We start from the raw sequence: 54,600 nt of genomic DNA, 5'->3' as shown, positions 1-54,600 counted from the left end.
GCTGCTGCACGACGCCGTGCACGACAACCTGACCGGCCTGCCGAACCGCGAATTGTTCATGAACCGGCTGGAGGCGATCATCTCGATCGCCCGCACCGAGGACAAGGTGCGCCCAACGGTCTTCATCATCGATATCGACCGCTTCAAGCAGGTCAATGACGGCCTCGGCATTTCCGCCGGCGACACCATCCTTCTGACCGTCGCCCGCCGGCTGCACCGGCTCCTGAAGCCGAAGGATTCGCTGTCGCGCTTTGCCGGCGATCAGTTCGCGCTGATGCTGCTTTCGGAGCAGGACCCGGCCCGCATCGCGGCCATGGCAGACGCCATCAAGCACGCGATCAACAATCCGATCACCTTCGCCAAGCGCGAGATCGTGCTGACCGCCTCGATCGGCCTGATCACCTGGACGACGGCGCAGACCTCCGCCGAGGACATGGTCAAGGACGCCGAGCTTGCCATGCACCAGGCCAAGCGCTTCGGCGGCGACAGGATCGAGCCGTTCCGGCCTGCCTTCCGCACCGTCGGCACCGACCGGCTGCAATTCGAATCCGACCTTCGCCGCGCCATCGAGCGGCGCGAGTTCACGCTTGCCTACCAGCCGATCGTGCGGCTGGAGGACGGCAGCGTCGCCGGCTTCGAGGCGCTGCTGCGCTGGGACCATCCGCGCCGCGGCATGATCCCACCGGGGGACTTCATCCCCGTGGCGGAGAATTGCGGGCTGATCGTCCAGCTCGGCCTGTTCGCCATGCAGCAGGCGGCCGAGGACCTGGCCGCCTGGCAAAAGCAGATCGGCGACGCGCCGCTGTCGGTCTCGGTCAACCTTTCCAGCCGCCAGCTCATCCGCCGCGACCTGGTCAGCGACGTCCGCTCCGTCATCGCGCGCGCCAATCTGAAACCGCGCTGCTTCCGGCTCGAGCTCACCGAATCACTGGTGATGGACAATCCCGAGCAGACCGCGCATGTGCTGACCAAGCTCAAGCAACTCGGCATCGGGCTCTCGCTCGACGATTTCGGCACCGGCTACTCCTCGCTCTCCTATCTGACGCGCTTCCCCTTCGACACGATCAAGATCGACAAGAGCTTCGTTGACGACGCGACGCCGAAGCGCGCCGTGCTGCTCAAATCCATGGTCAACATGGCGCATGAGCTTGGGCTTTCGGTCGTGGCGGAAGGCATTTCGGACGAAAGCGACGCGCTGGAGCTGCGCCAGATGGGTTGCGAATATGTCCAGAGCTTCATGTTCGGCGCGCCGATGCCCGGCGACCAGGTGCTGAAGACGCTGCGGGAGCAGTATCCGCTGACCCAGGCTTAGGGGCCGTTTGGAAACTCTACTCCTGCGGCCATCTGGCGGCGCTTTCTGCGCTTCCGGTGCTCACGTGCGTTAAGCACGCTCCGCTCCGGTTCTCGAAATCACCACCATATGACTCGCATGAGCGAGTTTCGAAACGGCCTCTATGTCGGCGATGGATCAAGCATGCCCGGCGGCTGCGCTCAAATGCGCCAGGTCGATGCCGATCGAGGCCAGGATGCGGTCGTATTTGCGCTCGATATCGGCGTCGAACAGAAGTTCCTGCGTCGCCGGACAGGTGAGCCAGCCGTTCTCGGCGATCTCGCTCTCGAGCTGGCCGGCACCCCAGCCGGAGTAGCCGAGCGCCATCAGCGCATGACGCGGGCCGCGCCCGGTGGAGATGGCGCGCAGGATGTCGACGGTTGCCGTCAGGCAAATGTCGTCGGAGACGTTCAGCGAGGATTCCACGCGATAGTCGCCGGAATGCAGCACGAAGCCGCGGCTGCGGTCGACCGGCCCGCCATTGCGCACGACGAAATCGCGCGTGTGCGCCGGCAGGCGGATCGCTTCCTGCTCGTTCATGATGCCGAGCTGCACCAGCAGGTCCGGAAACAGCATCTGCTGCGTCTGGTTGATGATCAAGCCCATCGCACCCTCGTCGCTATGGGCGCAGATGTAGATGACGGAGCGCGCGAAACGGTCGTCCTTCATGCCAGGCATGGCAATCAGGAACTGGTCGTCGAGGAAGCCGCGTCCGGCGGCCGCCTTCTTGTGGCGCAGCAAGTCCATGGCCCCGAGCGTAACGCGTTTCGGCAGCGCCGAAAAGATGGTGACGGTCCCCGATGTCACGCAAATATGATACCGAGAGCCTGACGACGTCATTGCGCGGCCAAGAACGGACGGTCAAATCACCGCATGCGATACATGAAAATCCTGGTTCTCGGCGTCGTTTTCGGGTGGGCTGCAAGCCCCCCGGCCGAGGCCTCTTCCTCGATCTGGTACAATTCGGAAGGCGGCAAGGTACGGCTGGTGACCACCGGCAAGCCCGACGACGCCGGCAAGATCCACGGCGTGCTCGACATCGCGTTGAAGCCAGGCTGGAAGACCTATTGGCGCGATCCGGGCGATGCCGGCGTGCCGCCGCAACTCGACATATCGGGCAGCAGCAACATCGCCGACGCGCAATTGTCCTTCCCGCCGCCGCAGCGGCATGACGACGGCTACGGCAAATGGGCCGGCTACGATCGTCCGGTGTCGCTGCCGGTGACCTTCACTGTGTCCTCGCCCGGCCAGCCGGCGACCATCGACGCCCATGTCTTCCTTGGCATCTGCGAGACGATCTGCATTCCGGTCCAGACCCGGCTCAGCGTCGACCCCGGCTCCGATCCCGACAACGCGACCGACGCAGCATTGGTGAAGACCGCGCTTGCCACGCTGCCTTCCCCGGCCCGGCCCGATTTCGGCATAAGCGTGCTGCCCGGTGACCATGAAACCCTTGTCGTCCAGGCGCAGTCGCCCGGTGACCCGGAATCCGTCGATTTCTTCATCGCGGGCGAGCGCGACTACATGTTCGGCGCGCCGGTGCGCAGCCAGAAGGACGGCAAGCTCGTCTTCACCGTGCCGATCCTCGACCGGCCGTCGGCGACGCCGACCGGTGGCGGGCTCTATTACACGCTGACCAGCGCAGAGGGTTCGGTGGACGGGTTGCTGCCTTTCCCCTGATCCAGCGGTTTTTTTAGCCGCAATTCCGGACGGAAAACCGCTGCGCACTTTTCCTGGACTTGCTGTGAGAGGTTGCTGGCAGCCGCGCTGTCCGATATCGAAGATGCCGGTTCTTCCCATCTCCCGTAAACGAGGCTCCCCATGACCATTTCGGTTGGCGAAAAACTGCCCGACGTGACCTTCAAGACGATGACCGCCGATGGCGCGAAGGACATAAAGGGCACAGAGATCTTCACCGGCAAGAAGGTGGTGCTTTTCGGCGTCCCCGGCGCCTTCACGCCGACCTGCAGCAACAACCATTTGCCGGGCTATCTGGAAAACCATGACGCCATCCTGGCGCGTGGCGTGGACACGATCGCCGTCGTCTCGGTCAACGACGTGCATGTCATGGGCGCCTGGGCGCGCTTCTCGGGCGGCGAAGGCAAGATCCTCTATCTCGCCGACGGCAGCGGTGATTTCGCCAAGTCCGTGGGGCTGGAGAACGATCTTTCCGCGGCCGGCATGGGACTGCGCTCCAAGCGCTTTTCGATGATCGTTGACGACGGCAAGGTCACTGCGCTCAATGTCGAGACAAAGCCTGGCGTCAACGAGAGCGGCGCCGCCAAGATCCTCGAGCAGCTCTAGATCAGGATGACGTTTCGTTGACCCGCCATCCTGATCTCATTTTTGTTGGAGCATGATCTTGTCCGAAAACCGGTTCCCACTTTTTGCGTGCGCTGACCTCCGGTTCGGGATCATGCTCTGATGCTCGACACCATCTGGCGCGCGGTGGCGATCGGCATCGGCGCCACGGTGTTCATGGATATCTGGGCGATCATCCTCAACAAGACGATCGGCCAGCCCTTGCCCAATTGGGGCATGGTCGGGCGCTGGGTCCGGCATCTGCCGGAGAGGGTCTTTCATGACGATATCGGCAAGGCCGCGCCCTATGCGCATGAAAAAGCGCTGGGCTGGGCCTTCCACTATCTCGTTGGCATCCTATACGGCGTGATCCTGGTGGTGCTCGCGGGCGCCGGCTGGCTGGCGGCGCCGACCTTCCTGCCGGCCTTCATCCTCGGCATCGTCACCGTCGGAGCCGGCTGGTTCCTGCTGGCGCCAGGCATGGGCGCCGGCTGGGCGGCATCCAAGACCCCCAACCCGACGAAGGTGCGCGCGCTGAATCTCGCGGCGCACACGGTGTTCGCGCTTGGCATGTTCTCGACGGCGCTGCTGATCCGATGACAGGAGAAGTCGTCAAACTCTCAATAACTTTGGGTCGACCGTCTGGGCGCAGGCTTTCTTGCCGGAGCGCCTTTCTGCGTTGAGGCCTCCGCAAGCGGCGCGGGCCTTGCCAGCTTCGGCTTGAACGGCGCCATGCCTTGCCGGGCCAGTTCGTCGGCGCGTTCGTTCTCCGGGTGGCCGGCATGGCCCTTCACCCAGTACCAGGTGACCTTGTGGCGCCGGTTGGCCTCGTCGAGCGCCTGCCAGAGCTCGCCATTTTTCACCGGCTTCTTGTCGCCGGTCTTCCAGCCGTTCTTCTTCCAGCCATGAATCCATTTGGAGATGCCGTCCATGACGTATTTGCTGTCGGTATAAAGGTCGACCGCGCAAGGCTCCTTCAGCGCGTTGAGCGCCGTGATGGCGGCGAGCAGTTCCATGCGGTTGTTGGTGGTCTCGGCCTCGCCGCCGGACAGTTCCTTGGTGACGCCGTTGTAGCGCAGCACCGCGCCCCAGCCGCCCGGCCCGGGATTGCCCGAGCAGGCGCCGTCGGTGAAAATCTCTACCTTTTTGTTCATGTCAGCCCGTATTCGGATGGCGACTTGATGGCGCGGTGGAAGCGCATGCGGCGGATATATTCGGTCGGGTCGCGCTTCATCACCAGCCCGCCATCCGGAATGGTCAGCCAGTCATAGAGCCTCGTGAGCATGAAGCGCAGCGCCGAGCCGCGCGCCAGCGTCGGCAGCGCCGCCTTCTCGTCGCCTGAGAGCGGCCGCACCGACTGGTAGCCGGAAAGGAGCGCCGCTCCCTTGGTCAGGTTGAAGGAAAAATCCTTCTCGAAGCACCAGGCGTTGAGGCAGGTGGCGACATCGTAGGCGTAGAGATCGTCGCAGGCGAAGTAGAAGTCGATCAGCCCCGACAGCTTCTCGCCGAGGAAGAAGACATTGTCCGGGAACAGGTCGGCGTGGATGATGCCCTGCGGCAGGCCGGCAGGCCAGCTGCGCTCGAAATCCCTGAAATCGGCATCGACCTCGGCCGCCAAGCCCGGCTCGACCTCGTCGGCGCGGTCGCGCGAAGCGGCCCAGAGCTTGCGCCAGCCGTCGATCGCCAGCGCGTTCGGCCTTCGCATCTGAAAATCCTGGCCGGCAAGATGGAGGCCGGCGAGCGCCTTGCCGACCTCTGCGCAGTGCGCGGCGGTCGGCCGCCTGAGCGACAGGCCCTCGAGGAAGGTGATGATGACGGCCGGACGGCCGGCCAGCGTGCCGATGACGGTGCCGTCATGCGCGGTCACCGGCAGCGGGCAGGAAATGCCCTTCCTGGCGAGATGGCCCATCAGGCCGAGAAAGAACGGCAGGTCGGCCTTGTCGACGCGCTTCTCGTAGAGGGTCAGGATGTAGGAGCCGGTCGAGGCGTGGACCAGGAAGTTGGAATTCTCGGTGCCTTCGGCGATGCCCTTGTAAGAGAGCAGTTCTCCCACCGGATAGGCTTTGAGGAACGCGGTCAGCTCGCCTTCGTTGACGTCGGTGTAGACGGCCATGCGGTTTCACGCCGCTCCGTTGACGAAGGCCATGTCGGCCGCCGTCAGTTCGACATCGCGCAGCACCCGCATCACCGGGAAATCCTCCGTTTCAGTGGCCGTGACGGCCAGATCGATGGTGACGTCGAAGCGCTGCCGGAAGGCGTCGATGATCTCGTCGACGATGATCTCCGGCGCCGAGGCGCCGGCCGACAGACCAAGCGTCCTGATCCCGGCGATCTCATCCCACGGAATTTCGGCGGCGCGCTGCACGAGAAGCGACATCGTCGCACCCGCACGCTCCGCCACTTCGACAAGGCGGCGCGAGTTGGACGAATTGGGAGCGCCGACGACGAGGAAGAGATCGGCCCCGACCGCAGTCTCCTTCACCGCTTCCTGGCGATTGGTGGTGGCGTAGCAGATCGATTCGGCGGCCGGCGCATGCAGTTGCGGAAACCGCTCCTGGAGCGCCCGGATGATGCCGGCGGTGTCCTCGACCGACAAGGTCGTCTGGGTGACGAAGCCCAGCGCGGAAGCGTCGACTGGCTCGAAGCGCGCGGCGTCGGCCTCGGTCTCGATCAGCGTCACGGCGCCTTCTGGCAACTGCCCCATCGTGCCGATCACTTCCGGGTGACCGGCATGGCCGATCAAAAGCACATGGCGGCCGAGCCGCTGGTGGCGCATCGCCTGCTTGTGCACCTTGGAGACGAGCGGGCAGGTGGCGTCGAGATAGAAGAGATTGCGCGCCTCAGCGTCCGCCGGAACCGATTTCGGCACGCCATGCGCGGAAAAGACCACCGGCGACTGCCGATGCTCCGGCGGAATTTCGGAAAGTTCCTCGATGAACACGGCGCCGAGGCTCTGCAGCCCTTCCACGACATAGCGGTTGTGCACGATCTCGTGGCGGACATAGACCGGCGCCCCGTATTTCTTCAGCGCCAGCACGACGATCTGGATGGCGCGGTCGACGCCGGCGCAGAAGCCGCGCGGCTGGCAGAGCCTGATCGTCAGCGGTGGCTTTTTCTCAATCATGAATTCTGGCCGGTTAAGTCGTAGGGCTGGACGCGAAATGAGGTGCGCACCCCTGCCCTGTCAAGAGCGGCGGCGCTCACGGCTCTTTCGCGGGGCGGCGCAACCTCAGGATCAGCACGGCCGCAAGGGCGGCAGCCAGCCCATACCAGGTTACGGCATATTGCAAGTGGTTGTTCGGCAGGTCGATGATGGTGACGCCACCGACCGGCAGGCCGCCGGGATTCGGCGTCTTGTCGGCATCGATGAAGAACGGCACCAGGACGAAACCGGGCGGCAGGCCGGCGGTCGCCGCCATGACGTCGCGGTCCTTCCAATAGAAGATGTTCTTGGCGACGTCGTTGTCGGGAAGCATCATCGACGGCTTTGCGGGCAGCGGATTGCGGGCGAGGCCGGTCACCGTCACCTTGCCGGCAATTTCGCCTTGTTGTCGCTTGGCCGGATCCTTGAGGTCGTAGGGAACGAAGCCGCGGTTGACGAGCACGAAGCGGCCGTCCTCGAGCTGCAGGGGCGTGTAGACGTTGAAGCCGCTGTCGCCTTGCCAGGTGGAAAAGAAGTGCCGTTCGCCCTGGTGCAGGAAAGTGCCGGTCACCGTCACCGGGGTGTAGTCGACGTCATGGGAAGCGGCGAACTCCCTCTCGACATCGGCCAGCGGCAACGGTGCGGAATGGACGCGCTTGTCGATGGTCGCGAGCAGGTCTTCCTTCCAATGCAGGCGCTGGACCTGCCAGGTGCCGAGCCCGATCAGGACGGTGAACAAGACGAGGCCGAGACCGAGGAGCAACGCCGAGCGCTGCCGCGAACGGCCGGCAGCCAGACTGTTCGTCTCGTTCATTTGTTGGATTCCAGCCTGCCTTCAGCGGCCTTCTTGGAATATTGCAAGGTGATCAGCACGCCCTTGATGAGGCGCAGCGCCGTCAGGCAAAGCACCAGCGCCAGCGGTATCCACAAAAGGAAGTGCAGCCAGAGCGGCGGGCTGAGCGTCACCTCCATCCACAGCGCCAGGCCGACGACGATGAAGCCGATGATCAGGATGACGAAGACCGCCGGTCCGTCTCCGGCATCGGCGAAGGAATAGTCGAGCCCGCAATTGTAGCAGCGCTTGCCGACGGTAAGGAAACCGGAGAACAGCTTGCCTTCGCCGCAGCGCGGGCAGCGGCCATGCAGGCCGGCCGAGATCGGATCGATGGGCGGCCAGATCGCCTTGTCTTCGTTCATGTCCGCACCCTAGACCCTTTCGCTCCAAAAAATAAGGCGGCCACGTCGCCGCAGCCGCCCGTTGGATTTCGAAGGCCTTCAGTTCAATGGCCTTCGATCAGCGCGCCGCTCGAGGCCCAGACATAGATGGCGCTGAACAGGAACAGCCAGACCACGTCGACGAAGTGCCAGTACCAGGCCGCCGCCTCGAAGCCGAAATGCTGCTTCGGCGTGAAGTCGCCGCGCATCGCGCGCACCAGGCAGACCAGCAGGAAGATGGTGCCGATGATGACATGGAAACCGTGGAAGCCGGTCGCCATGAAGAAGGTGGCGCCGTAGATCGAATCCCGGAAGCCGAACGGAGCGTGCATGTACTCGTAGGCCTGCACCATGGTGAACAGCATGCCGAGGCCGACGGTCAGCACCAGGCCGTTGATCAAGCCCTTGCGGTCGCCATGCAGCAGCGCATGGTGCGCCCAGGTGACCGTCGTGCCCGACAGAAGCAGGATGATGGTGTTGTAGAGCGGCAGATGGAACGGATCGAGGACCTCCAGGCCCTTCGGCGGCCAGACGCCGCCGGTGAAGGCGGTGCGGGCATACTGGTTCGCCTCACCGGGGAAGAGACTGGCGTCGAAGAAGGCCCAGAACCAGGCGACGAAGAACATCACCTCGGAGGCGATGAACATGATCATGCCGTAGCGCAGATGCAGCGACACGACGCGCGTGTGATAGCCTTCATGCGCTTCCTTGATGGTGTCCGACCACCAGGCGAACATCGTGTACAGCACGATGATCATGCCGATGAAGAACAGCCACGGATTGGCGATGTTGTGTCCGAAGACCGGGAAGTTACCGCCCTTCAGATACTGCATCAGGCAGACGCCGCCGATCGCGGTGACCAGCGCGCCCACCGAACCCAGGAAGGGCCAGGGGCTCGGGTTGACGAGATGGTAGTCGTGTTGTGGTTTTGCGTGCGCGTCTGCCATATCAACCCCCGAGGCTTGCTTCGGAATCTGGAACTTTGCTGCTGTTGCCAGCGGCCGGCGCCGAGGAGGCGACCGGCTGTTTCTTTTCGACCGGAAACATCGTGTAGGACAGGGTGATCGTCTTCAAGTCCTTGAGTTCCGGCACATTGACGATGTCTGGATCGACATAGAACACGACCGGCATGTCCAGCGTCTCGCCGGGCTTCAGCGTCGTATCGGTGAAGCAGAAGCACTCCACCTTGTTGAAATAGCCGCCGGCCATTTCGGGCTGCACGTTGAACGAAGCGCGGCCGGTGATGGGACGGTCGAAACTGTTGGTGGCGCTGTAATGCGCCTGGGCCGTCTCGCCGATCTTGATCGTCACGGAACGGGCGACGGGCTCGAATTGCCATGGAATGCCGTTGGTGTTGGCGTCGAAGCGGACAGTGATGTCGCGGTCGAGCACACGGCCGGCATATTGCTTTTCGGCGCGTTGCGTGGTGCCACCGTAGCCGGTGACCTGGCAGAACATCTTGTAGAGCGGCACCGCCGCATAGGCCATGCCGACCATGCCGGTGAAGAAGGCGAGGCAGACGGCAGCAACGACGCCGTTGTTGACCTTGTTGCGGTGCTTGGCACTCTCGCCGCTCATCAGCCGCCTCCCAGCAGGCCGGAGCCGGTGAGGCTCGCGCCATGATGGCCGAAGCGCACGATGGTGACGACGTAGAAGATGATGACCAAGGCGGCCAAGGCGAGACCTATGGCCGCGGAACGGCTGCGGCGCGCCTTCTGCTGGCGCTCGGTCAACGTGACCAGTTCGAGGTTCTTATCGGCCACGATCATACTCCCCCCATCATGAGCGCGCGCCCGACGACGCAATCGACGAGATAGGCGGCGAAAATGGCGAAGAGATAGAGCAGCGAATAGGCAAACAGCGCCTTGGCAGGTTTCATCGCGCGGTCGTCATCGGCCATGGCGAGCACCTTCCAGGCATACCAGACGAAACCGAGGCCCAGCACCGCGGAAACGACGCCATAACCGGCCGTGGTATAGCCGAGCGCCCAGGGCAGCACGCCGACCGGCGCCAGGATCAGCGCATAGGTGAATATCTGCCGACGGGTCGAGGCATGGCCAGCCACATTCGGCATCATCGGGATGCCGGCGCGGGCGTAGTCGTCGGACTTGAAGAGAGCCAGCGCCCAGAAATGCGGTGGCGTCCACAGGAAGATGATCAGGAACAGGATCACGCTTTCGAGGCTGACCGAACCAGTCACCGCGGCCCAGCCGATCACCGGCGGAATGGCTCCGGCGGCGCCGCCGATGACGATGTTCTGCGGCGTCCAGCGCTTCAGCCACATGGTGTAGACGACGGCGTAGAAGAAGATGGTGAAGGCAAGCAGCGAGGCCGACAGCCAGTTGACCAAGACACCCAGCGTCATCACCGACAGCACGGAGAGCACGAGGCCGAAGCTCAGCGCCTCGCCCGGCGCGACGCGGCCGGCGGGAACCGGGCGGCCGGCGGTCCTGGTCATCACGGCGTCGATATCGGCGTCATACCACATGTTGAGCGCGCCCGAGGCGCCGGCCCCGATGGCGATCGCCAGGATGGCGACCAGCGCTATCAGCGGATTGATGGCGGTTGGCGCCGCGACCAGACCGACAAAGGCCGTGAAGACCACCAGCGACATGACTCGCGGCTTCAGGAGGGCGAAGAAGTCGCCCGCGGTCGCTTCCGACATGCGAAAGCCCGCTTCCTCCGTCAATCTGTCTTCGGCAAGGGCCATGCGTACTTAAGTCCATCATTCCGTTGGCCAAGACCGCCGGGCATGCCGGCGGCCTCGTATGCGTCGGGACGCTGCTTACTTGATCTTCGGCAGCTGTTCCCACTGGTGGAACGGCGGCGGCGAAGGCAGCTGCCATTCGAGCGTGGTGGCACCCTCGCCCCACGGATTGGCGCCCGCGACGCGCTTCTTCTGGAAAGCCTCGAACACGCCGTAAAGGAAGATCGCAACGCCGACGGCCGCGATGTAGGAGCCGTAGGACGAGATCATGTTCCAGCCGGCGAACGCGTCCGGATAGTCGACCGTGCGGCGCGGCATGCCGGCGAGGCCGAGGAAGTGCTGCGGGAAGAAGATCAGGTTGACGCCGACGAAGGTGACCCAGAAATGGGTGTTGGCGATCACCGGCGAGTACATGTAGCCGGTCATCTTCGGGAACCAGTAGTACCAGCCGGCGAAGATGGCGAACACGGCGCCGAGCGACAGCACGTAGTGGAAGTGGGCGATCACGAAATAGGTGTCGTGCAGCGAACGGTCGAGGCCGGCATTGGCCAGCTGGACGCCGGTGACGCCACCGATGGTGAACAGGAAGATGAAGCCCAGCGCCCACAGCATCGGCGGCTTGAAGGAGATCGAGCCGCCCCACATGGTGGCGATCCAGGAGAAGATCTTCACGCCCGTCGGCACCGCGATGACCATGGTGGCGAACACGAAGTAACGCTGCGTGTCGAGCGACAGGCCGGTCGTGTACATGTGGTGCGCCCAGACGATGAAGCCGACGGCGCCGATCGCGACCATGGCGTAGGCCATGCCGAGATAGCCGAACACCGGCTTCTTCGAGAAGGTCGAGACTATATGGCTGATGATGCCGAAGCCCGGCAGGATCAGGATGTACACTTCGGGGTGGCCGAAGAACCAGAACAGATGCTGGAAGAGGATCGGATCACCGCCCTGGTCCGGCACGAAGAAGGCGGTGCCGAAATTGCGGTCGGTGAGCAGCATGGTGATGGCGCCCGCCAGGACCGGCAGCGAGAGCAGGAGCAGGAAAGCGGTGATCAGCACGGCCCAGGCAAACAGCGGCATCTTGTGCAGCGTCATGCCGGGAGCGCGCATGTTGAAGATGGTGGTGATGAAGTTGATGGCGCCGAGGATCGACGATGCGCCGGCGATGTGGATCGACAGGATCGCGAGATCCATCGCCGGGCCCGGCTGACCGGAGGTCGAAAGCGGCGGATAGATCGTCCAGCCGCCGCCGACGCCGAAGGCACCGGGCGCGCTCGGAACGAACATCGAGGACAGCAGCAGAATAAAAGCTGGCGGCAGCAGCCAGAAGGAGATGTTGTTCATGCGCGGGAAGGCCATGTCCGGCGCGCCGATCATGATCGGCACCATCCAGTTGGCGAAACCGCCGATGAGCGCAGGCATGACCATGAAGAAGATCATGATCAGGCCATGCGCGGCGCCGAAGGCGTTGTACATGCTCTTGCCGCCGTCGATGGCGGCGTCGCCCTGCATGCCGTAGACCATCTGTGCCAGGCCGCTGAAGATCTGGATGCCAGGCTCCTGCAGCTCCATGCGGATGGCAACCGAGAGCGCGCCCCCCACGATGCCGGCCATGATCGCGAAGATCAGGTAAAGCGTGCCGATGTCCTTGTGGTTGGTCGAGTAGACCCAGCGGACCCAGCCATGCGGCCTGTGGTCGCCGTGATCGTGAGCTGCAGCCTCTGCCATGTTCCGCTCCGTTCCCTAAATCTTGCTAACCCGCGACATCAGTTGCCGGCGGCCGCTACCTTGTTGGTACCATCGATCTCGGCCATCAGCGCCTTGTTGGCGGCAGGCACGTCGGTCTTGGCCGTCTCCAGCCAGGTCTTGAACTGCGCGTCGGACACGACACGGACTGCGATCGGCATGAAGGCATGGTCCTTGCCGCAGAGCTGCGAGCACTGGCCGTAATAGAGGCCTTCCTTCTCCGCCTTGAACCAGGTCTCGTTGGTGCGGCCGGGCACGGCGTCCATCTTGATGCCGAAGGACGGCACGGCGAAAGAGTGGATGACGTCGGTCGCCGTGATCAGCACGCGGGTCATGGTGTTGACCGGCACGACCAGCTCGTTGTCGACCGCCAGCAGGCGCGGATAGAGGGCGCGATCTTCCTTGCCGGCCTTGGCGCGGTCGGCATCCTGGAGAACCGCCGAGTTGAAGGAGAAGGTCTTGTCGACCTGGTATTCGTAATCCCAGTTCCACTGGTTACCGGTCGCCTTGACGGTGAGCTTGGCTTCTTCCGGCGGGGTGTATTGCGCGGTGAGCAGCTGGAAGGAGGGAATGGCGATGAGCAGAAGCACGATCACCGGGCCGACGGTCCAGATCACCTCGATCAGCGTGTTGTGGCTGGTCTTGGACGGCACCGGGTTGGCGCTGGCGCGGAACCTGACGATGCAGACCAGCAGAAGCAGCAGCACGAGGATGGTGATCGGGACGATGAACCACATGGTGTAGTTCCCGAACCGCTCGATCTGCCGCATCATGTCGGTCGCCGGCGCCTGGAAGCTCACCTCCCATTCCCGCGGCTGGTCGGCACGGGCCGCCGCACTGGAGAAGAGCACGGCCGAAGCTGCCGCACCTGCCAAGAATTCAGCGCTTGCCAGGAATTTCCTCATCGCCCTCTCGTCTCCCGCTTCCCGCGATCTGGTCGCACCAATAACGGACGCTGCCGGGATTGGGAATCCCGGTCTGTCCCTAGGGTGGTTCAAACCATACTCTATTTCCCTCCGCAAGAAAGGAGCGGAGGAAACCGTGCGGCATTTTTGCGCGCAGGCCGAAGGCGGTCTTCAGCCCCTGGCGCGCTCCATGCGCAATGGTCGCAATTAGGGCGAATTTGCTTTGGAAAAGCACGTAATTGCCGGTATCGGGGCGGGCCAGCGACGGTCTCGTCCTTTACTTGGCCCCGGCGCAGCTTAAAGTGCCGTGATTCGCAATGGAGCCGTCATGACTTCCTGGCTTTCGAGAACCTTGGCGAAGGTCGTTCTTGCCCTTGCCTTGCTCGGCGTCGGCATAGCCGTTGGCGCCGCCGCCCAGCCGAACAATGCCACGCCGCCGAGCGGCACGGTGAAGTCGACGCATGGCGCGTGGTCGATCATCTGCGACACGCCGGCGGGCGCGACCTCCGAACAATGCGTGATGATGCAGAACGTCGTCGCCGAGGACCGTCCCGAGATGGGCCTTTCGGTCGTGGTGCTGCGCACGGCCGACAACAAGGCCGAGATCCTGCGCGTGCTGGCGCCGCTCGGCGTGCTGCTTCCCAACGGACTCGGCCTCAATGTCGACGGCAAGGATATCGGCCGCGCCTATTTCGTGCGCTGCTTCCAGGACGGCTGCTACGCGGAGGTGATCCTCGAAAAGCCGCTGCTCGACACGTTGAAGAGCGGCACCTCGGCCACGTTCATCGTCTTCCAGACACCCGAGGAAGGCATCGGCATCCCCGTCGACCTCAAGGGCTTTGCGGAAGGTTTCGCCGCCCTACCTTGATCTTCTTGCCCATGCGCCGCCCCTGACGCCGAGGCCTGGTGGCGAATGCGCGTTTGGCGGCCAGGAGGTTCAATGCGCGCGAATTTCCCCGCTTCCCTCACCGGTCTGGTGCTGGTCGCCGCGGTTTCGGCCGCGCGGGCCGAGGATGATGAAATCCTCCAGAAGCCCGAGCCGGCGGCCATCCTCGATATCGCCAAAGGTTTCGGCTCGGCCAGGATGGGCAGGGACGACAATGGCGATCCGATGATTTCCGGGCGGATCGAGGGCGTCAGATACGTGATCTACTTCTATGGCTGCGAAGACCACGAGAACTGCAAGTCGCTGCAATTCTCGACCGGCTACACCGACCCGCTGACCGCCGAGCAGGCCAATGCCTGGAACGCAAAATACCGCTGGGTGAAGGCCTATTCGGGCGACGGCTCGAATTTCAAGATGGACGTCTCTTTCGCCGGCGGCATCACCAAAGCCAATCTCCAGGAACAGTTTTCCAATTGGGATGCGATGACCGGCAACATCAAGAACTTCCTGAGCGGCGGGTGACGGCGACGCAATAACCGGCTTCATCCAGGTTGGCGATTGTGCGACGGCGGCTTCGCGCCTACATCCCCTAGAACCAGGGAGATAGAGCATGATGTCGTCCGAAAACCGCTACACACTTTTCGGCATCATGCTCTAGAACGATTTTGTTTCCACGAATGGATCTGCCATGAACAGCCTGATCGGCCAATTCGACATTTCCGACGATCGCGTCAAAGAGATCGTCGCCGACACCATCAAGGGCGCCGACGACGGCGAGCTGTTCCTTGAGTACAGCGAAAGCGAAGCGCTGATGTTCGACAACGGCCGGCTGAAGACGGCCAATTTCAACACCGACCAGGGGTTCGGCCTGCGCGCCGTGGCCGGGGAAGCCAGCGGCTACGCGCATTCGAGCGATCTTTCCGAAGCCTCGCTGCTGCGCGCGGCCGATGCCGTCTCGGCGGTCAAGGGCGGCTATTCCGGCACATTGGCCGGGGCACCCGCGCGCACCAACCGCCATCTCTATGGTGACGAGAACCCCATCCCCTCCCCGTCCTTCGAGGCCAAGGCCAAGCTGTTGCAGGAGATCGACGGCTGGCTGCGGGCCAAGGATCCGCGTGTTCGCCAGGTGACGGCCTCGCTCGCAGCCTCCTGGCAGCATGTCGAGATCGTGCGCGGCGACGGCCAGATCGTGCGCGACATCCGCCCGCTGGTCCGCATCAACGTCTCGGTCGTGGTCGGCAGCGGCGACCGGCAGGAGAGTGGCTCCTACGGCATGGGCGGCCGCAAGAGCTTCGGCGAGTTCGTCAGCGAGGAAAGCTGGAAGCACGCGGCAGGCGAGGCGCTGCGGCAGGCGCTGGTCAACCTGGAAGCGGTTCCGGCGCCGGCGGGCACGTTCGACATCGTGCTGTCCAGCGGCTGGCCGGGGGTGATGCTGCACGAGGCGGTCGGCCATGGGCTCGAAGGAGACTTCAACCGCAAGAAGACGTCGGCCTTCGCCGGCCTGATGGGTAGCCAAGTGGCGGCCAAGGGCGTCACCGTCGTCGATGACGGCACCATCCCCGAGCGGCGCGGCTCGCTCACCGTCGACGACGAAGGGACGCCTTCGGCGCGCAATGTGCTGATCGAGGACGGCAAACTGGTCGGCTATATGCAGGATCGCCAGAACGCCCGGCTGATGGGCATGAAGGCGACCGGCAACGGCCGCCGCGAAGGCTATGCGCACCAGCCGATGCCGCGCATGACCAATACCTACATGACCGCGGGCGATATGCAGCCGGAAGAGATCATCGCCTCGGTCAAGAACGGCATCTACGCGGTCTCCTTCGGCGGCGGCCAGGTCGACATCACCTCGGGCAAATTCGTGTTCGGCTGCACCGAGGCCTACATGATCGAGAACGGCAAGGTGACGCAGCCGATCAAGGGCGCGATGCTGATCGGCAACGGGCCGGATGCCATGCACCGCGTCAGCATGGTCGGCAACGACATGCAGCTCGACAATGGCATCGGCATGTGCGGCAAGGCCGGGCAGGGCGTGCCGGTCGGCGTCGGCCAGCCGCATCTCAGGATGAACCAGATGACGGTGGGCGGCACCAGGGTTTGAACCCTGGCCCGATACCTTCGTTCTTACACAGGTAAGGTGCTGCTGCCGATTTATACAAACGCTATCGGTCGCTGCCTGACCAGCAATCATCCCGCGCGCGCCAAGCGGTTGATTCCGGTTTGAGTGCACCCCCCACCTTGAAGTGAACACAATCGTGTTAGGACATTATTAATTGTTTAATTGGCGGGGCGGACGTTTGCGCATTAGCCTGCCGCCAGTCTTCTCGTTGCGGTGGTGTCGGCAAAATGCAGCGTTCCCCTGGCGTCCTGACCTCTTCTTTCCTTCTTGGTTTCGTTTCGTTGATTGGTGCGACGTCGTTGCAGGCAGGCCCTGCCGCGGCGGCCCAGTCGACATGGTTCAAGCGAATGGCGGCGCAATCTGCCAGTTCCGCCACCGTCGGCGCCAGCACCAGCGTGCCGTATGGCTGGCTCGATTTCTGTCATCGCCGGCCGAAGGAGTGCAAGGTGCCCCCCCTGCCCGCCGCGAGCGTCAAGCTGACCGCGCAGAACATGAGCATCCTCAAGCGGATAAACCAGAAGGCGAACCGCTCCATCACGCCCGTCAGCAACTACGATCACTGGGGCACGATGATGGACCATTGGGACTATCCGACGGACGGCAAGGGCGATTGCAAGATCTACGCTCTCTACAAGCGCAAGCTTCTCCAGGAAGCGGGATTTCCCCGGCAGGCGCTGCTGATGACGGTGGTGCGCGACCTGCACAACGAGGGCCACACGATCCTGACCGTGAAGACCGACAAGGGCGATCTCGTGCTGGACAATCTCGTCGACGAAATCCGGCCGTGGAACGCCACCGGCTATTATTTCCTGAAACGACAGTCGCAGCAGAACCCGAATGTCTGGGTTTCGCTCAACCAGCGCGGCGGCACGGCGAAACGGCTGTCTCCAAGCTCGTAAACTGACATTGCCTGCTCGCCCGCTCGGCCCGCCTCAGGCGGATCGGCGCGCCACGGGCCGTAGTCGCTTGATCCCCGGACTGATGGGCCAGGAAGGCCGGCCCATCAACGAAGAGCTGCCGTCCCGGCCTGCTACGAGCCTACTGCTGGCAGGGCGGCTCGCCAGGACGCCCGCAGGTCGGCTTCTTGTTTCCCTGCGGCGGTTGCTCCTTGGGCTGCTGCGGCAGGCGCCGTTCCTGTATCTGAGGCTGAAGCCGCGGCTGCTGCAAGCGTCTTTCTTGCATCTGAGGCTCAGGCCTCAACTGCTGCAGGCGTCTCTCTTGCATCCGAGGCTTTGGCTGCGCCTGGAACTCTGGCCTTTGCGGCCTGAGCACCTGCACGTTCGGCCTTTCCTGCTTGAATTTGCGCTGGAGGTCGGTGCCCGCGCCGGCAGAACCTTCTTCGCCGTTCGGCAGCCTGCGGAGCTTCCTGTTTTCATTGGCGGACTCTTGATTCTGATCGGAGAAAACACTCGGATTGTTTCTCCTGAGCCGCTCCTGCACGCTCGGCCGATTCTCGGCCGGCGCCCCGTTGACCGTCGGAAGCTTGCGGAGCTTCTTACCTCTATCGCTTCCATTGACCGAGCCTTGATCGCTCGGGCCGACAGCCGTCTGGCCTGCCGACAGATCCTTGCGGGTCAGCTTCCTCGGCCTGCCTTCGTTCTGGCCGGACAACGCATTTGGGTTGTTCTTCCCGAACCTCTGCTGGGCGTTCTGCCCTTTCTCGCCCGGCGCGCTGTTGACGGTCGGCAGCTTCCGGAACTTGCCCTTCTTGCCCTGATTGTCGACAACTCCGTTCTGTTGGCCGCTGCCCGTAACGGGGGCGCCGGCATTCCCGGTAGCCTGCTGGTTGCCACTCGCCGTGCCTTGCTTGCCCGGCACCTTCCTGTTGGGCGCATTCTGGCCGTTGAGCGCCGGCTTGCCGTTGACGAGCGGCAGCGCCTTGCCGTCAGCTCCCGGCAAGGCGTGATCGGTCGAGAGCTTGCCCATCGTCCTCGCCTGCGGCGTCGTGCCCGGCTGCTGGCCCTGCGTGACAGCTTGGCCGGGCTTCAGCGGTTGCGCGGCCGCGCCCGGCTGCTGGGCCTGCGTTGCAGCCTGGCCGGGCTTCAGCGGCTGGCCGCCCTGATTTTGCTTGAACAACACTGCCCTTTTCTGCAGCAACGGCGGCAGCGCCACCTTGGCCGCCAGGGCGGCGCCCGCGCCAACCGCCATCTTCTGACCGGTGGTGAGGCCACCCGGTGCATTGGCGTTTGGCTGCCCGGCCTGATTGGCCGGCTCGTTGTTGATCGTCGTGTTGTTGACGTTGTTGATGACGGTCGTGTTGTGAATGTTGTTGAAGATGATGTCGTTCGGCGGCGGCACGATGTCACGCGGCGGCCTGACCCAGACCGGCACGGGGACAAAGACCGGCGTCGGCAGGACGTAAACATCGACCGGCGGCGGGGGCGGCGGCAGCACGACAAAATCCGGCGGGGGCGGCGGCAGGAAGATCACGTCGACCGGGGGCGGCGGCTCGAAATCGAAATCGGGATCGTCGAAATAGAGCACCGGACGGTCGACATAGACGATTTCCTCCGGCGGAGGCGGCGGCACGTCATAGACGATGACGGAGAAGCTCGGCGGCGGCTCGAGCTCGGCGTCGAAATGCTCGAGCCGGCGGCGCGCGTCCCAGGCATGCAGCCCATGCGGATAGCGCTCCAGGTAAGACCAATAAGCCTCCGGCGTATCCCGCAGCCACGTTTCGCGCCAGGTGATCGCCTCGCGCCGCGCCGCGATGATGGCGCGCACGCGCTTGGCCATCGGATCGTGCGGATAGGCGACGAGGAAATCCTCATAACCGCCCATGGTATCGCGATCGAGTGCCGCGACATAGGCGTCATGCGCATTGAAATCGCGGATCGCTCTGGTCCGGTTGGCCCGGGATTCGGCCTCGGACACCTTCGGCGGCGGCGCGTCCGGCGCGCGTTCGAAGAAGACGAAAGGCGCGCTGATCTTCGAGGCGTCCCACGGGACTTCGGCGCCTTGCGTCACCTCGTTCACACGTAGCCGCGTGCGGTCGAAAACCTCGTCAAGCGACAAGCCGGCTTCGCGTATCATCTCGGCAAGTGCCTGAGCATAGGCGCCGTATGGGCCTTTGCCTTCCGGCGCAACCGTTCCGGGCGCCGTGTTGAACGCAATCAGCATGTTGGGGTCGGGGTCGACCAGCGCGAGACCGCTGGCCAGCGGCTGGCTCATTTTCGGGAGGGCACTCGGCCGCGCCGCGTCGAGGACGACGATATTGACCTTCGCCGGCAGTCCCGCCAGAGACCTGGTGATGTCGGAGAGCCGCAAGGCCTGCAGCGGCACGTCGGCCGGATTGGCGATCTGGGCGTCGACCGGCAGGAAATAGTTCTCACCTTCGAACTGCACGCCGCGGCCGGCAAGGTACACGAAAACGGTCGCGTCCGGACCGGCGGCGGAAACCTTTCCAAGGAAATCGCGCAGCGCGCCACGCAAGGATTCCTGGTCGACATCACGTGCGCCGACCACATCGAATCCCGCTGCCTGCAGGGTCTGCGCAATCAGGCCGGCGTCATTCGCGGAGGTGGCAAGCGCATCCGACGGATAGGCGGCGTTGCCGATGACGAATGCGAGACGTTTCTGCTGTTGGGCAAGAGCGCCGGTCGTGGACGCGACGGCGAACGCGATGAGAATGACGACAAGACCGATGACTTTCCGAAGCGAGCGCATTGCAATCCGCAATCCTTGTCCGCCCTTCGCCCAGCGCGATAACGCCGGAGAGGCAGGAATTTTTCCCTACCAGCGGAATTAAGACCCTGCAAAAAGGCGGCTTTAGGGCGCAATTTCATCGGAGGCTTCACAGTTTTCACGCGAGCCCCGGCCGCGAGCTATCGCCGTCTTCTCGGCTTTTCCAGTAGCGCCACGGCCTCGACATGGGGCGACCACAGGAACTGGTCGATCGGCGTGACACTCTTCAGCGCATAGCCGCCATCGATCAGGATCCGCAGATCACGCGCGAGCGTCACCGGATTGCAGGAGACGGCGGCGACCAGCGGCACGTCGGAGCGGGCGATCTGCTTGGATTGGTCCTCGGCGCCGGCGCGCGGCGGATCGAAGACCAGCCCGTCGAAGGTGTTCAACTCCTTGAAGGTCAGCGGCCGGCGGAACAGGTCACGGCGTTCGCTGGCCACCCGCTTCAGGCCACTGGCGAAGCGGTAGGCACGGTCGAGCGCGGCAAGCGCCGGCGCATCGCCTTCGACGGCATGGACCTCCGACTTCGCCGCCAGCCGAAGCGCGAAGCTGCCGCAGCCGGCGAACAGGTCGGCGACCTTCTTGGCGCGCGACAGATGCTGGCCGACGAGGCCCGCCATCGTCTGCTCGGCGGTTTCCGTCGCCTGCAGGAAAGCGCCGGGCGGCACCGCGACGGCGACCGGTCCGAACTGAACCACCGGCTTCTTCGGCTCGACGACGATCTCACCATCGACGGAAAGCCTGGCCAGACCTTCGGCCATGACGAAATTCGACGCGATGCGCCGCTGCTGGTCGCCAAGCTTACCGGCATCATGGACGGCGATGTCGAGGCCCGACGCGGTGACGGTCACCGTCATGTGAAACGCCTTCGGCGTGGCGCAGACCAGTCCGGCGAGGGCGCGCAATTTATCGAGCGCCAAGACGATCGCCGGCAGCGAGATCGGGCATTCCTCGATCGGGATGATCTCTGAGGATAGCGCGCGCACGAAGCCGAGCAGCATGCCGGCCTCGGTGCGCCTGGCGCTGAAAGTGACGCGGCGGCGGGTGTGCGGCGCGCAGGGCACCAGCGCAGCGACCTCGCAAGCGATGCCCTTGGCCTTCAGTGCCTGCACGACCCTCTCGCGCTTCCATTGCCGGTAGGCTTCGGCTTCGAAATGCTGCAGCGCGCAGCCGCCACATTCGGTGAAATGGCGGCAGGCCGGATCGATCCTGAGCGACGAGGCTTCCAGCACCGACATTAGCGAGGCGCGATCCTTCTGTCGCGCGGCCGTGACCGTTTCGCCCGGCAGCGTGAACGGGACAAACACCTCCTCGCCCTCCGCATTGGCAATGCCGTCGCCCTGCGAGCCGAGCCTCGCGATGGTGAAGCGTGTGCTCATCGCCATGGTCCTGCGTCCTTGATGCCGGCAAGCAGGAACTCGCGGTTGCCGTCGCCCCCTTCGATCGGCGACGGGTGGAGTCCCAGCACGCGCCAGCCGGAAATGTCGGCAAGCCAATCGCGCAAATTCCCGGCAATGCGCTCGGCATCGCCCGGATCCTTGAGCAGGCCGCCCTTGCCGATCGCCTCGCGTCCGGCCTCGAATTGCGGCTTGACCAGAAGGATTGCCTTGGCGCCCTCGCCCGCCAAGTCCAGCGCCGGCGGCAGCGCCAGCTTCAGCGAGATGAAGGAGACGTCGCAAACCAGGAAACCGGGAACGCGGCCGCCGAGATCGGCGGCCTTCAGATCGCGGGCGTTCAGTCCCTCGATCACCGTTACGCGCGGGTCGCCGGCAATCTCGGGATGCATCTGGGCGTGGCCGACATCGATCGCCGTGACATGCGCCGCGCCGCGTTTCAGCAGCACCTGAGTGAAGCCGCCGGTCGAGGCGCCGATATCGAGCGCCTCGCTGCCGGAAGGATCGAGGCCGAAACGATCGAGGCCGGCGATCAGTTTCAGGGCCGCGCGCGACACATAGGCTTGCGCCGGATCGTCGATAGCGACAACGCAGTCCGGCCCAACGGGCTGGCCGGGCTTACGGGCAATCGCGCCGTCGACCGTCACGGTGCCGCGCTCGATCGCGTCGCGGGCGCGCGAGCGGCTGGCGAACAGACCGCGCCCGACGAGCAATTCGTCGAGCCGCTGGCGCTGGCTTGATGGCAAAGGGGAACCCATCGGCCTTCATTGGCGAAAGCCGGGCGCGAACGCAATGGGTTTGAATATGACGCAAGAGGCTGCAGAATGCCGACTGGAGCATGCCGGTCGGTGGAGGAGGTAATGCTGAAGGGGACCTGTCATTGCGGCGCCGCCCATTGGACGCTGGAAGGCGATCCCGGCGGAATCACCGCCTGCAACTGCACGCTTTGCCGCCGTTACGGCACGCTGTGGGCTTATGATTATGTCGACGAGCGCATCCGCGTCGCCGGGCCGCTGAAGTCCTACACACGCCCCGAGGTGGCCGAACCCGCGCTGGAAATCCTGTTCTGCCCGACCTGCGCCTGTGTGGTCGCCTGGCGCGGCTTGCGTTCCGGCAAGAGCGGCCGCACGCGCATCGCGGTCAATGTCAGGCTGGCGCCGCCCGAGGAAGTCGCCGACCTGCCAATCGACCATTTCGACGGCCTCGACACATTCGACGACCTGCCGCGGGATGGGCGTTGCGTGCGCGATATGTGGTTCTAAAATACGGTTCGCGAGACCTGGCGCTCGACGGCCGGTGTCAGGCCATCATTGCCGGAGGCTTCCTTGCGCGGCGGCTCGGCCGGCACCGCCACGGGTAGCGGGGCATCCGGTAGTACAACGAACTGCGGTCTCTGCTTGTAGGTGAAACCGCCGCGGATGTTGCCCATCTTGCCGGCGACGATATCCCTCGCCGCCTTTTCGATGTTGCGGTCGTAACGCGTTTCGGCTGCCAACGGCGCGGCCATGGCAGCCAAAATGGCCATGCCGCAAAGGAACGCCTTCATTGTTCTTATCCCCTGCCTTAGGACCAAGGTCTTAGCAGGGCGCCGTTGAAAATCGGCCAAGAGACAGGGTAAGCGAACGGCCAAACGGAAGCGTTAACAAACGCTTATATCCGAAAGCCGGCAAACTGATTCAGCGTCTTGACGTTCTGATTCAGGCGCGCTGCGCCTGTACGCCATGGCCGAGCGTCGCGAAGACGGTACGCACGATGCCGACCGAGTCCAGGCCGGCGTCGGCATACATCTTTTCGGGCTTGGCGTGGTCGGTGAACACGTCCGGCAGCACCAGCGGGCGCACCTTCAGGCCGCTTTCCAGCAGGCCTTGATGGGCGAGGAAGTGCAGCACCTGGCTGGCGAAGCCGCCGATGGCGCCCTCCTCCACGGTCACAAGCACTTCGTGCGAACGGGCGACCCGGCGAATGAGATCCTCGTCGAGCGGCTTGGCGAAGCGGGCATCGGCGACGGTGGTGGAGAGACCCGCGGCGCCGAGCTCCTCGGCGGCGAGCAGGCAATCCTGCAGCCGCGTGCCGAAGGAAAGCAGCGCGACCTTGGTTCCTTGCTTGAGGATGCGGCCCTTGCCGATTTCGAGCAGCGAGCCCCGCTCCGGCATGTCGACGCCGACGCCGTTGCCGCGCGGATAGCGGAAGGCGATCGGGCCGTCATCATAGGACGCGGCGGTGCGCACCATATGGCGAAGCTCCGCCTCGTCGGCCGCCGCCATGACGACGAAGCCCGGCAGCGAGGCGAGGAAAGTGGTGTCGAAGGCGCCGCAATGGGTGGCGCCGTCGGCGCCGACGAAGCCGGCGCGGTCGATGGGAAAGCGCACAGGCAGCTTCTGGATCGCCACGTCGTGGACGACCTGGTCGTAGGCACGCTGCAGGAAGGTCGAATAGATGGCGGCGAAGGGCTTGTAGCCTTCGGTGGCGAGCCCCGCCGCGAAGGTCACCGCGTGCTGCTCGGCGATGCCGACATCGAAGGTCCGCTTCGGGAACACCTCGCCGAACAGGTCGAGGCCGGTGCCGCTCGGCATGGCGGCTGTGATGGCGACGATACGGTCGTCCTCGCGCGCCTCCTGGATCAGGCTCTCGGCGAAGACCTTGGTGTAGGCGGGCGCGTTGGCCGGCGCCTTGGCCTGCGCCCCGGTGATGACGTCGAATTTGTTGACGCCGTGATATTTGTCGGCCGCTGCCTCCGCCGGCGCGTAGCCCTTGCCCTTCTGCGTCACGACATGGATCAGCACCGGACCTTTGCCGTTGTCGCGCACGTTCCTCAGCACCGGGATGAGGTGCTCGAGATTGTGCCCGTCGATCGGGCCGATGTGATAGAAGCCGAGTTCCTCGAACAAGGTGCCGCCGGTGACATAGCCACGCGCATGCTCGACCGCCCGGGTGATGGCGCGGTCGGCGCGCTTGCCGAGATAGGAGGTCAGCTTCTTGCCGAAATCGCGCAGGCCGAGATAGGCCTTGCCCGACGCAAGCCTCGCCAGATAGGCGCTCATCGCGCCGGTCGGCGGCGCGATCGACATGTCGTTGTCGTTGAGGATGACGATCAGCCGGGCATCGAGTGCGCCGGCATTGTTCAGCGCCTCGAAGGCCATGCCGGCCGACATCGAGCCGTCGCCGATAACGGAAATCACATCGTTTCGGCCGCCCGACAGGTCGCGCGCCATCGCCATGCCGAGGCCGGCCGAAATCGAGGTGGAGGAATGCGCGGCGCCGAACGGGTCGTATTCGCTCTCGGCGCGCCGGGTGAAACCGGAGAGGCCACCCTCCTGGCGCAGCGTGCGGATGCGGTCGCGGCGGCCGGTCAGAATCTTGTGCGGATAGGCCTGGTGGCCGACGTCCCAGATCAGCCGGTCCTGCGGCGTGTTGAAGACATAATGCAGGGCAACCGTCAGTTCGACGACGCCAAGACCGGCGCCAAGATGGCCGCCCGTCTGCGACACGGCGTCGATGAGCTCGGCACGCAGTTCCGCGGCAAGCTGCGGCAGCGCGCTCTCATCGAGCATCCGCAGGTCCGCGGGAATGCGGACCTTGTCGAGCAGCGGCGTGTCTGGCTTCACTCGGGCGCGTCCTGCCTCAATTGATCGAACACGGCGCTACCAGCAGATTGCGCCATAATCATGCGCGGAATAGGCCGCCGGCGGGCGAATGTAAATGCGTGTCGGTGACGCGCAGGTTGAGCGATTCCTAGTTCTCAGGCAGCGGAATAAACTCTTCCTCGTCGCCGGGAACGATATCGAAGCGGCCCGTCTTCCATTCCTGCTTGGCCTGCTCGATACGTTCCTTCGAGGACGAGACGAAATTCCACCAGATATAGCGCTGGGAGCCAAGCGAAGCGCCGCCGAACAGCATGAAATGCGCGCCGCGCTCGGAGGAGACGACGATCTCCTCACCCGGCTTGAACACCAGAAGCCGCTCGGCCGGGAAAACATCGCCGGCGATCGAGACTTCGCCTTCCAGCGTGTAGATGGCGCGTTCCTCGGCATCGGCCGGAATTTGCACGCTGGCGCCCGCGGCCAGCCTGAGATCGGCGTAAAGCGTGTCCGACGCGGTCGCGACGGGCGAGCGCAGGCCTGAGAATTCGCCGATGACCACGCGGCCGCTGACGCCCCCGGTGTCGATCTGCGGCAATCGGGCAACCGACGTATTGGCGAAGACCGGGGCGATTTCTTCCTTGCCATCGGGCAGCGCGAGCCAGGTCTGCAAGCCGGAGACCGACATCGGAGCGCCGCGCAGCTCTTCCGGCGTGCGCTCGGAATGAACGATGCCACGCCCGGCGGTCATCAAATTCACGTCGCCGGGCGCGATCACCATTTCGGTGCCGAGCGAGTCGCGATGCCTGATCTTGCCGTCAAACAGATAGGTGACGGTGGAAAGGCCGATATGCGGATGCGGGCGCACGTCGAGCGCGTGGCCGGCGCGCAGGATGGCTGGGCCCATGCGGTCGAAGAAGATGAATGGCCCGACCAGACGGCGTTTCGCCGTCGGCAAGGCGCGGCGCACCTCGAAGCCGCCGATGTCCTTGGCGTTGGGAACGACCATCAGCTCGATCTGGTCGCAGGCGAAGGCATCGCCGGGCTCAGGGTCGTTTCCGGGAAAGAAGCTCATAACTGTCCCTCAGGCGAAACGCAGCGCCGACCTGGCCTTCGCCTTGGCGGCCTCGACCTCGCGGTTGCGCGGTTCCTGGCTGGTTTCGAGCGAATCGATGAGTTCGCGCGCGGCGGCCGCGATCGCTTCCACAGCATGATAGAAAGCGTGCTCGTTGCGCTTCGACGGTTTCGTCGTGCCGCTCAGCTTGCGCACGAACTGCAGCGCTGCGTCATGCACTTCGTCATTGGTTGCCGGCGGTTCGAAATTGGCCAGGGTCTTGATGTTGCGGCACATGGCTTGAACTCCTTACCTGCTTGCTCTGCCACCCGAATTATTCCGCGTCCAACGGCTCCGTTCCCACCGGCTTGCCGTCGCGCGACAGCCTGATCTTCTCGACCTTGTCCTCGGCCGCTTTCAGCAACCGGTCGCAATGCGCCTTCAACGCCTCGCCGCGCTCATAGATCCTGATCGACTGATCGAGCGGGACGTCGCCGCGCTCCAGATCATCGACGATCTTCTCCAGCGCGTCGAGCGCCTGCTCGAAGCTCATCGCCTTGACGTCTTGGTTAGCTTCATCAGCCATCATTCATCCCTTCATCAGCCGCCCGACATGGGCGGCGACTGAAAATGCCAGTCCCTGCAGATCGTAGCCGCCTTCCAGCAGGCTGACGAGCCTGTTGGAGCTGTGGCGACCCGCGCGTTCCATCAACTGGCCGGTCGCCCAGTCGAAATCGTCCTCGGTCAGGTTGATCTCGGCCAGCGGATCGCGGTGATGCGCGTCGAAACCGGCGGAAATGATGATCAGGTCCGGCGCAAACGCGTCGATCGACGGCAGCACGCGCGACAGGAAAGCGTCGCGGAACAGGTCGCTGCCGGTCTGCGGCGCCAGCGGCGCGTTGACGATGTTGCCGGCCCCGGTCTCGCTCTTCGCGCCGGTGCCCGGATAAAGCGGCATCTGGTGCGTCGAGCAGTAGAGCACCGACGGATCGTCCCAGAAGATGTCCTGCGTGCCGTTGCCGTGATGGACATCCCAGTCGACGATGGCGACGCGCTCGGCCTGATGCCTCTTCTGCGCATAACGGGCGGCGATGGCCGCCGTGTTGAACAGGCAAAAACCCATTGCCGTGGTCTTTTCGGCGTGGTGGCCCGGCGGACGGGCGGCGACGAAGACGTTGGCGGCGCGGCCCTCGAAGACATCGTCGACCGCGGCGTTCGCCGCACCGATCGCCGTGACTACCGCCTGCCAGCTTTTCGGGCTGGCGCTGGTATCGGCATCGATCGAGACGATGCCGCTCTCAGGAATCGCCGCGCGCACGCGCTCGACGAAAGCCTCGGGGTGCGCGTAGAGGATGGTTTTCTCGTCGCCTTCCGGCGCCTTGACGCGGTCGAGCGCCGCAAACGCCTCGTCGTCCAGCACCCGCTCGATGGCGCGCAGGCGGTCGGGCCGCTCGGGGTGACCGGGCGGCGTGAGGTGTTCGAGGAAGATCGGGTGCGTGTAGAGACGTGTGGCCATGGCGCCTAATCTAGGCACCCGCGGCCGCAATGACCATGTTTGAAAAGCCGAATGGCTGGGGAAATTGCGCAAGCCCATGTCGTCCGCGCCATTGGCGGGTGCCCAACTTCGCGGTAAGGTCACTTCGCTGCCTGGTGCCCGCGACGCGGGAGAATCGGGAACACGGTTGAACTCCGTGGCGTGCCCAACGCTGTGAGGGGGACCGCGCCGGCAAACGCCACTGTCGATGACGGGAAGGCGCCGGGGCGGGACGATCCCGAGCCAGAAGACCGGCCCGGCAGACACGGTCTTCCGCTTGGTCAGGCGGAGGACTGCTTGTCGCAAGGGGAAAAGCGATGACGGCAGCAGCGATCGCCGCGAGCGGCGACGACTTTGACCAACTGGCGCGCGACGCGGTCTATCGGGCGATGTTCACCAGGCGTGACGTGCGCAGCCATTTTGTTCCCGACGACCTCGACGATTGCGTGCTGGCGCGGCTTCTCACCGCCGCGCATCATGCGCCGTCGGTGGGCTATATGCAGCCGTGGAATTTCATCGTCATCCGCGATGCCGAGCGGCGCAGACAAGTGCGCGATCTGTTCCTCGCCGCGCGCGAGCAGGAATTGCCGGCGATCGAGGCGGAGCGGCAGGCGCTATACCGGAAACTGAAGCTCGAAGGCATATGCGAAAGCGCGCTCAATCTCTGCATCACCTGCGACCGGCAGCGCTCGAAGGGTTCGCCGCTCGGGCGCTGGCACAATCCGGAGATGGATCTCTACAGCACGGTCTGCGCGGTGCAGAATTTCTGGCTGGCGGCACGCGCCGAGGGTGTCGGCGTCGGCTGGGTGAGCATCATCGAAACGGAGGCGCTGAAGCGGCTTCTGTCGATCCCGGAGCATGTCACGCCGATCGCCTATCTGTGCGTCGGCCGCGTCTCCGCCTTCGCCCCGAAGCCGGACCTCGAAGCGCATGGCTGGGGCAAGCGCCTGCCGCTGCCCGAACTGGTGATGAGCGAGACTTTTCGCGGCGCCGGCGAAGCGCCGCTCAAATCGGCGATCGCGAGTCTCGGTGCCGGGCCGTCGAAATCCTGAGCTGATCAAGCCGCTCGGGGCGTGTCCCAACGCGAGCCGCCGCCGAAGGAGCCGAGCGCCTTGTCGCGCAGTTCCCTGAATTTGGACGAGGCCTCGGCGAGCCGCGTGTCCCATTCGGGGCTGGGCGCCTGACCTTCGATGGCTTCGAAATAGACCTGCATCAAGGACGCGATGGCGAACGGCTCGATGAATGCTGCCTTGAAGGCCCAGGCAAAGACGATCGCCAGCACGAAGGCCCAGCCGGCCAATTGTCCGGGCATGACCCAGAGGATCGCCGCGGCGGGCGCCAGCATCAACAGGAAGATGACGAAGGACACGCCCCACATGATCACCGCCAGCCAGACGGCGTTCTTGACCATGTGCTTGCCGTTCTGGGCATAAAGCACGACGCCTTGCCGCGCCGTCTCGAAGGGCGAGCTCGAATTGATGCGGATGTTGTAGCCGAGGATGATCTCGTCGACATAGGTCAGCGAGATGCGGATGACCGTGTTGATGAAGCTGACGATGCCGCTCAGGCCCGGAATGGGCAGGAAGGCGGCGATGCCGCCGATCAGGCCGGTGATGGCGCGGATGGCGCCCTTGACCAGCTGGTCGACGACGAAAAGGATGTTGGCCTCGGCAAAGCGCTGGGTGACCACGTCCTTGGCATAGGCGATCTGGTTCTGGCCGTCGGGCACGTCATGGCCGTCGATCAGATGCACCATGACGGCGATATGACCCGCCTTCAGCACATAGAGGATGTATTCGCGGATCCAGTAGACGGCGATCGAGACGATTCCGAAGCCGACCACGCCGCCCCAGAGCGCGAAGGACATCGGGCCATCCGGATCGGTCGAGATGTGACCGACGCCGTAACCGACGCTGGCCCCTGTGCCGGTCGCCATGATGTAGGCGACCGTGATGCCGAAATAAACGATCATGCGAAAGACGATGAACGGCCATGTCCGCATCATGATGGACACCGACCGGCCAATGCTGAAGTCCCACATGGCCCGACTCTCCAAACCCCAAGAGATGGCGGTGGAGGATGCGCTCGCCCTGCTGATTGTCAATCGCGGCAGGGTTGCACCGGCCTGAAACCGGTGCACAACACGGTGGCTTGGTTACCCAAGCGTGCGCTCAAGTCTTCTTGCGCAAGCCCTCGAGCAGTTGCTTGAAGGCGGCGATCGCCTTCTTCGACGTCGCCTCGGGATCCTTGGCATTGGCGATGCGCTGCGCGGCCTGGCTGCTGGCGCCATTGATCAGCCTCGAGGCCGTCTCGGGATCGACATCGGCGACGACCACGCCCTCTTCCTGCAGCCTGGTCAGATGCTCGGTCATCGAGGCGACGCAGGCACTGGCATTCGGCCACTGCGCCGGGTCGCCGAGCACCGCCGGGCCGTCGCGGAACATGATGCGCTGAATTTCCGGTTCCAGCGCCATCTCGATATAGGTGGTGCATTCGTCGACGAAACGCTGCCAGCGGGTCGGCGCCTTCGACGCAACCTCGTTCACCCGCAAAGCCATCTCGCCGTCGATCTCGGCGATCACCGCCTGCAGCAGCCCCTTCTTGTCGCCGAAATGATGGTAGAGCGCGCCGCGGGTGAGACCGGCCGAGGCGGTGAAATCGTCCATCGAGGCCTCGGCATAGCCCATGGTGCCGAAGGCATGGCGGGCGGCCGCGATCAGCTTGGCGCGCGTCTCGGCGATCATCTCCTTGCGCGGTCTGTGCATGGCTCTGGCCTTATTCACATACGCGCCGTATGCCAATTGACATACGCGGCGTATGAATTATCTGATGTTCATACGCGACGTATGTAATTGTGGTATTCAGCCCTGTCGAGGAGCTTGATCATGCGAAACCCCTATGCGGACATTTTTCGGGCTCCTGGCACGAAAGGCTTCGCCACGGCCGCTTTCATGGCGCGCCTGCCGATCGCCATGGCGCCGATCGGCATCGTGGCGATGCTGTCGCAGACGCATGGCGAATACTGGCTGGCCGGCGCGGTCTCGGCGACCTATGCGCTGGTCAACGCTTTTCTTTCGCCGCAAGTGTCGCGGCTGGTGGACCGGCGCGGCCAGACGGCGATCGCAGCACCCATGACACTGGTCTCGGTGCTCGCCTTCGCGACGTTGATCGTTGCGGCCAACCAGCACTGGCCGGCTTGGACCTTGTTCCTGTCCGCCCTGCTTGCCGCCGCCATGCCCAGCATCCCGGCGCTGGTCAGGGCACGCTGGACCGAGATTTTTCGCGACCGGCCGGAACTCAACACCGCCTTCGCCTTCGAATCGGCCGCGGACGAGCTGGTCTATGTCGCCGGCGCCTCGCTGTCGGTGGGCTTGAGCGCGGCGCTGTTTCCGGAGGCCGGCATGGTGGTCAGCACATTGCTGCTCGCGCTCGGCTCGGCGGCATTCCTGCTGCAGCGTTCCTCCGAGCCACCGATCCGCCCGGCCGAGCATGGCGCGGCCGGTTCAGCGATCCGCCTGCGCCCAGTCCAGATCATCACCTTCGCGCTGATCTTCGTCGGCGCGACCTTCGCCACGACGGAAGTCACCACCGTCGCCATCACCAAGGCGCTTGGCCAGCCCGAGGCGGCGAGCCTGGTCATCGGCGTCTATGCGCTGGGATCCTTCGTGCTCGGCATCGTCGTCGGCGCGCTCAGCCTGAAGGTGCCCCTGCAGCGGCAACTGGCGGTGGCGGTCACGGTGATCGCGCTCACCACGCTGCCGCTGCTGTTCGTCGACACGGTCCCGACGCTGGCGCTCGCCGTCTTCGTCAGCGGCGTCGCGATCTCGCCGACCTTCATCACCGCCTTCGGCCTGATCGAGCGCCACGTGCCGCCGGCGATGCTGACCGAGGGCATCACCTGGGTGACGACCGGCATCGGCATCGGCATGGCGCTTGGCTCCTTCGCCGCCGGCTGGATGGTCGACACTTTCGGACCGCAGAACGGCTTCTGGGTATCCGTAGCAGCCGGCGCGATCGCGCTGATCACCGTGCTTGCCGGCCAATGCCGGCTGGCGACGGGTGATTGCGATGTGGACCGGGGCGAGGCGGTCATAGCGGCGGAGTGACGTGGGACGCTATGACTTTTCGAGCCATTCCTTGATCTCGCCGCCGCTTGAAACGACAACTGGGGTCCCAAGGGCTTCCACCATGTCGGAGTTCAAGTGAGGCATAGTCTCCCGCCAACCGACCAATGGCGGGCACTCTCCAGCGCAACAAACGACCGAGCTGGTGACGCGCAGTATCTTCCACAGCGCATCGTAGAGGCGCGGATCATCCGGCGGCCGCGCAATGGTGAAGCCGGAACATCGCGAGGCATCACCGGGGTCCAGATTGAGGTAGAGGTCGGCCGACGAGGTATCGTCATAGGTGACGACCCAGCATGAGAATTCAGTTTCACGCCTGGTGATGAAAGGCGCGAAGGTATCCTCGACGATTGAGGTGGAGAAATAGCTTTCCTCACCATTTTCAAAGCAATTGAGATATGCCTCGAAGCTCATCCTATTGCCCCGAATGTCTACAGAATCTCGGTCCTGGCAATATGGATGCCGAACCCCTCGAGGCCGACATAGTGGCGTTCGCGCGAGGCGATCAGGTTGATCGAGGAGATGCCGAGGTCCTTCAATATCTGGGCGCCGAGGCCGATCTCGCGCCATTCGTTCTCGCGGCGGCGGGCTTCCTCGTGGTCCTCGCGGTCGCCGCTCTGCGGACGCTTGCGCTCCTGATGCGCGACGCCGACCGAGCCCTCGCGCAGATAGACGATGACGCCGCGCCGGCGCTCGCCCATCGCCTTCATGATGCCGTCGAGCCGGTGGCTGGTGCCGAAGACGTCGGTCACGACGTCCTCCGGGTGCAGGCGCACAGGCACCTCCTCGCCGTCGCGTATGTCGCCGAAGACGACCGCCAGGTGGTGCATGGAATCCCATGGCAGCGTGTAGGTGAAAGCCTGCGCCTTGCCGCCGGGCGTGTCGATGTCGGAACAGGCGACGCGCTGGACCAGCGTTTCCTTGCGCTGGCGATAGGCGATGAGGTCGGCCACCGAAATCTGCTTCAACCCATGCTCTTCGGCGAAAGCCTGCACTTCCGGCCCGCGCTTGACGGTGCCGTCGTCATTGACCAGCTCGGAGATGACGCCGACCGGCGGCAGGCCGGCAAGCTTGCAGAGATCCACCGCGGCCTCCGTATGGCCGGAGCGCATCAGAACGCCGCCTTCGCGCGCGATCAGCGGGAAGATGTGGCCGGGGCGTACGAAATCCGATGGGCCGACATTGCCGTTGGCGAGGTTGCGCACGGTCAGCGTACGGTCGTCGGCGGAAATGCCCGTCGTCGTGCCGTGCTTAAAATCGACGCTGACAGTGAAAGCGGTGGTGTGGGCGGAGTCATTGTCCGCCACCATCGGCGCGAGGTTCAGCCGCCTGGCGTCCTCGCGCAGCATCGGCGTGCAGACGATGCCGGAGGTGTTGCGCACGATGAACGCCATCTTCTCCGGCGTGCAATGCACGGCGGCAACGATCAGGTCGCCCTCGTTCTCGCGCCCGTCATCGTCCATGACGACGACGATCTCGCCGCGCTCGAAGGCGCGGATCGCTTCGACGATCTTTTTCTGGTCGTAGGGCATAAGTGCTCGCCTCGCTCGCAAGGGAGTAGGGGAATAGGGCAGTAAGGGAGTAGGGGAAAGGAAAAAGTTTTGGCGGGCTGCGGGCGGCAGCATGAACCTACTGCCCTACTGCCCTACTGCCCTACTCCCTTCCCTGTCTGTCCTCTGTGCCGCAAATAATGATCGGCGATGGCGCAGGCAACCATGGCCTCGCCGATCGGCACGGCGCGGATGCCGACGCACGGGTCGTGGCGGCCCTTGGTCATCACCTCGACATCCTTGCCGTCCTTGTCGATCGACCGGCGCGGGGTCAGGATCGAGGAGGTCGGCTTGACGGCGAAGCGGGCGACGATCGGCTGTCCGGTCGAGATGCCGCCCAGGATGCCGCCGGCATGGTTGGACAGGAACACCGGCTTGCCGTCATTGCCCATGCGCATCTCGTCGGCGTTCTGCTCGCCGGTGATGCGGGCCGCCTCGAAGCCGTTGCCGATCTCGACGCCCTTGACGGCGTTGATCGACATCAGGCCGGATGCGATGTCCTGGTCGAGCTTGGCATAGATCGGCGCACCAAGGCCGGCGGGCACGCCGTCCGCGACGATCTCGATCACCGCACCGACCGAGGAGCCGGCCTTGCGGATGCCGTCGAGATATTGGGTGAAGACCGGAACCGAGGCCGGATCCGGGGTGAAGAACGGGTTTCCGGCATCGCCGACGAAATTCCAGTTCCAGTTGGCGCGATCGATCGATTTTTCGCCCATCGAGACCAGCGCGCCGCGCACCGTCATGCCGGGCACAACCTTGCGGGCCAGCGCGCCGGCGGCGACCCGCGCCGCCGTCTCGCGCGCCGAGGAGCGGCCGCCGCCGCGATGGTCGCGCAGGCCGTATTTGACGTCGTAGGTATAGTCCGCATGGCCCGGCCGGTATTGCCGGGCGATCTCGCCATAATCCTTGGAACGTTGATCGACATTCTCGATCAGCATCGACACCGGCGTGCCGGTTGTGATCATGGTCTCGCCGTCTTCGTCGAGGATGAAGCCGGACAGGATCTTGACCTCGTCCGGCTCTCGGCGCTGGGTGACGAAACGCGACTGTCCGGGGCGGCGCCGGTCGAGCTCGGCCTGGATGTCCTCGCGCCTGAACCGGATGCCGGGCGGGCAGCCGTCGACAACGCAGCCGAGCGCGGCGCCATGGCTTTCACCCCATGTGGTGACGCGGAAGAGATGGCCGAATGTGTTGTGAGACATGAGAATACGCCCTGCCCGGTAAGAAACCGGTTACGGCTGCCTTCTATTGGCGTTTTCCACAGTGGTCAAACGGCTGCATCAAACTGTGATCTGGCGGATTTAGTTTTGACACATTCGGTTGGTTTCTGCTCTCTTCCCATCCGCCGTTGAGGACCCGCCGCTGACGAGCCGGCGCAATGACCCAAAGAGGACGACGATGCGTACCCTGATTGGCGCTGCCTGCGCCATGTTGCTAATTTCCACCGCCGCCGCGTTCGCCGGCCAGACCGAAGGCCTGATCAAGAAGGTCGACAAGGACACGCTGACGCTGACGCTTGACGACGGTAAGGCCTACAAGCTCAACGCCGAGACCGACATCGACTCGCTCAAGCCCGGAATGGATATCGTCATCGCCTATGACGTGACCAATGGCGAGAATGTCGTGACGGATATGCAGTTGCCCGACAGCGACCAGAACTAAATTCAGGTGAGGCCGGCCTGCGAACGGCGGCTTCCTGCGCTTCCGGTGCTCACGTACTGAAAGTACGCTCCGCTCCGGTTCTCGGAATCCACCCTTCTCGACTCGGCCTGACCTGAATTTGCCAGGTGGCGATTTGTTAAAGCCACTCCAAGCTCCGGCCCTCCAGCCGCAGCAGGCGGTCCTGCGGGACATCGAGGCCCGCGGCTTCCTGCTTGGAAAGGCCAACGACCAGGCGGAAGAAGCAGCGGATGACGCCGCCATGGGTGACACAGACGGTGGGCTGCCGAAGTTCGGCGAACCATGGCTTTATCCGCTCCAGCAGCATCTCATAGCTTTCCGCCCCCTCGCCGGGCGGCTGGAAATCCCACTTGGCGTGGCGGCGGCCGTCGGTCGAACCGGGGGCGCGCTGCTCGAGCTCGGCGAAGGTGAAGCCCTGCCAGTCGCCGAAACTTATCTCCACCAGGCGCGCATCGGTGCGGTAGGCGGTGGGATCGAGGCCCATCGCCTCGCGCATCAATTCCATCGTCTCGCGCGTGCGCCGCATCGGACTGGCGACAAAATCGAAATTCGCAGGATTTCCGATGAGCTCAGCCAACCGCCGGCCGTTAAGCCTCGCCTGCCCGCGGCCAAAATCGTTGAGGTCGGTGTCGGCCTGGCCCTGCAGGCGGTGCTCGGCATTCCAATCCGTCTGGCCGTGGCGCGCGATGTAGGCGAGCGGATACATCAGGTCTTCCGAGGTCGGGCCAGGGCCTGGGACGAAGGGGCAAGCGGAGCGGATCAGTCCTTGACTGTCGAGATATCCGGCGCGTCGACCGCCTTCATGCCGACGACATGGTAGCCGGAATCGACGTGATGAACCTCGCCGGTCACGCCGCGCGACAGGTCGGACAGGAAGTAGACGCCGGAATCGCCGACCTCTTCCTGCGTCACCGTCTGCTTCAGCGGCGAATTATACTCGTTCCACTTCAGGATGTAGCGGAAGTCGCCGATGCCGGAGGCGGCGAGCGTCTTGATCGGGCCCGCGGAGATCGCGTTGACGCGGATCTTCTTGGCGCCGAGGTCGACGGCCAGATAGCGCACGCTGGCCTCGAGCGCTGCCTTGGCGACGCCCATGACATTGTAATGCGGCATCACCTTCTCGGCGCCGTAGTAGGTCAGCGTCAACAGCGAGCCGCCTTCGCTCATCAGCGGCTCGGCGCGCTTGGCAATGGTGGTGAAGGAAAACACCGAAATATCCATGGTGCGCAGGAAATTGTCGCGCGTGGTCTCGACATAGCGGCCGGTGAGCTCGTCCTTGTCGGAGAAGGCGATGGCGTGGACGAGGAAGTCGAGCTTGCCCCAATGCTTGGCGACGTCGGCAAAGACGGCGTCGAGGCTTTCCGGATCGGTGACGTCGCAATGGCCCGCGATATGCGCGTTGAGCTCGGCCGCAAGCGGCTCGACGCGCTTCTTGAAGGCCTCGCCCTGATAGGTCAGGGCGATTTCGGCGCCGTGATCGACGCAAGCCTTGGCGATGCCGAAAGCGATCGACCGATTGTTGGCGACGCCCAGGATCAGGCCCCGCTTACCGGCCATCAGGCCCTGTCCACCTGCCATGTGCAAGCTCTCCGCAAGAATATCCGCTTTGTGGAGAGCCCTATCGCACAGGCACAAAGCCCCTTCAAGCGCCCAAAAGACACTGTAACAGGAACAAAATTCCCTCGATCAGCCTTTTCGGCGGCGCATCAGGGCCTCAAGCTCAGCATCGCCGCCTTCCGGCAGCATCAGCCGCACATGGGCATAGAGATCGCCATGGCCGCCGGCCTTTTCCGGCAGACCCCTGCCCTTGATGCGCAGAACCTTGTCCGAGCTCGACCACGCCGGAACGTTGACCGCGAGCTTGCCGGTCGGCGTCTCGACCGCCACCTTGGCGCCGAGCACCGCGTCAGCCAGATCGACGGGCAGATCGACATGCAGGTCGCGCCCCTCGATGCGGTAGCGCGGATGGCGGCGGATATGGATCTTGACCAGCGCGTCGCCCGGCTGCCCCGGCCCCTGCTCGCCCTGGCCCTTCAGGCGGATCGTCTGGCCGTCCTCGACATAGGCCGGCAGCTTGACCGCCACCTTGCGGCCGTCCGGGAACATCGCCGTCACCTTATCGGCCGTGGCTGCCTCCTCGACGCTGATATCCATGGTGACGTTGAGGTCGGCCGCCTGCACCGGCTGACGCCGGTCGGCCCTGCCGGCGCCGCGGGCGCCGGAAAAGGCTTCGCCGAAGATCTGGCTGAAGATATCGCTGTTGCCGTCGAACGGATCGCCGCCCGGACGCCCGGTGCGGAATTCGAAATGCGCGCCGCCCGGGCCCTGCTGACGGCGGAAACCGGCGAACGGGTCGCCGCCGGCCGCGCCTTCAAAACCCTGGAATTTCGGCTTGCCATCGGCGTCGATCTCGCCGCGATCGTAGGCGGCGCGCGTCTTCTCGTCGCCGACGATCTCGTAAGCCTGATTGGCAGCGGCAAAACGGTCCTTCGCCTTGGGATCATTCGGATTCTGGTCCGGATGATATTTCTTGGCGAGTTTGCGGTAAGCCGATTTTATGTCCTTGGCCGATGCGTTCTTGGCAACGCCCAGCACCTCATAGGGGTCGCGCATGCTTCCTGCCTGCAAGAGAGAATGGATTTATGGTCGCCCCCTATATGCGCTCGCATAGGAAGAAATTCCAGTAGCGCAAGGGCAATTAGCGCGCAAAACTCAGAGTGCCCGAATTTCAGGACGTCCTGAAGTCAAAGCGCCTTGAATTCCTGCATGCGCCAGCCGCCGGCGCCGGCAAGGCACAGCTCGCCCTTATAGAGAGCGACGCCGTCGAAGCTCTCGCGCGTGGCGCTGAAGCGGCGGCAGGTCAGGCCGCCGTCCTTCAGCTCCACCAGTTCGGTGATGGCGCCGCGCGAGCCGGTGCCGGCATTGGCCCATGGAACCGGCTGGCCGCCAAGCTCCTTGATGTCGGCGGATGAAACAGCGTTGCCGATGGTGGTCTGGTCGGAATCCTGGTCGGCCGTAGCCGGCGCTGCAGGCGAGGACGGCGTGCTGGAGGTGACGATCGAGCGGTCGACATCGACCTTTTCCAGGCTAAAGCCGCCGGCGCCGCAGGCGGCAAGAGGAAGCGCCAACGTCAACAGCGCAGCCTTGGCGCTGGCTGAAGCGATAGCGCTCCATTGCCCGCTGTCAAAAGCTTGCGCGATACGCGACAATCGGCGAACTCCTCCCGCAATGTTAAAAATTTGGAAAACTATGAACGAAACCGAGTTAACAAGCAGTGACTTCACCGAAGCGGCGGAGCCGTTTCGGCTGTTTGCCGCATGGCTGGAAGACGCCACACAGAGCGAGCCCAACGATCCCAACGGCGTGGCGCTGGCAACCGTCGACGCCGACGGCATGCCGGATGTGCGGATGGTGCTGCTCAAGGGGTTCGACGAAAAGGGATTTGTCTTCTACACGAATTTCGAGAGCGCCAAGGGCCGCGAGATACTTGGCAGCATGAAGGCGGCGATGTGCTTCCACTGGAAATCGCTGCGCCGACAGGTGCGCGTGCGCGGACCGGTGGAGATCGTCAGCGACGCCGAGGCCGACGCTTATTATGCGACGAGGCCGCGCGGCAGCCGCATCGGCGCCTGGGCCTCGAAACAGTCGCGGCCACTGGAAAGCCGCTTCGCGCTGGAGAAGGCGGTGGCCGAATACACGGCGCGCTACGCGATCGGCGAGATCCCGCGGCCGAAGCACTGGTCGGGCTTCCGCATCGTGCCGCAAACGATCGAATTCTGGCACGACCGCCCGTTCCGCCTGCATGACCGCGTGGTATTCTCGCGCAACGCCGCCGGTGGTTGGGACAAGACCAGGCTTTATCCTTGAGCTTGCGGCGGGCTTAGCCCTTCTTGCGTGTCATGAAAGCGGTGAGCGCGGCGCGCGCCTCTTCGGAGGTCAGCCGCTCGCGGAAATGCTGGCTCTCGACCTCGATGCGGGCGATCAATTCCGCGCGCGGCTCGCGCATCAGGTCGCGCGCGATCTTCAGCGCCTGCGGCGGCTTGGCGGCGATGCCGTTAGCGGCCGCCAGCACCGCGCCTTCCAGCGCGTCTTCGGCGACGACCTCGTAGATCAGGCCGGCGGCCTTGGCGCGCTCGGCCGAAAAGCCCTCGCCGAGGCCGAGCAGCGCGAAGGCGCCCTGCCGTCCGAGAAGCTGCGGCGCGATGAGGCTGGAGCCGGCCTCCGGCACCAGGCCGAGATCGACGAAGGGCGTGCGAAAGAGCGTGCGCGGCGTGGCGAAGGTCAGGTCGCAATGCAGATTGAGCGTGGTGCCGATGCCCACCGCGATGCCGTCGACGCCCGATACCATCGGCTTCTGCGACTTGGCCAGCGCCATCAGGAAATCCCAGACCTCGTTGCCGCCCTCGCCGCCGGTGGCGATGGCCAGGAAATCGGCGAGGTCGTTGCCGGAGGAAAAGGCGCCTGGAACGCCGAGGAAGACGTGGACGCGGACCGCCGGATCGGCATCGCCTTCGGCGAGCGCTGCCGACATTTTCGCATACATGGCGCGGGTCAGCGCGTTCTTCTTGTCGGGGCGGTTGATGCGGATGATCTGCACGGCGCCCTGGCGCTCGACGAGGATATGGTCTGTCACGATTGGTCCTTTGAACGTCAGGATGCTTAAGCGGAAATCAGCGCCTTGCCGGCGGCGGCGAGGCTTTCTGCGCCGTCGAGGACGCGCTCCTTGAGCGCGCGCGTCTCGCCGAGCAGATTTTCGGCGAAGAAGCGGCAAAGCGGGATGCGACTGCGATCGGCGAGCCCGCCCTGCGCCAGATAGGCGCCGCCGGCGGCAAGCGAGATGAGGCGCAGATAAGGCGTGGCGCCGGCCATCGCGGCGTCGGCCTTGCCCTCGCCCGTGAGCTTTTGCAGGAAGCGCGTCGCCTCGTCGAGATCGGCAAGGGCACGGTCGAGGTTGTCGGCAGTGCGGCCGAAACCGTCGATGTTGGAGGTGCGCACGGCGTCCGCCACCGCTTTCAATTCGCCGATATAGGAATGCACATGCTCGCCGCCGCCGAGCGGCAGCTTTCGCGCCACGAGATCGATCGCCTGGATGCCGTTGGTGCCTTCATAGATCGGCGCGATGCGCGCGTCGCGATAAAGCGCCGCGGCACCCGTCTCCTCGATGAACCCCATGCCGCCATGCACCTGGACGCCCAGCGAGGCGACTTCGACGCCGACATCGGTGGAGAAGGCTTTGGCGAGCGGTGTCAGCAGGCTGGCGCGGTCGTGCCATTTCGCCGCTGCCTCGCCCTCGCCGACACGCGCGCGGTCGATGGCATGGGCGCAGGAATAGCTGATCGAGCGAGCGATCTGGGTCAGAGCCCGCATGGTGAGCAGGTTGCGCTGCACGTCGGGGTGATGGACGATCGGCGCCATGCCGGAGCCGGAATAGGCGGAAGCCTTACCCTGGCGGCGCTCATTGGCATAGGCGATCGCCTTCTGGGTGGCGGTCTCGGCCACCGCCACGCCCTGCATGCCGACGGCAAGGCGGGCGTTGTTCATCATCGTGAACATGCAGGCCAGCCCCTTGTTCTCCTCGCCGATCAGCCAGCCGACGGCGCCGGGCGTCGCACCCTGGAAACCGTCGCCATAGATCATGGTGCAGGTCGGCGAGGCATGGATGCCGAGCTTGTGCTCGAGGCCGGAACAGAAGACATCGTTGCGGGCGCCAAGCGAGCCGTCGTCGTTGACGAAGAATTTCGGCACCAGAAACAGCGAGATGCCGCGCGTGCCGGCCGGCGCATCGGGAAGCCGCGCCAGCACCAGATGCACGATGTTGTCGGTGAAATCATGCTCGCCATAGGTGATGAATATCTTCTGGCCGAAGATGCGATAGGTGCCGTCGCCGACCGGCTCGGCGCGGCTGCGCAGGGCCGCGAGGTCCGAGCCTGCATGAGGCTCGGTCAGGTTCATCGTGCCCATCCACTCGCCCGATACGAGCTTTGCGAGATATTTGGCCTTGAGTTCCGCCGAGGCGTGCTTGTCCAGCGCCTCGACCGCACCCATGGTCAGCGTCGGGCCGATGCCGAAGGCCATGGCGGCGGAGTTCCACATTTCGAGAGCGGCGACCCCGAGCATGGTCGGCAGGCCCTGGCCGCCGAACTCCTCCGGACCCGACAGCGCGTTCCAGCCACCCTCGATCCAGCGCCGGTAAAGCTCCTTCCAGCCGGGCGGCGTGGTGACGGTGGCGTCCTTAAGCACCGCGCCATGCTCGTCGCCGATCCTATAGAGCGGCGCCACTTCCTCGCTGGCGAAGCGCCCGGCTTCCGCCAGGATCGCGTCGACAATATCCTCGCCGAGATCGCCGAAAGTGCCGGCATCAAGCGCCGGCTTCAACCCCGCTACGTGCTTGAGCGTAAAGGCGATATCCCCGACCGGCGCGCGATACATATCTGCTCCTCCTCCGTTCCAGCCAACCGTAATCGCATGGCCGAAGCGAAACCATGCGTCGGTTCGCACCTTCTTTTTACGTAAACGTCAAACTTTGTCACGCGGATTTTGTGTAGAGGTCGTCACCATGGGCGGAGCGAACACATCTGAGCTTCGTCATCCACGGGTGGAGGGGCGCGAAGCAATTGCTGCTCAAAACTTCTACGCCGAATTGCAACCGGCTGGTATGATCCGTCGATTGCGGACCAAAGCGAACCGGAACACCCCATGCTTGCCAGACCCGACGCCTATCGTTGCATCGAATGCGGCCTGCCCTATGGGGCACCGGGCTTCCAATACTATCATGGCATGCTGGAAGAAGGCGCCGCCTACTGGACCGATCGCGGCCTATTGTGCTCGGCGCAATGCTCGCTCGCGCATCACAAGAAGCGCAGGGCCGAAGGCACGTTGCCGCAAGAGCCGGCGCCCGATCCGTTCGAGGTTCCGTCGCTGTTCAGGCGCTGATCGATCCCTCAGCGTATGTTGCGGCCCACCGCCTGCAGCGCCAGGAAGGCTTCGTAACGCTTGTCATGCCACGTCCGCACGGTGCCGGTCGCAGGCCTGAAAACGTCGCCAAGCCGGGACATTGCAGGCATGGCGGTGGAAAGGTCAGGATAGCGGCCGGATGCCACCGCACCGAGCATGGCGGCGCCCAGCAGCACCGGTTCGGGCGATTGCGACGCGGCGACCGCCAGGCCGGCTGCGTCGGCAAGCAACTGGCGCACCAGCGGCGACTGTCCGGCGCCGCCGCTGATGACGATGGTGTCGACGGCGAGACCGGAGGACGCCATCGCAGCCACGATCTGGCGCACGCCGTAACCGAGGCCGCAAAGTCCGGCCACGTAGAGACCGACGAGACTTTCGACGGAACGGTCGGTGCTTAGCCCGGCGATCAGGCCGCGCGCATCGGGATCGGCCAAGGGCGAACGATTGCCGAGGAATTCGGGCACGACGTGCATGCTGCCCGCAAGTGTGGCGGCGGCCGACAAATCGGGCGAAGCCGCGGTGGCGGCCGCCGCCAGCCAATCGACAAGCGATTTGCCGTCGGCCGCGGCGCGCGCGGCAGCCTCGGCCGCGGCCGGATGAAAATGCACCAGGAGATCGATGGCCGCGCCGGCCGCCGACTGTCCGCCCTCGCTCAGCCATAAGCCAGGCACCATGGCCGAATAATAGGGGCCCCAGACTCCTGGAACGAAGGCCGGGCCGTTGCTGCTTGCCATGGTGCAGGCCGAGGTGCCGAGCACATAGGCCATGCGCGAGGAAATAGTGCCGGCGTCGCCCGCGGCGCCTACCGTACCGACGCCGCCGGCATGGGCATCGATCAGCCCGGCGGCGGCGACCGTGCCCGCGACCAGCCCCAATTCAGCGGCCGCCGCTTCCGTCAGACCGGCGCCCAGCGCCGTGCCGGGATCGACAACATCGGTGCCGATGCGGGCAAAACCTTCCTCGGCAAGCTCGCCGAGCCCCACGGCATGGAAATAGCTTTCGTCCCATCGCCGCTCGTGGCCGAGATAGGTCCATTTGCAGGCGAGCGTGCAGACCGAACGGGCAAGGCTGCCGGTGGCGCGCCAAGTGAGATAGTCGGCGAGATCGAAGAAATGCCTCGCTTTGGCGAAGGTCTGGGGCAGGTTCTCCTTCAGCCACAAAAGCTTCGGCGTTTCCATCTCCGGCGAAATGACGCCGCCGACATAGTCGAGGACCGGATGCCGGAGGGCGTTGATGCGCCGGGTCTGGTCGAGGGCGCGATGATCCATCCAGACGATGATGTTCCTGTCGCTTTCTCCCGAGCGGCCGACCGGCAAAGGCTGTCCATCATCGCCGACCACCACCAGGGAGCAGGTCGCGTCGAAGCCGATGCCGCCGATTTCCCGGGGATCGACGCCCGCCTTCGCAACCGCCTCGCGCACGCTGGCGCAGACCGCCTGCCAGATGTCGCGGCTCGACTGCTCGGCGATCTCACCGGGCTCGACGAAGAGCGCGATATCGCGCTTGGCGGAAGCAAGCAGATCGCCGCGCTCGTCAAAGAGGCCGGCGCGCGCGCTGCCGGTACCGACATCGATGCCGAGGAAGTGAGAGGGCATGGGGGGACCTCAAAGATAGGGGAGTAGGCAGTAGGCAGTAGGCAGTAGGCAGTAGGCAGTAGGCAGTAGGCAGTAGGAGATGGTCAGTGTTGGACTGCCGGGGGCAATGGCTTCTTTTCCCTATTCCCTACTGCCCAATTCCTACTGACTATAGATCGTTGCTCTGCGGCAGGATCACCAGATCCCGAATGGTGACATTCCTCGGTCGCGTCAGCATGAACAATACGGCTTCCGCGACCTCTGTCGGCTGCATCAGCCCGCCGGCCGCCAGCTCGTCCTCGAGCTTCTGCTTCGGCCAGTCGCTGATCAGGGCCGTCACGACCGGCCCCGGCGCCACGGCGCCGACGCGCAGGCCATGCTTGGCGACCTGCCGGCGCAGCGTGTGGACGAAGGCCTGGATGGCGTGCTTGGAGGCCGTGTAGACCGGCTCCCAGACCACGGGAACGAGCCCGGCAATCGAACTGGTGACGATGATGTCGCCGGTCTTGCGTCCAACCATATGCGGCAGCACCGCATGCACCGAGCGGAACACCGAGTTGATGTTGAGGTTCAGCATGCGGTCCCACGCGTCGGGATCGCCGTTGAGGATCTCGCCGCCGACATAGGAACCGGCATTGGCATGGAAGATGTCGAGCTGGCCGGCCTTGTCGAGGATGCCGGGCAGCATGGTCGCCACGCTGGCGGGGTTGGTGAGGTCGACCACCAGCGGGATCGCGCCGTCGCCGAGCTCGGCAACGACCTCCTTCAGCCTGTCCTCGGCGCGATCGACCAGCACGACGCGGGCGCCGGCGGCAAGCATCGCCCTGGCGCATTCGAGGCCGATGCCCGATGCCGCGCCGGTGACCGCGGCGACTTTTCCCGAAAGATCTTGAGCCATGTGTACCCTTCTCGTTTGAACTGTTCAGGCGCGGCCGTGCGAAGCACGGGAACGGCGCGCTAGGGAGTCGACGATCACGGCGATGGCTAGAACGGCACCGGTGATCATGTAGCGAAGCGACGAGGACAGATCGAGCAGCGTCAGGCCGCTGGCGATCGACTGGATGACGATGATGCCGAGCAGCGCGGAATAGGCGCTGCCGCGGCCGCCGAACAGGCTGGTGCCGCCGATGACGGCGGCCGCGATGGCGTTCAGGTTGACGTCGCCGGTGCCGGCCTGCTGGCTGGCGGAAGCAAGCCGCGCCGCCGCGAGCACGCCGCCCAGCGCGGCAAAGAGCGAGCACAGCGCGAAGGCGCTGAGATAGATGGCGCGTACCTTGATGCCGGCGCGGCGTGCCGCCTCGCGGTTGCCGCCGACGGCGGTCATCGAACGCCCCCATTTGGTCCGGGTCAGCGCATAGTTCATCGCCACGACGAGGCCGACGAACAGGCCGAACATCCACGGGATGCCACGCGACTGGTTGAGGTAGGCGACGATCAGCTGGAGGCCGACGGTTATGGCAACGACACGCAGGACGAGCCCAGCCACGGACGGTGCCGACAGATTGGCCGCGCGGCGGCGCGTGACGGTGCGAAGTCCTGTGACCAGCATGGCCAGGCCTGGGACAACCGCCAAGGTGTGGGAAACCCATTTCGGCATCACCATCAACTGGCCGAAATCCACCAAGGCGGAGCCGTATGGCAAGTTGATCGAGCCGGTGGAGCCGAGGATGTAAAGCTGCATGCCCAGAACCGCGAGCAGGCCGGCCAGCGTCGAAACGAAGCTCGGCATGCCGAGCCGGTTGAACAAAAGCGCATAGAGCGAGCCGATCAGGGCGCCGAAAGCCAGCGCGGCCAAGATGGCGAGCGCAACCGGCCAGCCCTGGTTGACCCAGAGCGTGCCGACCAGCGCCGAGGCGAAGCCGCTGATCGAGCCGACCGAGAGGTCGATCTCGCCGACCATCAGCACGCAGACGATGCCGAGCGCGATGACGCCGACCGTCGAGCAGTCGAACAGGAGATTGACCAGATTGCTGCTGGAAACGAAGACCGGGTTGAGGCTGGTGAACACGGTCCAGATGACGACGAGGCCGACGATGACCGGCAGCGAGCCGAGATCGCCGCTGCGCACGCGGTCGAGGAAGGCGCTGATCGCGCCGCCGATGCCGGCTTCATGCTTCACCCGGGCATCGGCGCGGTCGAGCGCCAGGGGAGCCGAATTGCCTTGCTCCGTCATGGACGCTGCTCCCCCGCCTGTGCGCTGTGATCGCGTTCTGCCCGCAGGCGCTCGGCGCGGCGCGACACCGCGTTGTTGGACGCGCCGGTGATGGCGCTCACCAGGTCCTGGTTCGAGGCGTCGGGCTCGAAGACGCCGTTGTTGCGCCCGAGCCTCAGCACCACGATGCGGTCGGCGACGGCGCGGACATCCTCCATGTTGTGGCTGATCATGACGACGCCGAGGCCGCGCGCGCGGACGCGGTCGATGAGGTTGAGCACCTCCGCCGTCTGGGCCACGCCGAGAGCGGCGGTCGGCTCGTCGAGCAGGATGAGTTTCGGCTCAAGCAGCAGCGAGCGCGCGATGGCGACCGTCTGGCGCTGGCCGCCGGACAGCGAGGCGACCGCCTCGCGCACGCTGGGAATCCGCGCCGACAATTCGTTGAGCAGCGTCCAGGCGCGCATCTCCATCGCCACCTCGTCCAGCCGCAGCGGGCTGAGCTCGTTGCCGAGGAAGATGTTGGCGACCACATCGAGGTTCTCGCAAAGCGCCAGATCCTGGAAGACCGTGGCGATGCCGAGCGTCAGCGCCGCGCGCGGGTCGGGGAGCGTGACCGGCTGGCCGCGGAAATTGATCGTGCCCGAGCTCGGCTGGTGCACGCCGGCAAGGATCTTGACCAGCGTCGACTTGCCGGCGCCGTTGTCGCCGACAAGTGCTACGACCTCGCCGGCATGGACATCGAAATCGATATCGGTCAGCGCCGAGACGGCGCCGAAATTCTTCGATATGCCGCGCAGGCTGAGCACCAGCTCGCCGACGGAAGCTGACCTTTCAAAACTCTCGCTCATGCTCCGCCTTTCCTGACAGTCTTTCGTTGGACATCCGGCCGCCGAGGGACGGCCGGATGCCACTTGATCAGTTGGTGATACCGAGCTTCTTGCAGCCCTCGGCATAGCGGTCGACGCAGAGCTCGGCCGCCGTGTTGATCTTCTTGTCGATGATCTCGGCCTTGAGGTTCTCCTGTGTCACCACCGCGGGCGTGAAGAGCTGCGAAGGCGTGTCGTAGAGCGTCATCTCGGCCTTCGGCGTCTCGCCCGACAACAGCTTGACGGCGACGTTGGCCGCGGCGGCCGCGACGATCTCGCTCGGCTTGGAGATGGTGTTGTACTGGTCGCCGGCGATGATCAGCTGCAGCGCCGCGATCGTCGCGTCGTTGCCGGTCACCGGCGGAACCGGATCGACGCCGGCCGCCTTGAAGGCCGCGATCGCGCCGCCGCCGGTGCCGTCATTGGCGGCGACGACGCCGAGGATCTTGGTGCCGAAGCGGGTGATCTGGCCGCTCGCCCATTGCTGGGCCTTCGGTGGCGCCCATTCCGGCGTGTCGAACTCGGCCAGGATCGGATAGCCGCTGTTGTCGAGGCCCTCATGGATGCCTTTTTTGATCAGGCCCGCAGCGGCGTCGGTCGGCGAGCCGTTGATCTGCAGCAGGCCGCCGCCGGCCGGGTCGACCTTGAGCGCCTTGAGATGCCCGACCAGCGAATCGGCGATGGCCTTGCCGATGCCTTCATTGTTGAAGGACACGTAGAAATCGGCGGGCGCCGTCGGGATGGGCCGGTCATAGGCGATGACCTTGACGCCCTGACTCTGCGCCAGCTTGACCAGCGAGGCGGCGGCGGTTGAATCGACCGGATCGAGCACGATCGCCTTGGCGCCCTGCGAGATCACCGAATTGAACTGCTGCTGCTGGCGCGCCGCGTCGGCATCGGCGTTCTGGTAGATCACCTTGCAGCCCGGGCAGAGCTTCTTCATCTCCGCGACGAAGCCCGGATAATCGTGCTGCTCGTAGCGGGTCGATGCCTGGTCAGGCATCAGGAAGGCCACCGTGGCGTCGGTGACCGTGTCCGCGAATGCCGCGGTGCTGCCGAGCAGCGAGACGGCGAAAACGGCGGCGATCGTCGGTTTCAAGGCAAACGGCGATTTCCAAGCATGTCTGGTCATTCGAATGTCTCCGTTTCGAGAAATGGTTTCACGAGGACCCGCGCGGTGGACGGCGCGCCAGGCCTTGACTGCATGTCGAACTGTTGCGAGGAGTATGACGGCGGCCGGGGATCACTCGATCCCGATAAGCCACGCGGACATCCTCCTGAACGTGCTGGATTTCGGGCAAACGAACCCCAGCACAGGGTGCCCTGCACCCCGCGTTTTTCCTTCCCTGAATGTTTCCTTGTTTGGTGCAATTCCTGACGAAAGATCTTCGGACTGGAATTGCTTTGAGCTCCTCCCGCTTCCTCCCTGTTAGGCGGCAATCTCCGCGTTGATGTTCTCAGCCAGCAAGGCCCGGAAGCGCGAAGGCGACATGCCTTTCTGCGCCAGGAACTGGCGGTTGAAATTCGAGATGTTGTTGTAGCCGGCGGCGTAGCAAATCTCGGTGATCGACATTTGCGCCTCGCTCATCAAAAGCTGGCAGGCGAGGTTGATGCGCAGCCGGTTGACATACTGCACCAGCGCCATTCCGGTGTGACGGCGGAAGCTGCGCGAGAAGGCGCTCGGGCTGCGCCCGGCAATCTCGGCAAGCGTCCCTTCGCTGAACGGCTCGGTGAGGTGGCAGTTGATGTAGGCGAGCGCCTGGTTGATGCCGGCCGACATGAAGCCGGAGGGATCCGGAAGATAGCCGGCGCTGGCCAACGTGCGGACATCGCCGGCGCGGTTCAAGATGTCGAGCACGGCCATGAACAGCGCCAGGCGGCGCACGCCCTGCGCCTCGGTCAGCTCCGCAAGCAAAGGCGCGGCGAGTTCGGCCGTTGCCGGCGAGAACAGCGCGCCGCGGCGGCTGGTTTCGAGGATACCGGCGCAGGCCGCAAGTTCGGGCAAGGCGGCGGAAGCGCCGGCGATGAATTCCTCCGAGAACTGCACGACACGGCCGCGCAGCGGCACGGTCTCGCCCGGCGGCACGTCGCTGACCCAGTTGTGCGGCAGGTTGGGCCCGGTGAGAACGAGATTGCCCGGCTCGAACTCGCCGATGAAGTCGCCGACGAAATAACGGCCGGTGGTGGCGACGACCAGATGCAATTCGTATTCGGGATGGAAGTGCCAGCGCACGGTGCGGAAAGGGTAGCCGTGGGCCCAGGCCTTGAACGACTCTCCCTGTCTGATCTGGACGACTTCCAGGTCCGGATTCATCTTCATTTTCCTCCCCGCGCGGGTCCGGTCTTTTGACCGGTTGCTGCGCTTCGTCAGGCGGGTCCGTGTCTTCCCACTGGCCACCGTGGTTGAAAGCTTAGGCGGCAATTGAAGCGCCTGCCACCACGGCTTGTCCACCCGACCGATACTTTTTTGACGTTTCGACGCGGACCGAAGCAAGCCGATGTTTTGAAAGCAATTCCTTAACCATAGCGGTTCAGGATCGTTCACTGGTCAGTGGGGACACCCTGATTGAAAAAGCCGGCGCGCCCTCTTCGCCGCCTGGCGCTTCTCGCTACGGCGATTGCGCTGGGCACGGCGGCACAGGCCTCGGATTTCTCCGAGCCGTGGAAGAATGCCGACCGCCCGCTGGTGATCGACGCCTACGAATACAATTCCATCGACTGGCAGCAGCTCGTCACCGACAAGCGCATCGCCGGCTTCATCAACAAGGCGTCCGACGGGCTGCCGCCGCCCTATGTCTGCTTCGGCGCAGAGGCGGACGTCAAACTCTGCAAGGCGCAGTGGAAGCGCTATGCGGTGACGCGTGAATTGTTCCAGACGCGCAAGGTCGTGGCGAAGGCGCTCGGCCTGAAATGGGGCGCCTATCACCTGGCCCGTCCCGGCAACCCGGTCGAGCAGGCCAACAATTTCATCGATTTCGCCGAGCCGGCGCCGGATGAGCTGATGGCCCTGGACATTGAAGGCATTGACCCTACGCAATGGATGTCGCTGGACGACGCCGAGGAATTCGTGCGCCAGGTGCATCGCCGCCTCGGCCGCTTCCCGGTGCTCTATGTCAACGGCAAGACCGCCCAGTATATCGCCGACAACCGCTACCAGTATCGGCTCCTGTCGCGGCTGCCGCTGTGGTATGCGCGCTACAAGCCGGACATCGACGTGCATTTCCCGATGGGCAACTGGCAGGGTTATGCGCTCTGGCAGTTCTCGGCGCAGGCCAATTGCGGCCATTTCTCCTGCCCCTACCGCGTGCCCGGCACGCCCAACGACATCGATGTCAGCGTCGCGCCGATGAGCGCCGACGAGTTGCGCCGGCAATGGGCCTTCGGCGGGCTGCTCGACGTGCCGGCCGACTACCTTGCCTCGATCCCGGTGCCGATACCGCGCGAAAAAGCCCTCGCCGGCAAGGTCACGATTACCTATGCCGATGTGGCGACGCCGCCGACCGTGGAGGAAATGGTTGCCGTGCTCGGCGCGCGCTGGGAGAAATTCCGCGACGGGTTCCGCATGCCGGTGGTGAAGACGGTGCCGCGGCGCGCCATTTTCGGCATCGTGCAATATGTCGCCTGGCAACGCTCCGGACAGCGCACGCCCGAGCAGATCGACGCGGCCTTCGCCGCAGCGGATCCGGTCAGCACCGCCTCGACCACGCTCGACAGCGCCAAGCGCTGACTTTCCGGCACTCGCCAGCCGATATCAGCCGCTGGCCTTCTCGCGCTCGACGGCGCGCCAGCCGATGTCGTGGCGGTAGAAGCCCTGCGGCCAGTCGATCCGGTCGATCGCCGCATAGGCCGTCGCCTGGGCCTCGCCTACAGTCTTGCCGAGCGCGGTGACGTTGAGCACGCGACCGCCATTGGCGACCAGCGCGCCGCCATTGATGGCGGTCCCGGCGTGGAAAATCTGGGCGCCATCACGCTCGGCCTCGTCGAGGCCGCGGATGACGGAGCCCTTTTCCGGCGTGCCGGGATAACCCCTTGCCGCCATCACCACGGTCAATGCCGTCTCGTCGCTCCAGCGGATAGACATATGCGCGAGCTGGCCATCGACGGCAGCGTTGAGCAGGACGAGCAGGTCGTCCTTCAGCCGCATCATCAGCACCTGGCATTCGGGGTCGCCGAAACGGGTGTTGTATTCGATGAGCTTCGGCCCTTTGTCGGTGATCATCAGGCCGGCGAAGAGGATGCCGGCGAAGGGCGCGCCAAGATTGGCCATGCCGCGCATGGTCGGCTCAATGATCTCGCGCATGGTGCGCTCGGTCATTTCGGGTGTCATCACCGGCGCCGGCGAATAGGCGCCCATACCGCCGGTGTTCGGCCCGGTGTCGCCGTCGCCGACGCGCTTGTGGTCCTGCGCGGTGCCGAAGGGCAGCGCCGTAGCGCCGTCGCACAGGCAGAAGAAGCTCGCTTCCTCGCCGGTGAGATATTCCTCGACCACAACCTCGGCGCCGGCGACGCCGAAGGCGCCGTCGAAACACGCCTCCAGCGCGGCATTCGCCTCATCGAGCGTCATGGCGATGGTAACCCCCTTGCCGGCGGCAAGCCCGTCGGCCTTGATGACGATCGGCGCGCCGGTCTTCTCGACATAGGCTTTCGCCGAGGCGAGATCGCCGAAGCGGCCATAGGCGGCGGTCGGAATGTTGAATTTGGCGCAAAGATCCTTGGTGAAGCCCTTCGAGCCCTCGAGCCTTGCCGCGGCCTTTGACGGACCGAAGACCCGGATGCCCCAGGCGCGCAGATCATCCGCGATGCCGGCGACCAGCGGGCCTTCCGGGCCGACCACGACCAGGTCGATCTTCTTTTCTTGGCAGAAGGACGCGACGGCGGAATGGTCGGCGACGTCGAGCTTCACGAGTTCGGCGACGCGTCCGATGCCCGGGTTGCCGGGCGAGGCGTAGAGCTTCGTCAGCAGCGGCGAGGCGGACATCTTCCAGGCGAGCGCATGTTCGCGGCCGCCCGAGCCGAGAAGAAGAACGTTCATGGCCACCTCTTGCTGATCGTCTCCCCGAACCCGCTATTGGTCCGCGGGCGGCGGGTCAAGGCGTCTTGGCAAATTGGCGCCAATTGCGCACGGGAACATGGACCTCATCAAGGCCGATGGACATGTCCCGAGCCTCCGACGGCCGGGAGAAACGACCCCGGAGGACAGCTCAGCTCTGGTAGATGACCGGGAACCAGTCCTCGCGCAGCTTCTGGCCGGGCTTCATGTCGTGGCCCGGATAGGGCGGCGAGGTGCGGCCGGGGCGTTCGACATAATGCGCGTCGTCGCCGACCCAGCGCAGCGACAGCGCCCGGCGCCGGGCCGAGGTCAAATTGCCGCGCGCGCCATGGGCCGTGCGGAAGTCGAACAGGATGGCGTCGCCCGGCTCCATCTCCCATTCGAGCACCTTCATCGAGGGATCATTGTCGGGATCGGGCACCGGCAGATAGTCGCCCTCGCCGGCATAGAAATTGTCGTCGTTCAGCCAGCGCACCGGCAGCACCATCTTTTCCCATTTGTGCGAGCCGGCGATCAGCCTGAGCGTCGCTTCCTTCACCGGATCGATCGGAATCCAGAAGCTCACCGTCTGGCTGCCGTCGACGAAGTAATAGGGGATGTCCTGGTGCCAGGGGGTCGGCTTCTGCGTGCCGGGCTCCTTGACCAGGACGTGATCGTGGAAGAACTGCGCGCTGCGCGACTGCATGACCGCGGCGGCGAGCTCGGCGGCCGGCGATTCGCGCACGATCCTGACGAATTCCGGGATCCGCTCCCAGTTGCAGTAATCGTCGAAGAAGCTGCCCTTGCCGCCGGCGATGTCGGAGGCGGTGGCACTGCGGTTCTGCATGTTGCGCTCGATGCCGTCGGCAATGACGTCGACCCAGTCCTTGAAGGCGCCCCGTATGCAGACCGCGCCGTCGCGCTGGTAATCAGCAATCGTCGAGGCATCGATCTTCGGGCTGGCCATGGCGCTTTTCCTCAGTTGGTGACTGACTATCGCAAGCGTCAGACATCGCGTAAAATAATAACTTGTCATCTCGCTCATAGTTTTTATCTATGAAGTTTACGCTCACCCAGTTGCGCTATGTCGTTGCCGTGGCCCGCTATGGCAGCGTGACCGCGGCAGCCCAGGCGCTGAACGTGTCGCAGCCGTCGATCTCGGTGGCGATCGACCATGTCGAGGAGGCGCTTGGCCAGAAACTGTTCGTGCGCCAGCGGGGAAGCGGCGTCGCGCTGACGTCCTTCGGCCGCAGGGCCGTCGCCAAGGCGAGGCAGGTGCTGGGCGAGGCGGACGAACTGGCGGCGCTCGGTTCGCGCGACGCCGATATCGGCGGCGAGCTGGTGCTCGGTTGCTTCGAGGATCTGGCGCCCTATTTCGCGCCGGCGCTGATGCGCGCCTTTGCCGAACGCTGCCCGGCCGTCACCGTCGTCATCGGCGACGAGACTTTCGAGACGCTGGGGCGGCGGCTCGCCGACAGCGCCGTCGATCTCGGCCTCACCTACGATCTCGGCCTTCCAGGCCATTTCAAGCGCATCCTGCTGCATGAGTTGCGGCCGCACGCCCTTCTGCCCTCCGGCCATGAGCTTGCGGACAAGCATGCCGTCAGCCTGGCCGAGCTCGCCCAGCATCCGCTGATCACCACCGACCAGCCGCATAGCTGGCAGCACATGCTGGACCTCTTCCTCAGCCGCGGCCTGTCGCCGATCGCCCGGGCGACGACGAGCTCGTTCGAATTGCAGAGGTCCATGGTGGCGAACGGCTTCGGCGTCGCGGTCAGCTACACGAGGCCCCATGGCGACCGCAGCTATGACGGCCTGCCGCTGGTCTTGAAGCCGCTCTCCGACCCGCTGCCGATGCAGCGCATCATCCTGACGCATGACACGCGCCAGCGCCTGTCCAAGGCGGCCACGGCCTTCATCGACGTCGCCAAGGCATGGTTTGCCGGTCACGATGTTTTCACTGCTTGAGCGACACCGCGGCCGCTTGACGTCGCCACCCGCGACTGTCACTTCAACATGATGGAAACCGTCCAGTCGAAAGCGATCCAGGGCCGTGTCGCCGATGCGCCGAGCGGCCATTGGGTGTACCGGGTGCTGCCGCGCTGGCTCTGGCCCTATGCGCAGCTCGCGCGCTGGGACCGGCCGATCGGCTGGCAACTGCTGTTGTGGCCCTGCTGGTGGTCGGCCGCACTTGCCGCGGGCGCCTATCCGCGCCCGACCGACCCGCTGCTGACGCTGCTTCCGGCGCCCTGGTACCTGCTTTTGTTCTTCATCGGCGCCGTCGCCATGCGCGGCGCCGGCTGCACCTACAACGATCTCGCGGACGAGGACATCGACAACCGGGTCGAGCGCACGCGCTCGCGGCCGCTGCCCGCCGGCAAGGTGACGCGCCGCCAGGCCTGGGCCTTCGTCATCATCCAGGCGCTGGTGGGATTGGCCGTGCTGCTGCAATTCAACAGCTTCGCCATCCCGCTCGGCATCGCCTCGCTCGCGATCGTCGCAGTCTATCCGTTCATGAAGCGCATCACCAACTGGCCGCAATTCGTGCTGGGCTTAGCCTTCTCCTGGGGCGCGCTGATGGGCTGGGCGGTCGAGTTCGGCGACATCGATGACCCGGCGATCATGCTCTATATCGGCTCGATCCTGTGGGTGATCGGCTACGACACGATTTACGCGCATCAGGACAAGGAAGACGACGCCATCGTCGGCGTACGCTCGACGGCGCGGCTGTTCGGCGACAACACCAAGATGTGGCTCACCGGGCTCTATGGCGGCGCGCTGATCTGCTTCGCCATCGCCTTCGCTTCGGCGCAGGTGCCGATCGTGGCGCTGGCCGGCCTGATCGCCGCCGGCGCGCACATGGCGCGCCAGATCATCCGGCTCGACATTAACAATCCGGACCAGTGCCTGAAGCTGTTCAAGTCGAACAACCAGGTCGGCTGGCTGATCTTCCTCGGCCTGATCGGCGGCTCGGTGTGGATATGGCTCAAGCCGCTGGTGTAGCGGGGCTTTTCCCTTCTCCCCTTGTGGGAGAAGGTGGATCGGCGCGTTAGCGCCGAGACGGATGAGG

Annotated in this window: 57 protein-coding genes and 1 riboswitch (1 of these 58 only partly in view); of the genes, 17 read left to right on the top strand and 40 right to left on the bottom strand. The window is 64.7% G+C overall.

Annotated features, from left to right (window positions below; translation table 11 throughout):
• Positions 1–1,312 carry the final stretch of an EAL domain-containing protein gene (locus MJ8_RS09930; RefSeq protein WP_201414211.1) on the top strand. It extends 1,577 nt beyond the left edge of the window, so the window shows 1,312 of its 2,889 coding nt (coding positions 1,578–2,889); its start codon lies off the left edge, out of view; it ends in the stop codon at positions 1,310–1,312.
• A 156-nt stretch (positions 1,313–1,468) separates the two neighbouring features.
• Here MJ8_RS09930 and MJ8_RS09925 read toward each other — a convergent pair whose 3' ends face one another.
• Positions 1,469–2,077 (bottom strand): YqgE/AlgH family protein, encoded by a 609-nt coding sequence (locus MJ8_RS09925; protein ID WP_112125872.1) that lies wholly within the window; start codon positions 2,075–2,077, stop codon positions 1,469–1,471.
• A gap of 126 nt (positions 2,078–2,203) precedes the next feature.
• Here MJ8_RS09925 and MJ8_RS09920 point away from each other — a divergent pair, with 126 nt between their 5' ends.
• The 3 genes from MJ8_RS09920 (at position 2,204) to MJ8_RS09910 (ending at position 4,231) form a co-directional block, all read left to right on the top strand.
• Positions 2,204–3,010: a protein-disulfide reductase DsbD domain-containing protein gene (locus MJ8_RS09920; RefSeq protein WP_201414210.1), complete on the top strand. Its 807-nt coding sequence runs from the start codon at positions 2,204–2,206 to the stop codon at positions 3,008–3,010.
• A 141-nt stretch (positions 3,011–3,151) separates the two neighbouring features.
• Entirely contained in the window at positions 3,152–3,634 is a 483-nt protein-coding gene (locus MJ8_RS09915; RefSeq protein WP_201414209.1) for a peroxiredoxin, read from the top strand.
• A gap of 120 nt (positions 3,635–3,754) precedes the next feature.
• The gene (locus tag MJ8_RS09910) at positions 3,755–4,231 is read left to right on the top strand and encodes a DUF2938 domain-containing protein (protein WP_201414208.1); all 477 of its coding nucleotides are present in this window, start codon (positions 3,755–3,757) and stop codon (positions 4,229–4,231) included.
• Positions 4,232–4,251: 20 nt separating this feature from the next.
• On the opposite strand, the gene rnhA is transcribed toward MJ8_RS09910, so the two are convergent.
• The 11 genes from rnhA to coxB all read right to left on the bottom strand — a co-directional run bounded on the left by rnhA (position 4,252) and on the right by coxB (position 13,346).
• Positions 4,252–4,785 carry a ribonuclease HI gene (rnhA, locus tag MJ8_RS09905; RefSeq protein ID WP_201414207.1) on the bottom strand — a complete coding sequence of 178 codons (534 nt, stop codon included), beginning with the start codon at positions 4,783–4,785 and terminating at the stop codon, positions 4,252–4,254.
• Positions 4,782–5,744: a homoserine kinase gene (locus MJ8_RS09900; protein ID WP_201414206.1), complete on the bottom strand. Its 963-nt coding sequence runs from the start codon at positions 5,742–5,744 to the stop codon at positions 4,782–4,784. The genes rnhA and MJ8_RS09900 overlap by 4 nt, the downstream gene beginning before the upstream one ends.
• Before the next feature lie 6 nt (positions 5,745–5,750).
• Positions 5,751–6,755, bottom strand: coding sequence for a 4-hydroxy-3-methylbut-2-enyl diphosphate reductase (ispH, locus tag MJ8_RS09895; protein ID WP_201414205.1), 1,005 nt, complete (start codon positions 6,753–6,755; stop codon positions 5,751–5,753).
• Positions 6,756–6,831: 76 nt separating this feature from the next.
• Positions 6,832–7,587: an SURF1 family protein gene (locus MJ8_RS09890; RefSeq protein ID WP_201414204.1), complete on the bottom strand. Its 756-nt coding sequence runs from the start codon at positions 7,585–7,587 to the stop codon at positions 6,832–6,834.
• A complete protein-coding gene (locus tag MJ8_RS09885) occupies positions 7,584–7,970 on the bottom strand; it encodes a DUF983 domain-containing protein (RefSeq protein ID WP_201414203.1) in 387 nt (128 codons plus the stop codon). Before MJ8_RS09885 ends, MJ8_RS09890 begins: the two co-directional genes overlap by 4 nt.
• An 83-nt stretch (positions 7,971–8,053) precedes the next feature.
• Complete coding sequence (locus tag MJ8_RS09880; RefSeq protein ID WP_201414202.1) at positions 8,054–8,935, bottom strand: cytochrome c oxidase subunit 3; 882 nt, start codon at positions 8,933–8,935, stop codon at positions 8,054–8,056.
• Between the two features lies 1 nt (position 8,936).
• Positions 8,937–9,566, bottom strand: a complete 630-nt coding sequence (locus MJ8_RS09875; protein WP_201414201.1) for a cytochrome c oxidase assembly protein — start codon at positions 9,564–9,566, stop codon at positions 8,937–8,939.
• Positions 9,566–9,757: a hypothetical protein gene (locus MJ8_RS09870; protein WP_201414200.1), complete on the bottom strand. Its 192-nt coding sequence runs from the start codon at positions 9,755–9,757 to the stop codon at positions 9,566–9,568. Before MJ8_RS09870 ends, MJ8_RS09875 begins: the two co-directional genes overlap by 1 nt.
• Entirely contained in the window at positions 9,754–10,698 is a 945-nt protein-coding gene (locus MJ8_RS09865) for a heme o synthase (RefSeq protein WP_201414199.1), read from the bottom strand. Before MJ8_RS09865 ends, MJ8_RS09870 begins: the two co-directional genes overlap by 4 nt.
• A 75-nt stretch (positions 10,699–10,773) precedes the next feature.
• A complete protein-coding gene (gene ctaD / locus MJ8_RS09860) occupies positions 10,774–12,423 on the bottom strand; it encodes a cytochrome c oxidase subunit I (protein ID WP_201414198.1) in 1,650 nt (549 codons plus the stop codon).
• 38 nt (positions 12,424–12,461) lie between these two features.
• The gene (gene coxB / locus MJ8_RS09855) at positions 12,462–13,346 is read right to left on the bottom strand and encodes a cytochrome c oxidase subunit II (RefSeq protein ID WP_201414197.1); all 885 of its coding nucleotides are present in this window, start codon (positions 13,344–13,346) and stop codon (positions 12,462–12,464) included.
• Between the two features lie 328 nt (positions 13,347–13,674).
• Between coxB and MJ8_RS09850 the strand changes: the two genes are divergently transcribed.
• The 4 genes from MJ8_RS09850 to MJ8_RS09835 all read left to right on the top strand — a co-directional run bounded on the left by MJ8_RS09850 (position 13,675) and on the right by MJ8_RS09835 (position 17,250).
• A complete protein-coding gene (locus MJ8_RS09850) occupies positions 13,675–14,214 on the top strand; it encodes an invasion associated locus B family protein (protein WP_201414196.1) in 540 nt (179 codons plus the stop codon).
• Between the two features lie 72 nt (positions 14,215–14,286).
• Complete coding sequence (locus tag MJ8_RS09845) at positions 14,287–14,754, top strand: YbjN domain-containing protein (RefSeq protein ID WP_201414195.1); 468 nt, start codon at positions 14,287–14,289, stop codon at positions 14,752–14,754.
• Between the two features lie 166 nt (positions 14,755–14,920).
• Positions 14,921–16,333 carry a metalloprotease TldD gene (tldD, locus tag MJ8_RS09840; protein WP_201414194.1) on the top strand — a complete coding sequence of 471 codons (1,413 nt, stop codon included), beginning with the start codon at positions 14,921–14,923 and terminating at the stop codon, positions 16,331–16,333.
• 245 nt (positions 16,334–16,578) lie between these two features.
• Positions 16,579–17,250 (top strand): transglutaminase-like cysteine peptidase, encoded by a 672-nt coding sequence (locus MJ8_RS09835; protein ID WP_201414193.1) that lies wholly within the window; start codon positions 16,579–16,581, stop codon positions 17,248–17,250.
• A 139-nt stretch (positions 17,251–17,389) separates the two neighbouring features.
• Here MJ8_RS09835 and MJ8_RS09830 read toward each other — a convergent pair whose 3' ends face one another.
• From MJ8_RS09830 to MJ8_RS09820, 3 genes are all read right to left on the bottom strand, one after another.
• Positions 17,390–20,017: a caspase family protein gene (locus MJ8_RS09830; RefSeq protein WP_201414192.1), complete on the bottom strand. Its 2,628-nt coding sequence runs from the start codon at positions 20,015–20,017 to the stop codon at positions 17,390–17,392.
• A 158-nt stretch (positions 20,018–20,175) separates the two neighbouring features.
• Positions 20,176–21,417, bottom strand: coding sequence for a class I SAM-dependent RNA methyltransferase (locus MJ8_RS09825; RefSeq protein WP_201415379.1), 1,242 nt, complete (start codon positions 21,415–21,417; stop codon positions 20,176–20,178).
• On the bottom strand, positions 21,414–22,190 hold the full coding sequence (locus MJ8_RS09820) for a TlyA family RNA methyltransferase (protein WP_201414191.1): 777 nt from the start codon (positions 22,188–22,190) through the stop codon (positions 21,414–21,416). The genes MJ8_RS09825 and MJ8_RS09820 overlap by 4 nt, the downstream gene beginning before the upstream one ends.
• A gap of 102 nt (positions 22,191–22,292) precedes the next feature.
• Here MJ8_RS09820 and MJ8_RS09815 point away from each other — a divergent pair, with 102 nt between their 5' ends.
• Complete coding sequence (locus tag MJ8_RS09815; RefSeq protein WP_201414190.1) at positions 22,293–22,694, top strand: GFA family protein; 402 nt, start codon at positions 22,293–22,295, stop codon at positions 22,692–22,694.
• On the opposite strand, the gene MJ8_RS09810 is transcribed toward MJ8_RS09815, so the two are convergent.
• The 6 genes from MJ8_RS09810 to MJ8_RS09785 form a co-directional block, all read right to left on the bottom strand.
• Complete coding sequence (locus MJ8_RS09810) at positions 22,691–22,978, bottom strand: hypothetical protein (protein WP_201414189.1); 288 nt, start codon at positions 22,976–22,978, stop codon at positions 22,691–22,693. The two genes, MJ8_RS09815 and MJ8_RS09810, sit on opposite strands and share 4 nt — an antisense overlap.
• A 151-nt stretch (positions 22,979–23,129) precedes the next feature.
• A complete protein-coding gene (dxs, locus tag MJ8_RS09805; protein WP_263649702.1) occupies positions 23,130–24,983 on the bottom strand; it encodes a 1-deoxy-D-xylulose-5-phosphate synthase in 1,854 nt (617 codons plus the stop codon).
• A 181-nt stretch (positions 24,984–25,164) separates the two neighbouring features.
• Entirely contained in the window at positions 25,165–26,085 is a 921-nt protein-coding gene (locus MJ8_RS09800; protein ID WP_201414187.1) for a pirin family protein, read from the bottom strand.
• 9 nt (positions 26,086–26,094) lie between these two features.
• Positions 26,095–26,361, bottom strand: coding sequence for a DUF2277 domain-containing protein (locus MJ8_RS09795; protein ID WP_201414186.1), 267 nt, complete (start codon positions 26,359–26,361; stop codon positions 26,095–26,097).
• Positions 26,362–26,398: 37 nt separating this feature from the next.
• Positions 26,399–26,650: an exodeoxyribonuclease VII small subunit gene (locus MJ8_RS09790; RefSeq protein WP_126101464.1), complete on the bottom strand. Its 252-nt coding sequence runs from the start codon at positions 26,648–26,650 to the stop codon at positions 26,399–26,401.
• A 3-nt stretch (positions 26,651–26,653) separates the two neighbouring features.
• Entirely contained in the window at positions 26,654–27,580 is a 927-nt protein-coding gene (locus MJ8_RS09785) for a histone deacetylase family protein (protein ID WP_201414185.1), read from the bottom strand.
• Positions 27,581–27,695: 115 nt separating this feature from the next.
• Positions 27,696–27,873, top strand: a riboswitch (cobalamin riboswitch).
• 42 nt (positions 27,874–27,915) lie between these two features.
• On the opposite strand from MJ8_RS09785, the gene bluB reads away from it, so the two are divergent.
• On the top strand, positions 27,916–28,650 hold the full coding sequence (bluB, locus tag MJ8_RS09780; protein ID WP_201414184.1) for a 5,6-dimethylbenzimidazole synthase: 735 nt from the start codon (positions 27,916–27,918) through the stop codon (positions 28,648–28,650).
• Between the two features lie 5 nt (positions 28,651–28,655).
• Here bluB and MJ8_RS09775 read toward each other — a convergent pair whose 3' ends face one another.
• Together MJ8_RS09775 and MJ8_RS09770 are read right to left on the bottom strand one after the other, a co-directional pair.
• The gene (locus MJ8_RS09775; protein WP_201414183.1) at positions 28,656–29,639 is read right to left on the bottom strand and encodes a hypothetical protein; all 984 of its coding nucleotides are present in this window, start codon (positions 29,637–29,639) and stop codon (positions 28,656–28,658) included.
• A gap of 130 nt (positions 29,640–29,769) precedes the next feature.
• Positions 29,770–30,363 (bottom strand): TetR/AcrR family transcriptional regulator, encoded by a 594-nt coding sequence (locus tag MJ8_RS09770; protein WP_201414182.1) that lies wholly within the window; start codon positions 30,361–30,363, stop codon positions 29,770–29,772.
• A 120-nt stretch (positions 30,364–30,483) separates the two neighbouring features.
• On the opposite strand from MJ8_RS09770, the gene MJ8_RS09765 reads away from it, so the two are divergent.
• Positions 30,484–31,704 carry an MFS transporter gene (locus tag MJ8_RS09765; RefSeq protein ID WP_201414181.1) on the top strand — a complete coding sequence of 407 codons (1,221 nt, stop codon included), beginning with the start codon at positions 30,484–30,486 and terminating at the stop codon, positions 31,702–31,704.
• Positions 31,705–31,713: 9 nt separating this feature from the next.
• On the opposite strand, the gene MJ8_RS09760 is transcribed toward MJ8_RS09765, so the two are convergent.
• From MJ8_RS09760 to aroC, 3 genes are all read right to left on the bottom strand, one after another.
• Positions 31,714–32,136, bottom strand: coding sequence for a hypothetical protein (locus tag MJ8_RS09760; RefSeq protein WP_201414180.1), 423 nt, complete (start codon positions 32,134–32,136; stop codon positions 31,714–31,716).
• Positions 32,137–32,153: 17 nt separating this feature from the next.
• Positions 32,154–33,254 carry a 3,4-dihydroxy-2-butanone-4-phosphate synthase gene (gene ribB, locus MJ8_RS09755; protein WP_201414179.1) on the bottom strand — a complete coding sequence of 367 codons (1,101 nt, stop codon included), beginning with the start codon at positions 33,252–33,254 and terminating at the stop codon, positions 32,154–32,156.
• Between the two features lie 113 nt (positions 33,255–33,367).
• Entirely contained in the window at positions 33,368–34,477 is a 1,110-nt protein-coding gene (gene aroC, locus MJ8_RS09750) for a chorismate synthase (protein WP_201414178.1), read from the bottom strand.
• Positions 34,478–34,673: 196 nt separating this feature from the next.
• On the opposite strand from aroC, the gene MJ8_RS09745 reads away from it, so the two are divergent.
• Positions 34,674–34,937 carry a DUF1344 domain-containing protein gene (locus MJ8_RS09745; RefSeq protein ID WP_041002438.1) on the top strand — a complete coding sequence of 88 codons (264 nt, stop codon included), beginning with the start codon at positions 34,674–34,676 and terminating at the stop codon, positions 34,935–34,937.
• Positions 34,938–35,073: 136 nt separating this feature from the next.
• On the opposite strand, the gene MJ8_RS09740 is transcribed toward MJ8_RS09745, so the two are convergent.
• The 4 genes from MJ8_RS09740 to MJ8_RS09725 form a co-directional block, all read right to left on the bottom strand.
• Positions 35,074–35,661, bottom strand: a complete 588-nt coding sequence (locus tag MJ8_RS09740) for a histidine phosphatase family protein (RefSeq protein ID WP_201414177.1) — start codon at positions 35,659–35,661, stop codon at positions 35,074–35,076.
• 53 nt (positions 35,662–35,714) lie between these two features.
• Positions 35,715–36,533, bottom strand: coding sequence for an enoyl-ACP reductase FabI (gene fabI, locus MJ8_RS09735; protein ID WP_201414176.1), 819 nt, complete (start codon positions 36,531–36,533; stop codon positions 35,715–35,717).
• A gap of 108 nt (positions 36,534–36,641) precedes the next feature.
• Positions 36,642–37,568, bottom strand: coding sequence for a DnaJ C-terminal domain-containing protein (locus MJ8_RS09730; protein WP_201414175.1), 927 nt, complete (start codon positions 37,566–37,568; stop codon positions 36,642–36,644).
• A gap of 131 nt (positions 37,569–37,699) precedes the next feature.
• Positions 37,700–38,164 carry an RT0821/Lpp0805 family surface protein gene (locus MJ8_RS09725; RefSeq protein ID WP_201414174.1) on the bottom strand — a complete coding sequence of 155 codons (465 nt, stop codon included), beginning with the start codon at positions 38,162–38,164 and terminating at the stop codon, positions 37,700–37,702.
• 40 nt (positions 38,165–38,204) lie between these two features.
• On the opposite strand from MJ8_RS09725, the gene pdxH reads away from it, so the two are divergent.
• The gene (gene pdxH, locus MJ8_RS09720) at positions 38,205–38,822 is read left to right on the top strand and encodes a pyridoxamine 5'-phosphate oxidase (RefSeq protein WP_201414173.1); all 618 of its coding nucleotides are present in this window, start codon (positions 38,205–38,207) and stop codon (positions 38,820–38,822) included.
• Positions 38,823–38,835: 13 nt separating this feature from the next.
• On the opposite strand, the gene MJ8_RS09715 is transcribed toward pdxH, so the two are convergent.
• Positions 38,836–39,588, bottom strand: a complete 753-nt coding sequence (locus MJ8_RS09715) for a crotonase/enoyl-CoA hydratase family protein (protein WP_201414172.1) — start codon at positions 39,586–39,588, stop codon at positions 38,836–38,838.
• Between the two features lie 26 nt (positions 39,589–39,614).
• Complete coding sequence (locus tag MJ8_RS09710; RefSeq protein ID WP_201414171.1) at positions 39,615–41,384, bottom strand: acyl-CoA dehydrogenase family protein; 1,770 nt, start codon at positions 41,382–41,384, stop codon at positions 39,615–39,617.
• A gap of 267 nt (positions 41,385–41,651) precedes the next feature.
• Here MJ8_RS09710 and MJ8_RS09705 point away from each other — a divergent pair, with 267 nt between their 5' ends.
• Positions 41,652–41,888, top strand: coding sequence for a hypothetical protein (locus MJ8_RS09705; protein ID WP_201414170.1), 237 nt, complete (start codon positions 41,652–41,654; stop codon positions 41,886–41,888).
• Between the two features lie 8 nt (positions 41,889–41,896).
• Here the strand turns inward: MJ8_RS09705 and MJ8_RS09700 are convergent, their stop codons facing one another.
• From MJ8_RS09700 to MJ8_RS09675, 6 genes are all read right to left on the bottom strand, one after another.
• Positions 41,897–43,504 (bottom strand): FGGY-family carbohydrate kinase, encoded by a 1,608-nt coding sequence (locus tag MJ8_RS09700; RefSeq protein WP_201414169.1) that lies wholly within the window; start codon positions 43,502–43,504, stop codon positions 41,897–41,899.
• Positions 43,505–43,652: 148 nt separating this feature from the next.
• Complete coding sequence (locus MJ8_RS09695) at positions 43,653–44,381, bottom strand: SDR family oxidoreductase (RefSeq protein ID WP_201414168.1); 729 nt, start codon at positions 44,379–44,381, stop codon at positions 43,653–43,655.
• A 24-nt stretch (positions 44,382–44,405) separates the two neighbouring features.
• Complete coding sequence (locus tag MJ8_RS09690; protein WP_201414167.1) at positions 44,406–45,656, bottom strand: sugar ABC transporter permease; 1,251 nt, start codon at positions 45,654–45,656, stop codon at positions 44,406–44,408.
• Complete coding sequence (locus MJ8_RS09685; protein ID WP_201414166.1) at positions 45,653–46,483, bottom strand: ATP-binding cassette domain-containing protein; 831 nt, start codon at positions 46,481–46,483, stop codon at positions 45,653–45,655. The genes MJ8_RS09690 and MJ8_RS09685 overlap by 4 nt, the downstream gene beginning before the upstream one ends.
• A 67-nt stretch (positions 46,484–46,550) precedes the next feature.
• Positions 46,551–47,633 (bottom strand): sugar ABC transporter substrate-binding protein, encoded by a 1,083-nt coding sequence (locus MJ8_RS09680; RefSeq protein ID WP_201414165.1) that lies wholly within the window; start codon positions 47,631–47,633, stop codon positions 46,551–46,553.
• 297 nt (positions 47,634–47,930) lie between these two features.
• Positions 47,931–48,815 carry an AraC family transcriptional regulator gene (locus MJ8_RS09675; RefSeq protein ID WP_201415378.1) on the bottom strand — a complete coding sequence of 295 codons (885 nt, stop codon included), beginning with the start codon at positions 48,813–48,815 and terminating at the stop codon, positions 47,931–47,933.
• 252 nt (positions 48,816–49,067) lie between these two features.
• Between MJ8_RS09675 and MJ8_RS09670 the strand changes: the two genes are divergently transcribed.
• Complete coding sequence (locus tag MJ8_RS09670; protein WP_140748273.1) at positions 49,068–50,228, top strand: glycoside hydrolase family 25 protein; 1,161 nt, start codon at positions 49,068–49,070, stop codon at positions 50,226–50,228.
• A 24-nt stretch (positions 50,229–50,252) separates the two neighbouring features.
• Here MJ8_RS09670 and purD read toward each other — a convergent pair whose 3' ends face one another.
• On the bottom strand, positions 50,253–51,533 hold the full coding sequence (purD, locus tag MJ8_RS09665; protein WP_201414164.1) for a phosphoribosylamine--glycine ligase: 1,281 nt from the start codon (positions 51,531–51,533) through the stop codon (positions 50,253–50,255).
• Positions 51,534–51,702: 169 nt separating this feature from the next.
• Positions 51,703–52,497: a phytanoyl-CoA dioxygenase family protein gene (locus MJ8_RS09660; protein ID WP_201414163.1), complete on the bottom strand. Its 795-nt coding sequence runs from the start codon at positions 52,495–52,497 to the stop codon at positions 51,703–51,705.
• Between the two features lie 89 nt (positions 52,498–52,586).
• Here MJ8_RS09660 and MJ8_RS09655 point away from each other — a divergent pair, with 89 nt between their 5' ends.
• A complete protein-coding gene (locus tag MJ8_RS09655) occupies positions 52,587–53,498 on the top strand; it encodes a LysR family transcriptional regulator (RefSeq protein WP_201414162.1) in 912 nt (303 codons plus the stop codon).
• Between the two features lie 51 nt (positions 53,499–53,549).
• A complete protein-coding gene (ubiA, locus tag MJ8_RS09650) occupies positions 53,550–54,533 on the top strand; it encodes a 4-hydroxybenzoate octaprenyltransferase (protein ID WP_201415377.1) in 984 nt (327 codons plus the stop codon).
• Positions 54,534–54,600: the final 67 nt, after the last annotated feature.

Source organism: Mesorhizobium sp. J8, assembly GCF_016591715.1.
Classification (GTDB): domain Bacteria; phylum Pseudomonadota; class Alphaproteobacteria; order Rhizobiales; family Rhizobiaceae; genus Mesorhizobium.
This window is presented reverse-complemented; position numbering and strand designations above follow the sequence as displayed.

Excerpts from the sequence above, each read along its gene's own strand:
- MJ8_RS09925 (WP_112125872.1), bottom strand. The coding sequence starts at position 2,077 with ATGGACTTGCTGCGCCACAAGAAGGCGGCCGCCGGACGCGGCTTCCTC.
- ribB (WP_201414179.1), bottom strand. The coding sequence starts at position 33,254 with ATGCCCTACGACCAGAAAAAGATCGTCGAAGCGATCCGCGCCTTCGAG.
- rnhA (WP_201414207.1), bottom strand. The coding sequence starts at position 4,785 with ATGAACAAAAAGGTAGAGATTTTCACCGACGGCGCCTGCTCGGGCAAT.
- MJ8_RS09850 (WP_201414196.1), top strand. The coding sequence starts at position 13,675 with ATGACTTCCTGGCTTTCGAGAACCTTGGCGAAGGTCGTTCTTGCCCTT.
- ubiA (WP_201415377.1), top strand. The coding sequence starts at position 53,550 with ATGGAAACCGTCCAGTCGAAAGCGATCCAGGGCCGTGTCGCCGATGCG.
- MJ8_RS09920 (WP_201414210.1), top strand. The coding sequence starts at position 2,204 with ATGCGATACATGAAAATCCTGGTTCTCGGCGTCGTTTTCGGGTGGGCT.
- MJ8_RS09745 (WP_041002438.1), top strand. The coding sequence starts at position 34,674 with ATGCGTACCCTGATTGGCGCTGCCTGCGCCATGTTGCTAATTTCCACC.
- MJ8_RS09770 (WP_201414182.1), bottom strand. The coding sequence starts at position 30,363 with ATGCACAGACCGCGCAAGGAGATGATCGCCGAGACGCGCGCCAAGCTG.
- ispH (WP_201414205.1), bottom strand. The coding sequence starts at position 6,755 with ATGATTGAGAAAAAGCCACCGCTGACGATCAGGCTCTGCCAGCCGCGC.
- MJ8_RS09675 (WP_201415378.1), bottom strand. The coding sequence starts at position 48,815 with ATGAATCCGGACCTGGAAGTCGTCCAGATCAGACAGGGAGAGTCGTTC.
- MJ8_RS09740 (WP_201414177.1), bottom strand. The coding sequence starts at position 35,661 with ATGTATCCGCTCGCCTACATCGCGCGCCACGGCCAGACGGATTGGAAT.
- aroC (WP_201414178.1), bottom strand. The coding sequence starts at position 34,477 with ATGTCTCACAACACATTCGGCCATCTCTTCCGCGTCACCACATGGGGT.
- MJ8_RS09730 (WP_201414175.1), bottom strand. The coding sequence starts at position 37,568 with ATGCGCGACCCCTATGAGGTGCTGGGCGTTGCCAAGAACGCATCGGCC.
- MJ8_RS09790 (WP_126101464.1), bottom strand. The coding sequence starts at position 26,650 with ATGGCTGATGAAGCTAACCAAGACGTCAAGGCGATGAGCTTCGAGCAG.
- MJ8_RS09685 (WP_201414166.1), bottom strand. The coding sequence starts at position 46,483 with ATGAGCGAGAGTTTTGAAAGGTCAGCTTCCGTCGGCGAGCTGGTGCTC.
- MJ8_RS09700 (WP_201414169.1), bottom strand. The coding sequence starts at position 43,504 with ATGCCCTCTCACTTCCTCGGCATCGATGTCGGTACCGGCAGCGCGCGC.
- MJ8_RS09760 (WP_201414180.1), bottom strand. The coding sequence starts at position 32,136 with ATGAGCTTCGAGGCATATCTCAATTGCTTTGAAAATGGTGAGGAAAGC.
- MJ8_RS09900 (WP_201414206.1), bottom strand. The coding sequence starts at position 5,744 with ATGGCCGTCTACACCGACGTCAACGAAGGCGAGCTGACCGCGTTCCTC.
- MJ8_RS09885 (WP_201414203.1), bottom strand. The coding sequence starts at position 7,970 with ATGAACGAAGACAAGGCGATCTGGCCGCCCATCGATCCGATCTCGGCC.
- MJ8_RS09890 (WP_201414204.1), bottom strand. The coding sequence starts at position 7,587 with ATGAACGAGACGAACAGTCTGGCTGCCGGCCGTTCGCGGCAGCGCTCG.
- MJ8_RS09690 (WP_201414167.1), bottom strand. The coding sequence starts at position 45,656 with ATGACGGAGCAAGGCAATTCGGCTCCCCTGGCGCTCGACCGCGCCGAT.
- MJ8_RS09800 (WP_201414187.1), bottom strand. The coding sequence starts at position 26,085 with ATGAGCTTCTTTCCCGGAAACGACCCTGAGCCCGGCGATGCCTTCGCC.
- MJ8_RS09815 (WP_201414190.1), top strand. The coding sequence starts at position 22,293 with ATGCTGAAGGGGACCTGTCATTGCGGCGCCGCCCATTGGACGCTGGAA.
- MJ8_RS09705 (WP_201414170.1), top strand. The coding sequence starts at position 41,652 with ATGCTTGCCAGACCCGACGCCTATCGTTGCATCGAATGCGGCCTGCCC.
- tldD (WP_201414194.1), top strand. The coding sequence starts at position 14,921 with ATGAACAGCCTGATCGGCCAATTCGACATTTCCGACGATCGCGTCAAA.
- MJ8_RS09865 (WP_201414199.1), bottom strand. The coding sequence starts at position 10,698 with ATGGCCCTTGCCGAAGACAGATTGACGGAGGAAGCGGGCTTTCGCATG.
- MJ8_RS09910 (WP_201414208.1), top strand. The coding sequence starts at position 3,755 with ATGCTCGACACCATCTGGCGCGCGGTGGCGATCGGCATCGGCGCCACG.
- MJ8_RS09785 (WP_201414185.1), bottom strand. The coding sequence starts at position 27,580 with ATGGCCACACGTCTCTACACGCACCCGATCTTCCTCGAACACCTCACG.
- pdxH (WP_201414173.1), top strand. The coding sequence starts at position 38,205 with ATGAACGAAACCGAGTTAACAAGCAGTGACTTCACCGAAGCGGCGGAG.
- MJ8_RS09915 (WP_201414209.1), top strand. The coding sequence starts at position 3,152 with ATGACCATTTCGGTTGGCGAAAAACTGCCCGACGTGACCTTCAAGACG.
- MJ8_RS09810 (WP_201414189.1), bottom strand. The coding sequence starts at position 22,978 with ATGAAGGCGTTCCTTTGCGGCATGGCCATTTTGGCTGCCATGGCCGCG.
- MJ8_RS09795 (WP_201414186.1), bottom strand. The coding sequence starts at position 26,361 with ATGTGCCGCAACATCAAGACCCTGGCCAATTTCGAACCGCCGGCAACC.
- MJ8_RS09830 (WP_201414192.1), bottom strand. The coding sequence starts at position 20,017 with ATGCGCTCGCTTCGGAAAGTCATCGGTCTTGTCGTCATTCTCATCGCG.
- fabI (WP_201414176.1), bottom strand. The coding sequence starts at position 36,533 with ATGGCAGGTGGACAGGGCCTGATGGCCGGTAAGCGGGGCCTGATCCTG.
- MJ8_RS09845 (WP_201414195.1), top strand. The coding sequence starts at position 14,287 with ATGCGCGCGAATTTCCCCGCTTCCCTCACCGGTCTGGTGCTGGTCGCC.
- MJ8_RS09765 (WP_201414181.1), top strand. The coding sequence starts at position 30,484 with ATGCGAAACCCCTATGCGGACATTTTTCGGGCTCCTGGCACGAAAGGC.
- coxB (WP_201414197.1), bottom strand. The coding sequence starts at position 13,346 with ATGAGGAAATTCCTGGCAAGCGCTGAATTCTTGGCAGGTGCGGCAGCT.
- MJ8_RS09775 (WP_201414183.1), bottom strand. The coding sequence starts at position 29,639 with ATGTGGGACTTCAGCATTGGCCGGTCGGTGTCCATCATGATGCGGACA.
- MJ8_RS09695 (WP_201414168.1), bottom strand. The coding sequence starts at position 44,381 with ATGGCTCAAGATCTTTCGGGAAAAGTCGCCGCGGTCACCGGCGCGGCA.
- ctaD (WP_201414198.1), bottom strand. The coding sequence starts at position 12,423 with ATGGCAGAGGCTGCAGCTCACGATCACGGCGACCACAGGCCGCATGGC.
- MJ8_RS09835 (WP_201414193.1), top strand. The coding sequence starts at position 16,579 with ATGCAGCGTTCCCCTGGCGTCCTGACCTCTTCTTTCCTTCTTGGTTTC.
- bluB (WP_201414184.1), top strand. The coding sequence starts at position 27,916 with ATGACGGCAGCAGCGATCGCCGCGAGCGGCGACGACTTTGACCAACTG.
- purD (WP_201414164.1), bottom strand. The coding sequence starts at position 51,533 with ATGAACGTTCTTCTTCTCGGCTCGGGCGGCCGCGAACATGCGCTCGCC.
- MJ8_RS09820 (WP_201414191.1), bottom strand. The coding sequence starts at position 22,190 with ATGGGTTCCCCTTTGCCATCAAGCCAGCGCCAGCGGCTCGACGAATTG.
- MJ8_RS09825 (WP_201415379.1), bottom strand. The coding sequence starts at position 21,417 with ATGAGCACACGCTTCACCATCGCGAGGCTCGGCTCGCAGGGCGACGGC.
- MJ8_RS09660 (WP_201414163.1), bottom strand. The coding sequence starts at position 52,497 with ATGGCCAGCCCGAAGATCGATGCCTCGACGATTGCTGATTACCAGCGC.
- MJ8_RS09880 (WP_201414202.1), bottom strand. The coding sequence starts at position 8,935 with ATGGCAGACGCGCACGCAAAACCACAACACGACTACCATCTCGTCAAC.
- dxs (WP_263649702.1), bottom strand. The coding sequence starts at position 24,983 with ATGCTCGATGAGAGCGCGCTGCCGCAGCTTGCCGCGGAACTGCGTGCC.
- MJ8_RS09655 (WP_201414162.1), top strand. The coding sequence starts at position 52,587 with ATGAAGTTTACGCTCACCCAGTTGCGCTATGTCGTTGCCGTGGCCCGC.
- MJ8_RS09680 (WP_201414165.1), bottom strand. The coding sequence starts at position 47,633 with ATGACCAGACATGCTTGGAAATCGCCGTTTGCCTTGAAACCGACGATC.
- MJ8_RS09870 (WP_201414200.1), bottom strand. The coding sequence starts at position 9,757 with ATGATCGTGGCCGATAAGAACCTCGAACTGGTCACGTTGACCGAGCGC.
- MJ8_RS09710 (WP_201414171.1), bottom strand. The coding sequence starts at position 41,384 with ATGTATCGCGCGCCGGTCGGGGATATCGCCTTTACGCTCAAGCACGTA.
- MJ8_RS09875 (WP_201414201.1), bottom strand. The coding sequence starts at position 9,566 with ATGAGCGGCGAGAGTGCCAAGCACCGCAACAAGGTCAACAACGGCGTC.